A 55,027-nucleotide genomic window follows, 5' to 3' on the forward strand; every position below is an offset into this window, starting at 1 on the left:
ACCTCGGCGCATTCGCGTAGGCCCTCTCGACCTTCAGCCTCATAAATGACTCGCGGCGCTCGCCGAGAGCGTCGGCGGTCAGCAAGCGTCCGCGCTCGACCGAGTCGTGCAATCTGCCACGAATCCGCGGACAGGTGATACGCACGATTCGCCATGGCTGCATGAACCCGACGCTCGGCGCATGCAAGGCGGCGTCGATGAGCCTGCGCATCACCTCGGGCGCTATTGCTGCCCCGAGGAAATGACGCATGTCGCGGCGCTCATGGATGGCGCGGTAGACCGCTTCGCGGTCGGCTGGACTGAATGCTTTTTCCATGGTACCGAGCAGTTGGGAGGGTCGACTGCCCGCGATGATACTGCGGCGCTATCACTCAACGACATTCAGGCGCCTCTAGATGGGAGCATGAACATGCCGGAAAGCGCTTGCCTGCCGTTGCGTTTTCGCGCAAAGGCCGCAGCTTTACGAATTCGATTTGGGGAACCAGGGGTGTCGCGGCCCGTCGTCAACCACTCCTTTTCGAAGTTCGAACCAAACTCGCGGTGAGCAACGGGACCTGCTCGCACCGCGGCGAACATGTCGGCCGGTTCATTCAGGCAGCCTTTAGCGCTTCAGCGGCACTGAAAACGCCGCCGATCCTAATGTTTAGAGTGATCACTCTAATTCCTAAATGCGCGCCTATTCACTGTCCGTTTTGTTCTCCCCTCATCGGCGGCGTGAGCGTTTGAATTTTAAGCTCTTTCCCGCGATTCATTCGCACTTTAGAATACGCTTATCTGTTGATCCGGCCCATGTAAACGCAGCGCAGCTTCCGCAATTAGTGGAAGCTACTCGTCCGTCCGCGATCAATAACCATTTTTAACTTCATCTAGCCAAAAAGAGAGGTAGTTGGTAGTTGTTGTGCTCTGAATATATTGATCTCGCTGCGCCGGACGGGATTTCCGCGATTCCTGGCGCGATTTCGACGCTAGCGTCGATAACTCAAACTATTCGGAGTGCAACAATGTACATGGAAGGATATTTTCTCATTTCGCCGGCAATAAAGAAAATTGAGGGTCCATATTCAAAGGACATGGTGAACCCCGAAACGGGGAAGCCACTGTGGGTTAACGAGGATGTGTTGGTCGTGGCACCGCCCGATTATCCACAGTTGGCTGAAGGGCTCGAAATCGGCGCCCTTTATCGTGAGGTACTGAGGCCCGATGGAAGCAGCGGATTTCTGCACGGCATCGATTCTCTCGAGGAATATTACGACTGGTGCGAGAAGTTGGTTAGTCTTGTGACGAACGTTGCAAGAACGACCAAATGACGAGGTCGAATGGTCGAATCGGCTTTCAGAGCTCGTCGAAGACAAGGAGAAATATCCGGAAACCGAGGGGCGGGGACCGTTCTGGGAGCTGCTCCGCTACGGGCTTCGCGGGATGACGTTTGGTCCGGTCGTCTGCCAGAAGCTCAAGGCGGATTTTGGAAAGTGGCAGTCGGCAGCCCATGCATTGGATGATTCGAATTTTTCCGGCTGGTATTCCCATATCCGGTCGACGTTCGCGATGGCTGACGAAGCCGGAATGGTCATGTATGGATGGTATTGGAGCGACGACACGGAACCGAAACTCGGGACAGCAACGCTTAAATTGTTCAGAGATTCTGATTTTAGCGACATCTGAGCAGTTTCATTACTCAAGTTCGTCGTGATTTGCGCCGATAACAGAGCTTTGGCGCGAAGTTTCGAGCGACTTCGGAAGGGCAGGGACCGCGAGCCGAAAGGGTGGCTTTCATGTGTGTAGCGGGTTGTCGGGAAGCCGCGACCTCTATCGCCGATCGACGATGTTGTCGGTTCGCTGAATAGTCAGCGCCAGGCAGCCGAATGTCACGAATGCGCGAAATGTTATGCGCTCGCACCGTCTCCCGTATCCGTCATGCGGGCATGGACGCTCTATACGACAGTGTGGCCCCTTCGTGCTTCACCAGTTCGTGAGGACACGAGAGATGGGACCCGCATCGGTGGTGCGATCGACGCGCCAGAGAGAAACATCGTTGATGGTTTTGCAGGAGAAGGAAAAATGACTCAAAGGATTAAGCTGAGCGAATCCCAGACGGACCTCGTCGCGACGGGCCAACTTTTGCCGCTGCGGTCGTTGGGCGACAGGCAGAAGCATACTCGCGGAATGCCTGAAGACACGCCCGTTCTGGTGTTTCCAGTGGCGCCTTATGAAGCTCATCTGTTTTCCGAGGCGGTCGAAAGTGCTTGCTTTGGTTGTGGACATGTCCCGCTTGTCCACGGAAACTTCATGACCATGCGCTATCAGATGGATGGTTTGCAGGTCAATTGGGTTGCCCAGACGACGGACCCGGAGGTTTGGTCGGCGATTGAGTCTTGGAAGCGCATCGGAAAGGTTGTTATTCTCTTTGCCATCCACGAAGCCGATGGTAGCCGGCGTGGTCTCATCTGTAGCGTCGACATTGAGAATCATAGGCTAGCCAACGAGAAGTTCCGGTATCCCGAAGAGGCCCCGACGGTGCGCGCGTGGCAGCAGATGGCATCGCTTGTACGCCTTGGAATTCTCCAACTGGCAGCCACAAGCGATATTGAAGGCGTGTCGCTTCGACATGTGCTGGCGGGCGTTCTCGTTACCGACCGTCTCGAGGCAGTCATAGGCGAGACGGCGCCGCTTGTAACCACCTAAGGTCAGAAAACAATGCTCTTCAAAAGCGCGGCACAGCCGCGCTTTTCTTGTGCTCTCGACAGGGGCTTGCCCATGCGAGATGTGATTGCATTCGCCCGGTTTGCCGAAGGAAACTGGACGGAGCAGTCCGTACTCGTGTTCACGCATTGGCGCGGCCTGAGCAAGGATCCAGGCATTGCGCCGGACACCGAGCACATAGACGCGGAGAGCGCAGCCGCGCAAGGCGTGCGCGCGGCGTGGAACGCGTTCTTTCCTCGGTTGGAAGAGACACCCAAGAAATGAACCGGCTGCGCATGCCTGCTCGAGCAAACGCCGCCAGACTAAAAAGATATGCGTCGACGCATTGCAATGCAGCGACAAAACCGGCTCGACCCCATGCTCAGTTGGCGAAGGGGACATCGCGTCAAAGTGCAAAGTGGCAGCGTCGGGCAGAAGTTGACCCATTATGCAGCCGGTCGTTGCTGCGCGCGAGCAGAGTCCGTTAGCGCAGAAGTCCAATCATTCTATGGCAGCTTTGGCTGCTCGCTGAACGGCAGGTTGCGACGGCTACCGACGCTCCGATCCGTCACGTCGGTCACATCGAGAGTACGCGTTGCGTTGACGTGCACGGGATTAGCCACGTGGGTGATGTTCATTGCGGTGGCTCCGGCAATGAAAACGCGCCTAGAGGCGTGAGCAGTCTGGGTGTGGATCAGATTGAGGATGAATCTATCGCGGAACAGTGCGGGTCATTCCTACAGCGGCGGTGGCGAAATACAACTGCACTTCCGCTTGTTGAAAGCGTTTCTTCAGGCGCGCCTTCTTTTGCTTCCGCACGCAGTCGACCCAATCAGGGCCAATCGCGACTGGGCGGCAATCGTCCAGAGAAGTTGTGAGGTCTTGTGACGCACCGTCCCGCCTATCGCGAACATATCGCCTCCTTCGTGACTATCTATTCGCGCGCGGCGCGAGGGTTAAGCCAGCAATTTTGAGGTTCATTACGGTAATTCAATAATTCAATAGTGATAGATGCAAAAAGCCCGCGCGCGTCGGGCTTCCGAAGGGTATCAGGCAACGGCACTCAGTTTGATAAGTGCCATCCACGGCGAAGTCTTTAGCTTGCGTACTTTCGGCATATCAGCTCCCAGATCAATGTTCAGCGTGATGTCGGCATTAAACGCCTTCGTGTCGGTGCTCTGAACGTGCTGGACCGAATACTTCGGAACGTGTTGCTGTTGGACGGGTTGGTTGCCGTGATGGGCAGATGCCCACATGAAGTGCCTGATACCCCTCCAACTGAAGTCTCGGAGGCCTTCAGGCGTACCTGTGGCGGTGAATAGATCGCTATTCTCACCGCTCCGTGGTGAAAATCAAGTCCAGCTATACTTCGTGCTCCAACTACGGGAGTCTGACGAATGGCGAAAGCAGAAGAATTCAACACAGGCGACGTCGTGCAGCTTGTTTCCCGCGGTCCCGAAATGTCTGTGAAGACGCAGCACAGCGGCGGCGAGTACAACTGTCAGTGGTTTGCAGGCAAGAAGCTCGAGGATGGCTGGTTCCCTGGTGCCTCCCTGAAGCTCATCAAGAAGCGAGGCGAATGATGGATGCCTCCGCAGCGGCGCAATGGATGCTCGAGCAGATCGAGTGCGACGGCTGTATCTATCAGGATGACGTCGTCGATCATCTAGCCAAAGCGAAGGCCGAGAATTTGCTCCGCGAGAACGCCGACGGCAACCTAGTCGTCGGCAAGCCGGTTCTCGACGCTTTACAGCGCACAGGAAGTTATCGGCTCCCACTTCTCCCGGTTCTACACGCCGGAAGACGCCGCTGCCGGCTTACCGAAGCGCACGCTTGAGACTGCGGCCCGTGAAGGACGCTTCGAGTCGGAAGGATGGCGTGTGCGCCGTGACGGAACTCGATTCGTCGCGCACGTTATCGTTGATGCCATCCGCGACGACTCTGGCGCCCTCCTCGGGTTTGCGAAAATCACTCGAGACGTGACGGAAAAGCGGGAAGCCGACAAGCTCCTCGAGGAGACAAAAGCCGCGCTTTTCCGCGCGCAAAAGATGGAGGCGATTGGCAGGCTCACGGGCGGGGTGGCCCATGACTTCAACAACGTACTGCAAGTCCTGCGCGGTAACCTCGAACTGCTACAAAATCGCTGCGCCCGGGACCAGTGGTCAATGGAGCGCTTCGGAAACGCAATTCAGGCAGTCGAACGCGGCGCAACGCTGGCGTCACAGCTGTTGGCGTTTGGGCGACGCCAGGCGCTTCGGCCGGAGCCCGTCAATCTAGCGGCCATGGTCCGCGGCACGGATGATCTGCTGCGCCGTGCACTTGGGGAAACCATCGAGGTCGAGACCGTGGTGTCCGGCGGCCTTTGGAATGCGTTCGTCGACGTTCACCAGCTCGAGAACGTTCTATTAAATCTGGCAATCAACGCGCGTGACGCAATGCCCGATGGCGGCAATCCTCGCATGGAGATGGCTCATCGCAGGCAATGCTGCTCCATGCATCGACGCACGGATTTTTACTAAGTTTGCTAATACGAGTAGATATAGTCCGAGCTTAAACGTGCCACGATTGGTTCGTTCTAGAAGTCTATTTGTCACCATATCGGACAGTAATCTGTAGGCCGTGGACGAGTGAATCCCCGTTTCATCGGCGAGTTCGCTCAGCGTGGACGGCTCGATGCGAGACGCAACGGCGGATAAAAGTTTTTCGACGCGGCGCAAAACATGAGTCGTCGGCTGTTCCGATCGTTTTCGGTTTGAAGTCGTGATGGCCTCCAATAGTTCAGTTCGGAACGTCGCGAGAAACGGCCGCGTGGGTTGCCATTTTCCCAGTCCAATGGTCTTCGACGCCCTCGTTGCAGAAATGGCTTCTTTCAAGCGCAAAATCTCGGAGGTCGGCTATTGCGGAACTATGAGCAATAGCCACGGCATCGGTGAACCGGCGGTCGTCGCGGCTCGGCCATTTCCCAGCAGTGCGTCGCTCAGTCAGCGGATATCAACTAAGTCGTAGTTTACGCGTCAGCATGGATCTCGCCTCAACCGCTTTATTAACTTACTGTTCTTTGGATTGAACAATCAAGGATGGACACCGCTCGTCGGTAGAGGGATGATGTTGATAGGGGGTACGCAATTAGAGATTCAGCGAGCTCCGCACAATCGGCATACTCAGCTCAGGGTCCCGACTAGCGCGTTGCGCGTCATCGCGATGACAAAGTATATAGGCGTTTGTTCTTCTAAATTTGTGGTAAATGTGGCGATGGATACTTTAAGGAATATGCGGGTCTTCGTCCGTGTGGCCGAGACGGGAAGTTTCACCGCCGCTGCGGACTCAATGGATTCGACGGTAAGCGCGATGTCGCGCTCGGTTTCCGAGCTCGAAGGATATCTTCGAACTCGCCTGATGAACCGTTCGACTCGGCGTTTGGCGTTAACAGATGCTGGTGAACGTTACTTAGGGCGTTGCCTCGCAGTTTTGGCGGTGGCAGCGATGTCGCGGTGATCGGTGCGGCCGGCTTACCGAACTCCGACCTCATTTCGTTGCAACTTGGAACGACCTTTAGCATCTTATGCGCGTCGCCCTCGTACGTGCGAGCCCGAGGAATGCCCAGTCGGCCCAGCGATGTCGCAGCGCATGAGTGCGTGATATTGCAAACTCCAGCCTTTCCCGCGAACCGCTGGTCGCTAGGAGGGCCAAATGGTCGCGAAACGATCGAGGTCGGTGGATCCGTGCACGTAAACAATGCAGAGTCGCTGATGGTTGCGGTACGGGAAGGACTGGGAATCGGCATGTTGCCGCTGTACGTGGCGATCGATGCATTGCTTCATGGCACGTTAGTGAGGGTATTGCCTAACTACATCATGGAAGATATGAACATCTATGCACTCTATCCGTCGCGCAGATTCGTTGATGCCAAAATCAGAACATGGATCGAACTATTGCATTCGGACGTGCCCAAGCTGATTGCGGCTGACCAAGCTGTCTTAGCGAATGTAGATGAGTTAGTCTGACTCGGATCTTACGGGCGCGATCGGAGCGGCAATCGAGCGGTCCGACTGCAAACACCGACGTTAAAGCTCACGCCAGCGCTGTTCGGATTGGGTTACACCGTCAACGCGTGTTATCCGTGTGTTGGCAACAATCTGATAGTAACCGTCCTCCACTTGATTGAACATGAGAACGGCTGTCCGACCGAAGAAATCAGTCGAGGGTGTCGAATGGGTCCGAAAAACATTTCTAACGGTGTTCAGTTCAGCGCAGAACAAACGGCCACCTCATTACGAGCCATGGTTCACAAATGGATGTCACTGTCTCCGGAGAGAGGTTTTCGAGTGAGCCACACCCGCCGATGTAATAATGAGCGGTATGTATGTGTAGTGGCAGATGATGGCACCGGTTCAAGGGCAATGTTTTTCTTTCGACATGCGGATGGCACGTGGCATCTCGTTCCAAGGCTGACAACTCATCGTCACGACGTAACGCACCCGCATGAATCCAAGCGCGCCGTATGACCTTACGTCGGGACGGGCTGCCGCGATTATTATTCGATACACGGGTATCTTATACGCTCTCCGCAAAGCACGTTCGACGAGACGATCTGGCGCACCTTCAAAGATGAGGTATTTGAGGCGGACGCGCGACATTGGCGCTGCGTAATTTGTCGCGTTGTCGCGGGCGTGTGCACCGGTCTTGCGTTTTTTGTGCACAACCTTGGACGCTATTCTGCCTGTCTGGCCGAAATCATTAGATCGATCCCGTCTGCCGGCGGATCACGCGTTTCGACGTTTCATGGTTGCTGGACTTACTTTCGGCCAACTTGGCCTTGTCGAGCTTATATCGCACATCAACTGAATCATTGGAGCCGTTAGTCAAGGCCCTGGAAGTCGGAGGTGCTGAAGTCGGCTCGTCGGAGGAGATGGTCGGTGAGAAGGGCGCGGCATGCCGGTAACGCAAAGCATAATCTTGCCGCGCCATGAGCGTCCTTCCGGCTACCGAGATTACAGAGCCACTTCGGTACAGGCTTCGTCGATCAAACGAACGATCTCCACGGCGTGAGTCGCCACTGAAGCATGGCTCGTTGGCAGTGTGATTTTCCTTCTTGCGTTCATTCGCTCAGCCATCCATATCTGTGTTTTTGGGCGGATCAGACGATCGTTGGCAGAGATCTGGTACCAACTCGGCTTCACTTTCCACGCCGGTACGCCCATCATCTCTTCAAAACACAGCGGAGAGGTCGGCTTTTGTGTGCGAGCCCAAACCAAGGACTCGGACTCATCCGCGAGATCGTGACAGAAGGTTTCATGGAATTTCTCTGGTTTTATCCATAGCAGACCATCCTGATCTTCATATACGTTGTCGAATCCTTCGGGACGTTCGTGGCGAGCCAAAAGGCTTCTGAGACTCTCTCCTTCGTCGAGCGCTGGCCCCGCTAGATATACGAGTCCTACAACGTTTGGCGTGAGGCCGGCACCTGTAATGACGGCACAGCCATACGCGTGGCCGACTAAGAGTGTTGGAGCATTTTGTGCTGCGGCCAGTTTACTGGTACGTTCGATGTCATCGGTCAAGGAGAGGAGAGGGTTTTGAACGGCGGAAACCGGATATCCCTTCTCATGCAGTAAAGGGATTACATGTCGCCAATGGGACGCATCTCCCCAGGCTCCGTGTACCAGAAGTATATTGGGTTTTCTTTTCATGCTTAATGTACTCTGCACGTTGAGTTGCCGGACCCGAGGGTCGCGCCCAAGTTTAGGCGACTAGCTATCAGTCGTTGTGTTAGTGGCGGCCACTGAGGGATATTCTTTCGCTGGTCCGCCTGTTGGCCCGGTGTCTTAGTCAAGTTGTTTCGTCCTCGATTCTAACTTCGATACTGACCTAAACGTGCGGCTATATGCAGCAATTAGCCTGTCGATCAGCGTCCGGCAGTTGCACCACCGTCGACGGTCAGGATCGTTCCCGTGACAAAATCTGAGTCCGTAAGATAAAGAACAGCTTGGACGATTTCTTTGACGTTACCAATCCGGCCCAGCGGGTTTAGCGTGGCAAGGAAAGGGTGGCGGTCGGGCTTCTGCAGCGGCGTGTCGATGACGCCTGGGGCCACAGCATTGACTTTGACGTTGTGCTTCGCCAGTTCGACGGCCAGTGACTTCGTGGCCTGATTTAAGCCGCCTTTAACCATGACAGGAAGAACCGCCGGAACATTGACGTTCGGCTGAATGCCGATGGCTGCCGTGATGTTCACTATATGGCCGTTTCCATTGGCAACCATGTGAGAGACAGCCCTCTGCGTTGGGTAGAAGAATCCTTTTAGATTCGTGTTGACGAGACGGTCAAAGTCGTCTGTGTCATAGCCCCCGATCGGTTTGGCAATGAAGATTCCAGCGTTGCTTATGAGGATATCCACCTGACCGAATGTTTCAATGGCCCTGTCGAAAATATCCGAGGCTGTATCCGGTAAGCCGATGTCGCCTGCTACAGTGAGAAAGTTCTTGGGTTGTCCAAGTTTCTTTGAGGCGGCATCTAACCGTTCATCAGACCGCGCGTTGCCAACGACGTTGTAACCGCGCTCTAGATACGCTGCGGCCAAAGCGAGACCGATGCCGCTTGATGCGCCGGTAATGACAGCAGTGCGTTGCCTGTTCGACATGCTGAGCTCCTATGAAGATTCATGTTGACCTAAGAAACCGCTCGGCCGGATCAATCTGATGCTATTCGTACTCGCCGAATCGGCTCTAACTAGACACGAGTCACGTCCTCTGAGATGAAACGCGTTCGAACGAATTGATTTGCCATTGCGGCGAGCAAAAGCAGGCCGCCGGTGACGAAGAAGACCTCATGAAGTCCTACATGAGCGCCGATTTGAGCACCCAGTAATGGCCCCACTACTTGTCCGCTGAATTGCGCAGACTGCAGGTATCCGAGGGTCTTGCCAGAGTTGCTCTCGTTCACCGTATGACGAACAAGCTTTGCTATCGAGGGCAGAAGACCAGCGATGGTCATTCCCATCAGTCCACGGAGAATTGCAAGCTGCCACCAACTAGTCACAAAGGCCTGCGGGAGCATGGTGAGGCCGGTGGCTAAAAGACATCCGACAATTACCTTCCATGCCCCGATGCGGTCGGCCAGTGCGCCGAGTCGCGGAGCTGTGAGCATGCTGCCGAATGCGGAACATGCCATAACGATGCCAGCCACGCGCGTAAGGTTCTGGTTGGACACGCCTAAGTTAGTTATGTACACAGTGATGATCGGTTCGATCGACATGTTGGCGAGCAACACCATCATTGCCGTGGCGAGAAGAGATGCAATAACGAAGGGGGATGAAGCGGATTGTTTCGTTATTTTGGACATTGTCTTGAGTTTGACATCAACGCTCCGGTCGAAGTCTTCCCGCACCAGAGTGATCGTCGCGACTGCGGCAATCGCTATAATGGCTCCGCCGATGAAAAACGTGCCGCGGATCCCAACAAGGCTTGGTAGAAACCCACCGACGAGCGGGCCGATGAGGTTGCCGGCCAGCGCACCCGTAGACAGGACTCCCAGCGCCCACCCTGCGCGTTCGCGCGGGGCCTGCGTACCGACCATAACGATCGATGCGGACGCGTATCCGCCGACAAGTCCGGCCACCAACCTGAGCAGCACGAGATCGGTAACATCGCGAGCGACGCCAATCAGGGACATGACGACAGCCATACCGATCGCTGCCCTAATAAGCATTGGCTTGCGCCCGTACCGATCTGCCAGTTTGCCCCATACTGGCGCCGTGACCGCGGTGCCGAAAAACGTTGCACCGAAAGCGATTCCTGACCACTGAACAATGTCTGTTTGCGCTTTGACACCGAGTTGCGCAACGTATATCCGTCACGCCAAGCATTACATATTGACCAGCCGGCACGTCCGAGAGCGAGCGCACATAGTCGTCGTCAAGCATCGCGTTCGACAATTCGAGCGTCAGCTTGCCGCGTACGAGTCAGGGACGCTGAAAGGGGATCAGTTGATCAAGGTTCGCAAACTTATCAGCAAGCGCGAGGCGATTGGGAAGGCCTACCATTCAAAGAAACCAATGCCGAAGGATGCACCGACTCCCCAAAAGCTCCTTCGTACCTACCAAACAGAGGTCCGGCGTCAAAAACGGGTCGTTCAAAATGCAACGCTTCAAGAGCAGCGTCTTCTCTTACTTATCTCCACATTCAAGAGGTTGCTTTCGGATGATCATTTCAGGACCTTACTGAGAGCAGAAGGTATCAAAGATATTCCGGAAGTGATTGCGAGCCGGATTCCCCAGGAGTTGCTGCCATGACTGGTATCAAACATGGCTTCGAAGATCAAATAGTCGAGGTGCCACTTGACTCAATCCGTCCGAGTACCGCGATGCTCCAGCGAGTGTTGTCGACGCCCAAATTCAGAACGATTTTGAGCTCAATCCGGGAGCTCGGCGTCATAGAGCCACTAGCGGTATTTCGTTCGGAGCGGGAGGGTGAATATCATCTCTTGGACGGGAGGCTGAGGCTTGAAGCGCTCAAGGCTCTCAAACGAGAGACGGCACCATGCATGATCTCACTCGATGACGAAGCCTATACGTTCAATCGGCACATTAACCGTAGTACCGCCGTGCATGACCATCGAATGATCCGGGCCGCTCTAGCGAAAGGAGCCTCCGAAGAGCGCATCGCGGCCGTGCTTCAAATCGATATCAAACGCGTACGCGAGAAGATTCATCTGCTCGACGGAATTGCTCCTGAGGCGGCGTCTTTGTTGAAGGACCGAATGGTGATTCCACGAGTTTTCACAATCCTAAAAAGAATGAAGCCGATGCGTCAGATCGAAGCGGCTGAGATGATGATCGCCGCCAATCGATTTACGGCGAGCTACGCGGGGATGTTGCTAGCGACGACCCGCCCTGAGGCGCTCGCAGAGTCGGCTCGTCCCAAAGCTATGGATTCCATCTCGCAAGAGGACCTCGCGAGGATGGAGAAAGAGATGGAACGGCTCAATCAAGACAGCCAGGCGGCTGAGGAGAGCGTCGGCGACACGATGCTGTCTTTGGTCGTTGCCAAGGGTTTCACGACTCGTCTGCTACGAAATGAGGCAATTCACGAGCACCTAAAGCGACACCACGCAGATTTGCTCACAACGCTCAACGCCACTATCGATGCGATAGCTGCCGATAGTCGGACGTCAGAGAGAGAATGATTTGTATGCCATCGGCCCGCGCTTGGTGACGAATCCTGCCGACCGTACTGCGGTGGAGTTGGCGTCACTGTGCAATCGTCGTGCGGGTGAAAATCTGCCTGCGGCACAGACAGATTTTCGTTTAGACAGCTTATGCTTTATTTTTGTTCGATCGGCCACTTTATGCTTTTTCGCATGGTCCGCGGGTGGGCCCGCAGCCCAATGAACGGCCAGCTTATGCTTTATTCTGCGGACGCCTTTCGGCTAACGGCACATCCTGACGAGGGCTTTCAGGGACACTCCGGGGACAGTTCAGGGCCGCGGGTGGGTCACGTCACCACTCGGGCCTTCGGACTCTTGCCTTGCCCCGCCCGCGTATGCGCGCTTCTACTCCGCATCCCTTGCGGTTCGCCCACGCCTTGTGGGCAGCACGCCGATAATCCAAAAATAATTGCGGCCGACGGGAGTACGCGCGAGCACCGCGCTTATCACAAGGGAACAGCGGTTTGCCGCGTCTGCCGCCTTCATGACGATGGTCATCTTCACAAGCCAGGCGGGGCCGGACCTGCTTGTGGAAATTCAGGCGATGTGCCGCGCTCCACCTTTGCGGCCACCGCGAACAGCTAATCGATCACGGATTCTTGCAATCCGGATCGGAACGACAATGGGCAGTTGAGTGCGACGAATATGTCATGGCGTGCCGTTTTTTTGGCCCGCCGGAAGGTGGCTTTCATCGCGCGGGACTTGCCGCCATTCGATTGCTTGAAAGCAGTAGATTTCAATTTTATTCATAAACGCGAAGCGTTTGGAAATATTCTGTAATGAACGAGACAGTTTGATCGCGCGCTAAAAATATACTTCTTATGCCATGCGTGAGGACGCGTGGATTGTCATAACGGATAAAAAGATGAAGGGGCTAAGGGATTTGGCGCTGGCGATATTATCAGGAATGCTAATCAGTGGGTGCGGCGGAAGCGATGGAGGCAGCGAAGCTCTGACTTCCGCGAGCAGGAGTTCTGCCGCGCAGTGGACGGCGCAGGAGAAGGCGACGGTGAAGGGATACGCGTTGTCGACTGTTATTTGGGATCATGTTCCTATCGGCGTGTGCTGGGACATGAACAATGCCGATTTCGCGCTATATTCCGCAGAGCGTAGCTGGACTCGCTCCGCGATCGAAGAAACGTGGGAGAAATATTCCGGCGTACAGTTTATGGGCTGGCAGCAGTGCGTCAGTAATCCGAACTACTACGGTATTCGGATTACGGTCGAGGACAGCGGCCCGCACACGCGGGGGTTGGGTGCGATGCTGAACAATGCTCAAGGCGGAATGGCGCTGAATTTCACTTTCAAGAACTGGACCCCGAGTTGTCAGGGGCGCGAGGAATATTGCATTCGTCGGGTCGCCGCGCACGAATTCGGCCATGCGCTGGGCTTCGCGCATGAGCAAAATCGGCCGGATACGCCATCGTCGTGTAACGAGCCTGCACAGGGCACCAATGGCGACACGATGGTCGGCCCGTGGGATCTCGCGTCGGTCATGAATTACTGCAACCCGAAATAGGGCAAGCTCTCCGAACTCACACAGGCGCGCGACGACGCGGCCCTCACCGCCGCGAGCCTCGGCTCGCAATGGTCGGGCTTCGGCAATGCGCTGTTCGCCCACCCGCTCGATGTGGCGTGGCAGACCATCCTGCAACCCGCGGCAGCGAGCTTGAACGAGGCGTGGCGCTTATCGGTCGCCGCCCCCTTCACCAGTACTTTCGATGGCCATTATCCCTTCTCGGACACAACCGCTGACGCGTCTTTCGTCGAGTTGGGCCGCTACATCAAACCCGATTCCGGGCTGATCGCGCGTTTCGTGACGACGCAACTCGCGGGCATGCTCCAGCCTCAAGGCAACGCCTGGGCGCCGAACGAACTCGCGCCACAAGCGTTGCAATTCGATCCTGCGTTTCTCGCGGCGCTGCGCCAGTTGTCGACGCTCGGCGCGCAGATGTATGCGCAGGGCGATGCCAGCTACCGATTCCAGATCATGCCGCATCCGACGCCCGAGGTGACGCGCAGCATTCTGAGCATCGACGGCACGAAGATCGAGTACTTCAATCAACTGGAGGCGTACACATCGATCGTATGGCCTGGCAACGGCCAGAACGGCCGTGTCCAACTGACGTGGGAATCGCTCGATGCGGGCATGCGCATGGCGTTCGCCGCGAATGGCGATTGGGCGCTATTGCGTTTGCTCGGCACGGCTCAGGTCAAACCGCTCGACAGCACGACCTATGCGCTGACCTTCAATCAGGGCAACGGCGTTCCTCTGCACTACGACCTCAAGACGCAGGTCGGCGCGGGACCGCTCGATTTGCTGAAGCTGCGCGGCTTCAAGTTGCCGCAGCGCATCTTCATGGTTGGCAAGGGCGGCGCGCTTGCTGGAGTCGCGTCCCTGCCGCCGTTGCCACCGGAGATGCAACCATGACCGCCCCATGGAAGCACGTCGCGCTGGAACACGAGAACCCGTTCCTCAAATATTTCGACTCCGAAATGCGCTATCTGCGTGCGGCGTCGGCCGAGTTTGCCAAAGCCCAGCCGGACGCTGCGCGCCGCATGGGAATGCGGTACGGCGAGCAGGGCGACAGCGTGCGCGCGACCTTTGAAGGCTTTGCGCTGCTCATGGCGCGCCTGCGCATGAAGCTCGATGATGGCAACCCGGAGTTCACCGAGGCGCTCATCGACAACTTGTACGAGCATGCTGCGCGGGCGATCCCGTCGCTGTCGATCATCGAATGCACGCCGCTCGGACGCGGGGCCGCGAGCGCAGCGCAAATTCCGGCAGGTGCCGTGGTGCGCTCGGCGCCTGTCGGTCCCGATCGGGTGCAGTGTCTTTATCGGACGACGCAGGCAGTGCAACTGCTGCCGCTCTCGGTCGAGGATGCCGACGTTGCGGTGCGCGATGGCGGACGTACCGCCATTCGCCTCACGTTCCGGCTGTGGCTGGGCGAGCAGCGCGAGGCGACGGATCTGTCGCGCATTCGTCTGTATCTGCACGGCGCGCGGCCCGCTGCAGCCGCGCTTTATGCGGCGCTGACGCGCCAGGTCGCCTCGATCGGTCTGCGCCTGCCTTCGGTGCGCAACGGCGAGTTGCAGCCGCTCGATGGCGTGCGCTTCGAAGCGGCGGGCTTCGGTCCGTCCACGCGGCTTTGGCCGGTCACGGAGCCGGAACGCGACCGCATGCTCGACCGCGAACAGACGCTGCTGGAATATTTCGTGTTCCCTCAAAAATTCCACTTCGTCGATCTGTGCGGCTTCGACGCCTCGGTGCTGCCGGCGGGCGAGTCGCACATGACCTTCGAGATCGAACTGGACGGGCGTGTGCCGGGTGATTATTCGGTAAGCCGCGAGAGCTTCCGTCTTTTCTGCACGCCTGTGATCAACCTGTTCGAAGTGGATGCGCTGCCGCTGCGTCCCACAGACTGGCATGATCGCGAACATCGCGTTCTCGTGCAGCCGGGCGTGGACGATCACATCGAGCCGTATGACGTGCTTGCGGTGACTGCAGCCGACCCGGAAGACAGCGCGCGCCATGCCTATCAGGCGTTCACGAGTTTCCGGCATCGCGGCTGGACGCTGCGCTATGAGAAGCCGGAACGGTATTTCCATAGCTCGAAGCGCTTCGGCGTGACGGGGCGCGAGCTCTGGCTGACGCTCGCGGGCCAGCTATGGGAAGGCTTTCGACGCGAGGCGCGGCACGATAAGAATCGTCCGCCACCGGACCGGCACCTGACCGTGCGCGCGCTCGCGAACAACGGCCGCCTGCCGCGCATGGCGCTCGCCGAGGCGACGATCACCCAGACAGTGTCGGGCTTCACCGGGATCGCGTCGGTGCGCAATCTGACCGCGCCGACCCTGCCGCTGTATCCGCCACGCCATCACCCTGAATACGACTGGCGCGTGCTGGGGCATTTTGCGGCGGGCGCCGCGAACGAATTGAACATGATCGGGATGGCTGGCGCGTCGGCGTTTCGCGCTGCCCTGGAACTCTACGATTGGTTACCCGGCGATGGCATCGAGCGACGCATTGATGCCATCGACGATGTCCGCTTGACCGAGCATCAGACGGTAGGGAAAGGGCATATGCGGTTCGAGATTCGTGTTCATGTGGGGCTCGACACGACCGCCTTCGACGGGCATGGCGACGCGATGCTCTTCGGCGATGTGCTTGGCCGGTTCGTGGGGCGCTATGCGAGCTTCCACCACGCGGTGCGGCTGGTGCTGAGCATCGACGGGAGCCAGACCGTTTATCCGCTCATGGAATTCGAGGACGCGCCTTTTTGACGGCGGAATGGAGCTTGCGAAAAAGTGCCTGGCGCGAATAAACAAAGGTGGCTTGTCCCGCTAAGCACAAACGCACTCAACGCACGACATCACCGATCCTCAACTCGATAACACCTGCCCCGTTCGAAGACACAACTCCGCTCGACCCCGTCATGTCGCCCGGCGCCGGCCGCGCCTGTCCCGATGCCGACACGCGCGCATCGACGCTGACGCGCGAGAAATCCGAGAGACGGCGGCCCGGCGTCATCGACATCGAATCGTCGAGACGCACGGTAGCGGGCAACTGACCCGCCTTCAGGCGCTGTACCGCGAGCGGCATGCGCGAGCCATCGTCGGCGAGCGCGTAGACGAACACCGTGTCGGTCGGACGAACGCGCTTCTCGAACCCCGGGCTCAAACTCACGCGCACTTGCACGGCCGCCCCTTTCACCGTGGCGAGCGCGCGCGTTTCGTCGATATTCCTTTGCGCCTGCTGCGCAATCTCCGGCGCCACGTCCGGCACGTTCTTCAATCGCTGCCAGAACTGAATCGCGTTCGCGTAATCGCGCCGGTCGAACGCGGCCGACGCGGCCAGCGCCAGCGCTTTCGGCTGATTCGCGTCCATGGCGAGGGCGGACTCGACGACCTTCAACGCCGCGTCGTTCAGATTGCCGTCGTTTGCGCTCGCCAAGGCGTCGGCGTAATCCGCGCGCAGTTCCGCGTCGCGCGGGTTCAGCGCGACCGCGCGAAGGTACGCCGCGGTCGCGTCGTCCGGGCGGTCGAGCACCATGTAGGAACGCGCGAGCATCGACCAGCCCTGCGCGTCGTTCGGATCGCGCTGCAGACGCGCGGCCAACAGACTGACCGCCGCTTCCATCGACGCAGGCGTGTCCGCATGTCCCTGCGTCGTTGCGCGGGGCGCAGTCTCTATCGCGAGCGCCGTCGGATCGCCGATGCGCATGTACAGCGTGAGCGCCGACGCCGGCACGAGCGCGATCAGCAAGCCTGCGAGCGCCGCGTGCGCCGTGCCGCGTCCGGCTGTGTGCGCGTAAAGCAGTGGCAGCACGACGCACGCGAGCGCGCCCGTCATCATCGCGGCAACGATCAGCCAGAACGCCATCATGGAGACGGGCTCCTCTGGCGCCGGGCGTTTCGCGCGCGCCGGATATGCCGTGCCATCGCGACCGCGCCGGCCGCGAGCACCGCGAACGGTCCGAACCACAGCGCCCATGTGACGGGCTTCACAGGCGGCCGGTACAGGATGAAGTCGCCATAGCGGCGCACCATGTAGGACCGGATCTCGTCATCGCTCGCGCCGTGTTCCACCTGTTCGCGAATACGCGCGCGAAGATCGGCGGCGAGACTCGCGTTCGAATCGGCAAGGCTCTGGTTCTGGCACACGACGCAGCGAAAATGCTCGGCGAGTCGGCGCGCGCGCTCGTCGTCGGGCGATTCCTGCGCGTGAGCGCACGACACGAGCATGAGGAGAATCGACGCGATGCGTCTAATCACGGCCGTTCTCCTGCCGCAGGACGCCGACGAGCGGCAGAATCACGCGCTCCAGCGACGCGCGGGTAATCGGTCCGGCCTGCCGGTATCGCACGACGCCCGCCCGATCGATCACGAACGTTTCGGGCACGCCATACACGCCATAGTCGATGCCCGTGCGCCCGTCGCGATCCACCAGCGAAGCCACATACGGATTGCCGGCCGTGTCGAGCCACTGCAGCGCGGGCTCGCGCTCGTCCTTGTAGTTCAGGCCGTACACCGGCACGGCCCCGCTGGCCGCGACGTTCATCAGGACCGGATGCTCGTCGCGGCACGCCTCGCACCACGACGCCCACACGTTCAGTATCCACACCTGACCGCGCAGCGCGTCCGACGACACCCGCTCGCCGGACGCATCGAGGCGCGGCAGATCGAACGCGGGCGCGGGCTTGCCGATCAGGGCCGAAGGCAGGCGGCGCGGATCGTGTCTCAGGCCGGCCGCCAGCACCGCGGTCAACAGCGCCAGCACCGCGAGCGGGATCAGGAAGCGCTTCATCGTCCGGTTTCGCCGAGGGGCGGCGGTGTTTCAGCAGCCGGCGCCGGCGCGCGCCGGGACTGCGGCGCACGCTGTCTCATGTAACGCCGGTCCGCCGCGGCGAGCAGGCCGCCGAGCGCCATCAGAATGCAGCCGCCCCAGATCCAGCGCACGAACGGCTTGATCTGGATGCGCACGGTCCACGCGTTGCCGCCGGCCGGCTGATCGAGCGCGACGTAGAGGTCGCGCAGCACCCCATGATCGATGGCCGCTTCGGTCGTCTGCGTGTTCGAGACGAGGAACTCGCGCTTCTCCGGATCGAGCGTGGCGATAGCGCGGCCGTCGCGCGTCACGCTGATCGTCGCGCGCATCGCACGATAGTTCGGGCCGTTGTTTTCGCGTACATCGTCGAGACGGAAGCGATAGCCGCCGACATCGATATGTTCGCCGGGCGCGAGCCGCGCATCGTGTTCGACGGGAAAGCCCTTCACCATTGTCACGCCGACGACGAACACGCCGACGCCCGCATGCGCGAGCCACATGCCGACTGTCGCGAGCCGCACCCGCTGTCTCGCGCTGACGATGCGCTGGTACACGCTCGTCGCGATCGTGGCGAACGTCCACGCCGCGAGGAGAAAGCCCAGGCTCACGAGCGGGCGCGACACGCCGGGCACGAACGCCGACGCGACGCTCACGAGCGCCGCCCAGCGCAGGCGTACGGCGATCTCTGGCAGGCGGGCGGCCTTCCAGCGTGCGAGCGGCGCGACGCCCATCAGAAAGACGGCCGGCGCCATCAGCGGGACGAATACGCTGTCGAAATACGGCGCGCCGACGGAAATCTTGTCGAGGCCGAGTGCGTCGAGGATCATCGGATAGAGCGTGCCGAGCATCACCGAAGCGGCGGCGACCAGCATCAGCAGATTGTTCGACAGCAACAGCGCTTCGCGGGACACCGGCTCGAAGCCCACCGCCGACGATGCCGCGCGCGGCGCCCGCCAGGCGAAGAGCGCGAGGCCGCAGCCCGAAAAGAGGGCGAGCAGCGCGAGGATGAAGACGCCGCGCGCCGGATCGGACGCGAATCCGTGCACCGACGTCACGACGCCGGAGCGCACGAGGAAAGTGCCGAGCAGCGAAAGCGAGAACGCGCAGATCGCGAGCAGCGCGCTCCACGCGCGAAATGCGCCGCGCTTCGCGGTGGCGGCGAGTGAATGAACCAGCGCGGTGCCGACGAGCCACGGCATGAACGACGCGTTCTCGACCGGGTCCCAGAACCACCATCCGCCCCAGCCGAGCTCGTAATACGCCCAGCCGCTGCCAAGCATGATGCCGAGCGTCAGGAACATCCATGCGGCGAGGGTCCAGGCACGCGATGCGCGCGCCCACGCGGCATCGAGCTTGCCGTCGAGCAGGGCCGCGATTGCAAACGCAAACGCGACCGAGAATCCGACGTAGCCCATGTACAGCAAGGGCGGATGGATCACCATGCCCGGGTCTTGCAGGAGCGGATTCAGATCGCGGCCGTTCATCGCGGGCGGCATGATGCGCGTGAACGGATTCGACGTCAGCAGCATGAACAGCAGAAAGCCCGCATCGAGCCAGCTCATCACGCCGAGCACGCGCGCGGCGAACGGCTGGGCAAGCCGGCGGCCGAACGCGGCGACGGCCGTCATCCAGAGCGTCAACAGAAGCGTCCAGAGCAGCAGCGAGCCTTCGTGGCCGCCCCAGACGGCGGTGAATCGATAGATCGCCGGAAGCGCCGAATTGGAATTCTCGACGACGTAGATCACCGAGAAATCATCGCCGAGAAAGGACGCCGCGAGACAGCCGAACGCGATCGCGATGAAGCCGAATTGCCCGCACGCGGCGGGCGCGGCGACGCGCATCCATTGCGGGATCCCGAAGCGCGCGCCGAGCATCGGCACGATGCCCGCGATGAGCGCGAGCAGCATCGCCAGAATCAGCGCGAAGTGGCCGAGCTCGGGAATCATCGGCGCGTGGCCGGGTTCGCGTCCGCCGCAGCGCGCACTTCGCGCAGCGCGCGTTCGACTTGCGGCGGCATGTACTTCTCGTCGTGCTTCGCGAGGACTTCGTCGGCGTGAAAGCGGCCATCGGCGCCGAGCGTGCCTTGTGCAACGACGCCGCTGCCTTCGCGCAAGAGATCGGGCAGCGCGCCCGCGTACGTGACCGTCACCGATGCGCGTTCGTCCGTGACGACGAAGCGGACGGCGCGGCCACCGTCATCGCGCACGAGCGAGCCGCGCTCGACGAGCCCGCCGAGCCGGAAGCGCTGCGTGCGCGACGCGTCGTGCGAGGCGATCTGGCTCGGGCTCACGAAGAACATGACGTTGGCGCGAAACGCATTGAGCACGAGCGCGCACGCGAGCCCGGCGCTCGCAACGCCGAACGCGATGAACGCGAACCGGCGATGCCGCGCCCTCATCGGCGCGACTCCGGTTCGCGCAGCGCGCGGAGCACGAGCCACGCTTGCGCGCCCATCAGCGAAAAGGTGATCGCGAACGCGGCCGAGAGGATCGGGTTCGCGGCGAGCATCGCGATGACGGACTCGACCATGTTCATGCTGCATGCTCCCGGATTCGCGCGGGAGCTTCGTCGCCCGCCGGCATGCGATCTGCCGCGCGCATGATGACGCGCACGCGCGCGAGCGATACCGCGATCGCATACGACCAGAATCCGGCGCTCATCACGACGATGCCCCATGCCATCGATGCGGTCATCGACACGCCGCTGCCGAAGCCGAGCGATGGCCCCTGGTGCAGCGTGTACCACCACTGCACGGAAAAATAGATGATCGGAATGTTGACGACGCCGATCAGCGCGAGCACCGAGCACGCGCGGTCCGCGCGGCGCGTGCCGTCGATCGCGGCATGCAGCGCAAGAAAGCCGACGTACAGGAAGAAGAGGATCAGTTCTGACGTGAGCCGCGCGTCCCAGACCCACCACGTGCCCCAGGTCGGCTTGCCCCACAGCGCGCCGGTAATCAGCGCGATCGCGGTGAAGAGGGCGCCGGTCGGGGCGAGCGCGCGCGCCATCATCGCTGAGAGGCGCGCGTTCATCGCGAGATGCAGCGCGCTGTATGCGGCCATCACGAGATAGATGAACATCGACATCCACGCGGCGGGAACATGCACGAACATGATGCGGTAGATGTCGCGCTGCAGCGCATCGGCGGGCGCGATAACGAGGCCGATCACTAGCCCCGCCGCGATCAACGCGATGCACGCGATGCCGAACCACGGCGTCGCGCGTGCGGCGAAGCGTTCGAAGTTGCGCGGGGACGCATAGCGAAAGCAGTTCATGGGCGCTATTCCATCGAGATGCGCAGGGCCGCGGCGCTCGCCCACGGACATAGCCAGAGCGCAAGACAGAGGGCCGCCGCGAGCAGCGAGACGTTCGCGTTCGACCACGCGCTGCTCGCGGCCGGATCGGCCACGCCGACGCCGAACACGAGCACCGGCACGTAAAGCGGCAGGATCAGAAGTGCGAGCACGACGCTGCCGCCGCGCACGCCGAGCGTGAGCGCCGCGCCCATCGAGCCGATCAGCGAGAGCAGCGGCGTGCCGATCAGAAGCGAAACCATCAGCATGAGAATCGTGCGTGCGTCCAGCCCGTATTCGAGCGCGACGACCGGCGCGAGCACGACGAGCGCGAGACCCGTCGTGAGCCAGTGCGCGGCGATTTTGCCGAGCACGATGCCCGCGAGCGGCTGCGGCGAAAGCAGCATCTGCTCGAGTGCACCGCTCGCGAAATCGTTGCTGAAGAGCTGGCCCGCCGACAGCAAGGCCGCGAACAATGCCGTGACCCACAGCACGCCCGGCGCAATCGCCTGCAATAGCTTCGGATCGGAACCGATGCCGAGCGGAAACAGGCTCGACGCCAGGATGAAGAACAGCAGCACGGAAAGCGTCACGGTGCGGGAGCGCCAGTTCAGGCGCAGTTCGCGGCGAATGACCTGAAGCGTCAGCCCGATCATGCCGCGCCTCGCTCCAGATGCAGGTGCCGCGTGCGCGCGGCATCGACGGGCAACGGGCGATGCGTCGTCGCGACGAGCGTGCCGCCTTCATGCAGATGCGCGTCGACGCATTCGGCAAACCAGCGCGCGCCGCTTTCGTCGATGGCGTCGGTGGGTTCGTCGAGCAGCCAGAGCCGCCTGGCCGAAAGCACGAGGCGCGCGAGCGCGACGCGCCGTCTTTGCCCCTGCGACAGACGGTTGAGGCGCGTGTGCAGGAGCGGCCGCACGCCCGCGCGCTCGAGCACATCGCACTCGCTCCGGTATGCCATGCTCGCGCCGAGCAGCGCGGCGAAACGAAGATTCTCGTCGACGGTCAGTTCTCCGTTGAAACCGTCGGCATGGCCGAGCCAGGCAAGGTCATGGCGAAAGCGCGCAGGATGCTCGCGCACGTCCACGCCGCGCCACGACACGCTTCCCGCCGCGGGCGGCAGCAAGCCCGCGAGGGTGGCGATCAGCGAGCTCTTGCCGCTGCCGTTCGCGCCGTGGATGAGCAGCGCCGCGCCGGCATCGACGTGAAAATCCGCGCCGGCCACGATGGTGCGGCCGCCGCGCATCACGTCGAGTTGCCGGGCGCTGAGCATCGATGTTTCCTCTCTCGTTGTGACCAGACCCTTGAGCCGCGCTCACTGCTTCTTTCGGTTCTCGATCTCCTGCGCCTTCGTCATGTTCGGCAATTCATGCGCGATGCCCTTGTGGCAATCGATGCACGTCTTCTCGCCCGTCTCGAGGAAACGCTGATGCGCCTCCTGCGCGCGCGGGCTCTGGCGCGTGAAGTCCATGTACTGGAACGAGTGGCAGTTGCGGCATTCGAGCGAATCGTTGGCCTTGAAGCGCGCCCATTCGTGCTCGGCGAGTTCGAGCCGCTTGTCGAGGAATTTCTCGCGCGTGTTCACGGTGCCGAATACCTTGGCCCACACTTCCTTCGACGCCTGCATTTTGCGCGCGATCTTGTCCGTCCAGTTGTGCGGCACGTGGCAGTCGGAGCACTTGGCATGCACGCCCGAGCGGTTGCTGAAGTGGATCGTGTTCTTGAGTTCGGCAAAGGTGTTGTCGCGCATTTCGTGACAGCCGGTGCAGAACACTTCGGTGTTGGTCAGTTCCATCGCCGTATTGAAGGCGCCCCAGAAGATCACGCCCGCGACGAAGCCGCCCAATGTCAGAAAGCCGAGGCTGTAGTACAGGCTCGGCCGTCGAATGGTGACCCAGTAGCGCTTGATCAGTGCCCACATGTCGATCGCTCATCGTTTCTGGTTCTTGGATGCCGGCTGCCGCCTGATGTCTTCGATCGCGACGAACGTATTCCCGACGAGCGGCTTCGCGTCCGCCTGCGGAACGTGGCACTGCGTGCAGAAATAGCGGCGCGGCGACAGATGCCCGGACACCACGCCCTCGCGGTCCATGTAATGCGAAACCGCGACGGGCACGGCGCCGCTCTCTTCGACACGGCTGCGCGCATGACACGCGAGACAGCGGTTCGCGTTCTTGTCGAGCTGATAGTTGTCGATCTTGTGCGGGATCGTCGGCGGCTGCTGCGCGTAGTTGAGGCCGCGTATCACGTCCTTGTTTTCGGTGGGCGCCATGAGCGGGGCCCGGGTCTCTTCGCCGATCGGCGTCAGGCCGCGCAGCGAGTCGTGGAACGGCAGATTCGGGACCGTGGGCTGCGCGATCGCGATGACGGCAAGAGCGAGCAGCGATGCGATGACGAGAGCGATCAGCGTGCGCATGTCGTGCTCCTAGACCCGCACGATCCTGACCGCGCACTTCTTGTAGTCGGTCTGGAAGGAGATCGGATCGGTCGCGTCGAGCGTCACCTTGTTGATGAGCTGGCTCGCATCGAACCACGGCACGAACACGAGCCCGCGCGGCGGCTTGTCGCGGCCGCGCGTCTCCACGCGCGTGCGCATCTCGCCGCGCCGGGATATCACGCGCACTTCCACGCCGCGCCGGATGCCGAGTGCCTTCGCGTCATCGGGATGCATGAAGCACACGGCGTTCGGAAACGCGCGATAGAGCTCGGGCACGCGGCGCGTCATCGAACCGGAATGCCAGTGTTCGAGCACACGGCCGGTCGCGAGCCAGAACGGATATTCCTTGTCCGGCGATTCGGCGGGCGGCTCGTAGGGCAGCGCGTAGATCACCGCGCGGCCGTCCGGATTGCCGTAGAACTGCCAGTCGGCGCCGGCCTTCACATAGGGATCGGATCCTTCCTTGTAGCGCCAGCGCGTTTCCTTGCCGTCGACGACCGGCCAGCGGATGCCGCGCGCCTGGTGATACATGTCGAACGGCGCGAGATCATGACCATGTCCGCGCCCGAAACTCGCGTACTCCTCGAAGAGCCCCTTCTGGATGTAGAAGCCGAACGCCGCGGCTTCGTTGTTGCGATACTTCGCGTCCACTTGCGATGCGGGAAACTTGTCGACCTGGCCGTTTCGATAAAGGATGTCGTAGAGCGTCTTGCCCTTGTACTCCGGCTTCTTCGCGATCAGTTCGGCGGGCCAGACTTCCTCGACCTTGAAGCGCTTGGAGAATTCGACGAGTTGCCAGAGATCCGAATGCGCGCCCCCGGGCGCCTGCACCAGCTGATGCCAGAACTGCGTGCGCCGCTCCGCGTTGCCATATGCGCCTTCTTTCTCGACCCACATCGCCGACGGCAGGATCAGATCGGCGGCGACGGCCGTGACCGTCGGATAAACCTCCGACACGACGACAAAATTCGAATCCTTGCGATACCCCGGCAGCGCCTCGTTGTTGATGTTCGCGGCGGCCTGCATGTTGTTGTTGACCATCACCCAATAGGCGTTGATCTTGCCGTCGTGCAGCATGCGGTTCTGCTGGACGGCGTGAAAGCCCGGCTTGTCGGGAATGGTTCCGCTCGGCAGCTTCCAGATGTGCTCGGCTTCCTCGCGATGCTTCGGGTTGGTCACGACCATGTCGGCGGGCAGCCGATGCGAGAACGTGCCGACTTCACGCGCCGTGCCGCACGCCGAAGGCTGTCCCGTGAGCGAGAACGGGCTGTTGCCCGGCGTCGAAATCTTGCCCGTCAGCAGGTGCAGGTTGTAGACCATGTTGTTGGCCCATGTGCCGCGCGTGTGCTGGTTGAAGCCCATCGTCCAGAAAGACACGACTTTGGTCTTCGGATCGGCGTATAGCTGCGCCAACTGGTCGAGCTTGTTCTTCGGCACGCCCGAGAGCTTCGTCACATAGGCTGCGTCATAGCGCGAGACGAACCGCGCGAATTCTTCGAAGCCGATGGGCTGCGAGCCGTTCGGGTCGCCGGCGTTCTTCGCCGCCTTTTGCAGCGGATCGTCCGGCCGCAAGCCATAGCCGATATCCGTATTGCCCTTCCTGAAATTCGTGTGCTTGTCGACGAACGCCCGGTTCACCTTGCCATTCCTGATGATGTAGTTCGCGATGTAATTCATGATCGCGAGATCGGATTGCGGCGTGAAGACGATGGTCTCGTCGGCGAGATCGAACGAACGATGCTCGAATGTCGAGAGGGCGACGACGCGCACGTTCTGGTTCGACAGCCGCCGCGCCGTCACGCGCGTCCATAGCACCGGATGCATCTCGGCCATGTTGGAGCCCCAGAGCACGAAGGCATCGGTTGCCTCGATATCGTCGTAGCAGCCCATCGGCTCGTCCATGCCGAAGGTGCGCATGAAGCCCGTCACGGCCGAGGCCATGCAGTGCCGCGCGTTGGGGTCGATGTTGTTGCTTCGAAAGCCCGCTTTCATGAGCTTGACGGCCGCATAGCCTTCCCACACGGTCCATTGCCCCGAGCCGAACATGCCGATGGCAGTCGGCCCTTTTTCCTTCAGCACGCGCTTGAACTGCTCGGCCATCACATTGAACGCGACGTCCCAGGAGACGGGCAGGAACTCGCCGTTCTTGTCGAACTTGCCGTCCTTCATGCGCATGAGCGGTGTCGTCAGGCGATCCTGGCCGTACATGATCTTCGAGAGGAAGTAGCCCTTCACGCAGTTGAGCCCGCGATTGACCTCGGCTTGCGGGTCCGCCTGTGTCGCGACCACCTGATTGCCCTTCACGCCGACGAGCACGCCGCATCCCGTGCCGCAGAACCGGCACGGCGCCTTGGACCACGCGATGTCGTCGCTCTCGGCGACGGCCTCCATGCCGGGCAGCGTGATGCCCGCGGACGCGGCGGCCGTGGCGGCGGCCGTCTGCTTAATGAACGCGCGACGAGTCAGTTTCATCGGCGATATCCTCGTTCAGCGAATCGGCGTGTTCGTGATGCTGGTAGACGAGCGCGATGCTTACCACATCGGGTATCGATTGCGCCGCGTGCAACTGGTCGGCGACACAGGACGAACGGTCCGCTTCGAGCGTGAGCACGATCCTGCCGTCGGTGCTCGATCCGTGAACCTGTGCACCGGGTAATGCGGTGAGCGCCTGCGTGACGCTCGGCAATGCTTCTATTCGTGCGTATACAACGACGCCGGCGATGTGATATTCGCAAGACTCATCCGTCTTATCGGCGAAACGATCATTGCTATCGACGGGCTCGAGATCCATTTGATTGAAATAGTCGCGACGCTCGTTAATGATGCGGAGGGCCGCCGATCAGCATCTGGTAGAACCAGATCATGAAGCCATAGGCGGCAATGATCATGACCGTGAGCACGGGAACCATGACGACGGTCAGAAACAGAAAGCTGCGCAACTCTTCGGACTTGCGTATTTCGTTGTTCTCATCCATGGGCACGACGGATCTCGGTTGGCATCGTGGAAAGGCCAGCGCGAAAGACGCATCCATTATTGATACAGGAAATACATCTTTTCAAGCCGGAAATGGTGGTGGTCGAGATGCGGCTCGTGTAACGGTTAGATTAAATCCGATCGGGCGGTGCATATCGAAATATGGCTCAATGGAAAGTCATCGTTTCGGGATGTTGAATATTCGGCGTTTGGTCCGCAACGATGCATTGCGCGCTTTCGCAGTGACTTTCGGCGTCGTCCGAAAAGCGCATGCCGGTCGGCTTTATAGAATTCGGGTACATCAAAACCTGCCGCCGCATCATGCCGACCAAGCTCGAATTCGCAACACCCGAAGGGCGCCTCTCGCTTTCCATCCTCGACGCTCAATTCATGGCCTATGACGCGGGCGAGCTCGCTTATCGATCGACGCGGGATTTCGTCGCGCGAATGCAATCGATGGGTCTCGGCGAACTGGCGCAAACCTATGCGCGTCTTCTCGCGCAGAACAAGGTTTCGGTGATGGAACTGCACGAAGCACGCGAGGATGCACAAGCGTGTCTCGAACAAAAGGACGAGGGCGGCGTGATCGCGGAGCGCATCTTGCCCCGGCTTGAAGAGATTCGCGAGACTATCGCGCGCACGCAGCTCGACATGCGCGCGAACGTCGAGCGGCTTGCCGCGCTTTCGGCGGCGTGCGACCGCGCGTTGCGTCAGATTCCGGGATATCGGCCGCCCGCGCGCGTCTCGCGTTGAATCTCGATCTATACGGAATGCAAACGAACAGTGAAGGAAGCGTGCGTCAAGCCTTTTTGACGAATTCCGTCTTGAGGCTCATGGCGCCGAAGCCGTCGATCTTGCAGTCGATGTCGTGATCGGCATCGACGAGGCGAATGTTTTTGACTTTCGTGCCCATCTTGACGACGCCGCCACCGCCTTTGAGCTTCAGATCCTTGATGACAGTGACGGTGTCGCCATCGTGAAGGACGTTTCCAGCGCAATCCCGATAAATCTTCGCGGCGGGCTCCAATGCGGTGTCCGTCTGCGCAGACCACTCGTGCGCGCATTCGGGGCAGATATACATGCCCGCATCTTCATAAGTGAATGCGGAATGGCACTTGGGGCAGGGAGGTAGTGCGTTCATATGTATTGCTTGAAGACTCGAGAAAAACGAAAGGCTGGCAAGTATAGCGCCGCCCGATGTCCGAAGCCATGCGACGAGTCGCTCGTATCGCTTCGCCTGTCGAAGGAGGCGAGGAGATGACTCGTTGCGCCGGGATCGAACCGGCCGCCGCTATATCCGTCCATACATTCCGGCCTATATAAACAATAAAAATGTTTTGCTTTCATGGGTGGTTTTTCTGCTTCAACATAAAGTGATTCGGAAAAACACACGGAGCGAGACATGGACAGCACCACGGAACTGAAGCGCTACGAATTGCTGATCAACGGCGAATTCGTTCCACCGAGCGGAGGCGAGTACTCGACGAACCTCGATCCGGCCACCGAGAACCCGATTTCCCGCGTGGCACAGGGTACGTCCGCCGATGTCGACCGCGCCGTGCAGGCCGCGCGCGCCGCCCTCAAACCGTGGAACGCGATCCGTGCCGCCGAGCGCGGCCGGATCCTGATGAAGCTCGCCGAATTGCTGCGCGAGAATCAGGAAGAACTCGCGGCGCTCGAAAGTCTCGACGCAGGCAAGCCGATCGCGGGCGTGCAGCGCCAGGACGTGCCCGCCGCCATCGATACGCTCGCGTATTACGCCGGCTGGTGCGACAAGATCAACGGCCAGGTCGTGCCTGCGCGCCCCGACGCGCTGACTTACACCGTGCGCGAACCCGTCGGCGTCGTCGCGGCGATCGTGCCGTGGAATTTCCCGCTCATGATCGGCATGTGGAAAATCGCGCCCGCGCTCGCGTGCGGCTGCACGCTGATCGTTAAGCCCGCCGAAATCACGCCGCTTTCCGCGCTGATGGTAGGGCGGCTCGCGCTGGAAGCCGGCTTGCCGCCGGGCGTGCTCAATATCGTGACCGGTAAAGGCTCGGTCGTCGGCGACGCGCTCGTCGCGCATCCGGGCGTCGACAAAGTGACGTTCACCGGATCGCCATCGGTCGGGCGCGGCATTTTGCAGGGCGCGGCAGGCAACTTCAAGCGTGTCACGCTCGAACTCGGCGGCAAGTCCGCCAACGTGATTTTCGCGGACGCGAATCTCGATGGCGCCGTGCGCGCGGCGGCCTCCGGCATCTTCTTCAACGCCGGACAAGTCTGCTCCGCCGGCTCGCGGATTCTCGCCCAGCGCGCGGTCTACGACGAAGTCGTCGAGCGGCTCGCGGAGCGCGCGCGGACGATCAAACTCGGCGATCCGTCGAAGCGGGAAACCAATATGGGCCCGCTCATCTCCGCCAAGCAGATGAAGAGCGTGCTGGACTATGTGGACATCGGCAAAGGGGAGGGCGCATCGCTCGTGACGGGCGGCAGGCGCTCAGGCGAGCGCGGCTATTTCGTCGAGCCGACGGTGTTCGCGAAGGTCGAGCACGAAATGCGTATCTCGCAGGAAGAAATCTTCGGTCCGGTCGCGAGCGTCATCCCCTTCGACGACGAAGCCGACGCGCTGCGCATCGCCAACGGCACCGCATACAGCCTCGCCGCGGGCGTGTGGAGCGCGGATATCGGCCGCGTGCATCGCCTGGCTGCCGAACTCAAGGCGGGCACGGTCTGGGTGAATACCTACGGCTTCACGGACGTGCGCCTGCCTTGGGGCGGCGGCGGCGATTCCGGCTTCGGCCGCGAGCATGGCGACGTCGCCATCGAGAACTTCACCGAGCCGAAGGCGGTCTGGGTTGCGCTGACGCCGTAAGATCGAGGCCGCCGCGGGCAACCGCGGCGAGGCGTAAAAATGCACAAAGCGCAAAAAGGCGGTCCGGGATTTCCCGGGCCGCCTTTATTGATATTGAAGCGCCTTCAGACGCGCGCCGTTGCCTCGTCGCGCGCTCTCCAAAGCCGCGCCCGTTGCGTGCTGTCTTCATACTGAACCGTGTTTTGCCGGCACGCCTCAATGGTCGAATTTTTCCGCTCGACGATCGCCTGGCAGAGAAACTCCGCGCTATACGCCTTCAAGAGATGCGGAGAGTGGGTCTCGATGTATTGCGCAATTTTCCCGTAGTCGCTGTCGGCCGATGCGAGCGAGAGATAAGTCTGCGCATCCCAACGGAACATCAGGTCGAGTTCTTCGAAAGCGGTATTGAATGCGCAGACCTGCGCCTGAATTTCGCGGTCATCGCTGTACGTTGCATGGCTCATGATCGTCTCCTGTATGGCCGTGGGGCATGAATGCAGGATAGAAAACATGATCCATATACGACAGTTAAACTTTTTTCGCTTATCTATTCATTGAACGTTATGAGTTGGGCTTGCCGGTTTTCGCGACGATCTGGGTGATGGCTTCGATCTGCGCAGCGCCTTCCTCGATAAGAAACTGTTTGAACGCGAGCGCCACCGGCGGCAGACGCTTATTGTTCCGATGCACGACGAACCAGTTGAGCATCACGGGAAAACCCTCGATATCGAGCACCGCCAGCTTCCCGACCTGCAGTTCCATGCTGATCGTATGCGCGGATAGAAAGCTCAGACCCATGCCGGCGATCACAGCCTGCTTGATCGTCTCCGTGCTCGTGATTTCCATCGCGACGTTCAGGTTCGAAAGCCTGCCGGCGAAACCTTCCTCCATCGAATTCCATGTATCCGAACCGCGCTCACGGACGATGAACGGCTCGTCGGCCAGCGCTTCGAGCGGCATGTTCCTCCGTCCGACGAGCGGATGATCGGGCGGCGCAACGATCACATACGGATGCGGCGCGAATGACACATTGGCCGTATCCATATCGCGCGGTGGACGCACCATCACGGCGAGGTCGGTGAGGTTGTCAGAAAGCTGATGCAGCAGTTCTTCGCGATTGTGCACCGCAAGATTGAGCCTGACATCGGTATTACGCTGCGTGAACGCTGCAAGCAGCCGCGGGAAGAAGTAATCGCCCGCGCTGATCACCGCGACGTTGAGCGTTCCACCCGAAATGCCCTTGAGCCGCGCCATGGCGTCGTCGGCTTCGCGGAATTGTTCGAGGATCGCCCGGCTGTAATGGAGCATTTCATTCCCGGCCGGCGTGAGGTAGATTCTCTTGCCGAGTTGCTCGAAGAGCGGCAGACCGGCGTGCTCCTCCAGTTGTTTCACCTGCGTCGAGACCGCGGGCTGGGTGAGATACAGTTCCTCGGCGGCGCGGGAAAAGCTCAGTCGACGTGCAACGGTCTCGAAGATCTTCAATTGACGCAGGGTGGCGTTGCGAAGCACGACAATCCTTCATCCATTAACGATATCTAATTTATACAATAATTTTTTCTAACTTTCCTTAATCGTTTTTCTCCCCCACGATGCTTTCACGTCCCCATAGTTGTAAGGCGGACAGTCGCGGTGAGCACGGACGGCCATGCTAAACCCCGAGCATCGGCAAGCGCCGCGCGGCAACACGAGAAGAACTGATCAGCACGCAAAGCCTGCAAAGGCTGTATCAACCATCCGGACCTTATTGGGAATCGCTCGAAATGTATCTTCGATCGCCTGACGCGGATGTTTGCCAGATGTGCGAATCGATCGCCCATTTCAATACGCGCGACTTGCGCGACAAGCGGCTTCACGCCCACGCCGCCCGGACCGAGCACGTTCCCTGACCGACCGCCCGCCGCCGACGCACTGCGCCGGTTTCTCGCAGCACATCAAGCGCCGCACGAGCGCTATGACACATAACGGAGACAGACATGGCAAGCGCAGACACGGTTGTGTCCGGGCAATCGCACGGGCGTCACCACAACAGATGGTTCCAGCTAGTGATCGGCATCATATGCATGGGGCTGGTCGCCAACCTGCAATACGCATGGACCCTATTCGTCGTTCCGATGGATGCGAAACACCATTGGGGACAAGCGGCGATTCAGACAGCCTTCACTATCTTCATCGTCACCGAAACATGGCTCGTGCCCGTCGAGGGCTGGCTCGTCGACAAGTTCGGGCCGCGGCCGGTCGTCATCGGCGGCTCGATCTGCGCGGCGCTCGGCTGGATCATCGACGCGCACGCGACGAGTCTCATCCATCTCTACATCGGGGCGGTGGTCGCGGGCATCGGCGCGGGCTGCGTGTACGGCACGTGCGTCGGCACGGCGCTCAAGTGGTTCCCGGACAAGCGCGGTCTCGCGGCGGGCATGACGGCGGCCGGTTTCGGCGCGGGCGCGGCCGTCACCGTGATTCCGATCTCCAACATGATCCAGAGCTCGGGCTACGAGCACGCGTTCATGTTCTTCGGCATTCTGCAGGGCGTGTGTATCTTCGTGCTCGCGCTGATGCTCGTGCGGCCGAATCCGCCGAAGGGCATCGTGCCGGCCAAGCGCATCGTGTCGACGAAGATCGACTACACGACAGGACAGATGGTGCGCTCGCCGCTCTTCTGGGTGCTGTATCTGATGTTCGTGTTCGTCGCGGCGGGCGGCGTGATCGCGACCGCGCAGTTCGGGCCGATCGCGAAGGAGTACGGCTTCGCCAAGATGCCGGTGAATCTTCTCGGCGTGACGCTGCCGCTGCTCGCGATGACCCTGTCCATCGATAACCTGTGCAACGGCTTCACGCGCCCGCTGTGCGGTTTCATCTCGGACAAGATCGGCCGCGAGAACACGATGTTCATCATCTTCCTGGGCGAAGGCGTCGCGCTGCTCGGGCTGATGGAGTTCGGACACAATCCGTATCTCTTCATGCTGTTCGCGGCGATGACGTTCCTCTGCTGGGGCGAGATCTTCTCGATCTTTCCTGCGACCTGCGCCGATACCTTCGGCAGCAAATACGCCGCCGCCAACGCGGGCACGCTGTACACCGCGAAGGGCACGGCGTCGATGCTGGTGCCGCTTGCGTCGGTGCTCGCGTCGATCGGCTCCTGGAACGCGGTGTTCATCACGGCGGCCGTGACGTCGATCGCGGCGGGACTGTGCGCGAAGTTCGTCCTTGCGCCGATGCGCAAGCGCTGGATCGAAAACACGCTCGCGGAAACGTCGGCGGAATCGTCGATCAACGCGTCGTTCCAGACGGGCTGGGACGCCTCGCGCAATACGGTTCAGTAAGGCGTCGAGGCATGACGCGCGAACAATCTCCGCCGCTCAGCGTATCGCTGCATCAGCTGAGATTGTTCGTCACGCTCGCGCGGCATCGCAGTTTCACGCGCGCGGGCGACGAATTCGGCATCACGCAATCGGCAGTCAGCCGCAGCATCAGAGAACTCGAAGACGAAATCGCACTGCGGCTCTTCGATCGCACCACGCGCCAGGTCGCGCTCACCGACACCGGACGCAGGCTGCTCGCGCGCATCGCGCCGCTCGTCGAAGAACTGGAAGCGACGCTACGGCCGCGCGCGCAGGAGGGCGGCGAGCCGCGTGTCGTGAATCTCGCGAGCAGTTGCGGTCTCACGGCGAGCGTCGTGCCCGCCATGCTCGCGTCCTGTCACGAGCGCTTGCCGGATATCACGATCGTGATGATGGATCGGCCGCAGAACGCCGTGCTGCAACTCGTGCGCTCGGGCGAGGCGGAACTGGGCCTCGTCGCCGCGCCGGAGAATCTCGACGAGCTCGCCGCCGAACCGCTTTTCGCCGACGGCCTCGCGGCGGTCGTCGGTGTATCGCATCGGTTGAGCGGCGCGGCGCGCATCGACTGGCAGCAACTGCGCGGCACCCCGCTGCTTCTTCTCGATGACGATACCGGCAGCCTTCGCGCCATCGAAGCCGCGCTCGCGCTGCACGGCGTGACCGGCGCGGTGCGTCAGAAACTCACGCAGCCGGCGGCGGTCGCGCGCATGGCCGAAGCGGGGCTTGGCGTCGGCATTCTGCCGATGCACGCGCGCGCCGCATGCGACAGCGCGCAGACGCGCTTCATCCCGCTCGTGCCAAACGCGTCGCGCACGATCATGCTCGTGCGGCGCAAGAGCCGCGCATTGCGCGCGAGCGCGGCCAGTGTGTGGTCACACATCGTCGCGTCCTCGTCGCATACTCTCATCTCGGGTCAGGCTGTCGGCGCCTGACCGGCGCTTTCCCTTCTTCATCCGCACCCGCGGCGCCTCTTGCGCATGCGGGTTTCCGCTCGTTTGCGAGCGCACGATTCGCCTTGTTCTTGCTCAATACGGAATGTAGTATCTTGTATATCAGAAGGCTATAAGGCTACAACCCTCAGGAGACGAACCATGAAAATCTGCGTGTACGGCGCCGGCGCGATCGGCGGCTATATGGGTGCGCAACTGGCGCGCGCCGGTGCGGACGTCAGTTTCGTCGCCCGCGGACCGCATCTCGCGGCGATGCAGGCGAACGGCGTCAAGCTGCGGATCGATGGCGAGGAGCATGTCGTCAAGGTGCGCTGCACGAACAATCCCGCCGAACTCGGTCCGCAGGATTACGTGATCATCGCGCTCAAGGCGCATTCGATTCCTGGGGTCGTCGACCTGATTCCGCCGCTGCTCGGCCCGGAGACCGCGATCGTCACGGCCGTCAACGGACTGCCTTACTGGTACTTCTACAAGCACGGCGGCGAGCTGGAAGGCACGAAGTTGCAGAGCGTCGACCCCGGCGGGCGGCAATGGGACGTGTTCGGACCGGAACGCGCGATCGGCTGCGTGCTGCTGCCGGCGGCGGAGATCGCGGAGCCGGGCGTCATCGAGCATCACTACGGGAAGAAGTTTCCGATCGGCGAGCCGAGCGGTGAAATCACGCCGCGTCTTCAGGCGCTGCACGACATGATGGCCAAGGCGGACATGGAGGCGCCGATGCGCGACAACATCCGCGACGAAATCTGGCTGAAACTTTGGGGCAACCTGTGTTTCAACCCGATCAGCGCGCTGACCGGCGCGACGCTCGACGTATTGACGAGCGATCCCGGCACCCGCGCGCTCTCGAAGGCGATGATGCTGGAGGCGAAGGCCATCGGCGACAAGATCGGCGTGAACTTCCGCGTCGATGTGGAGCGGCGCATCAACGGCGCGGGCGCGGTCGGCGCGCACAAGACGTCGATGCTGATGGATTGCGAGGCCGGACGCCCGATGGAGATCGACCCGCTGATGACGGTCGTGCAGGAAATCGGCCGGCTGGTTCACGTAGGCACGCCGATGCTTGATGCGGTCCTCGCATTGATCAAACTGCGTGAGGGCGTGAACCAGGGCACGGCGAAGCCGCTGCCGCTCCCGCAATCGCAAAAAGCCGCCTAAACTGCAGACAAAGGCACCAACGTTGTTTCTGATATACAAGATGCAAAATATGTTGCATCGCTGTTGCGATGCAGCATATACTGAGGGCTCTTGAGTGATTTAACCGGAGCCTGAGATGAGCATCGCCCTGTTGGTTGTTGTCGGATTCGCGCTGGTTGCCGTGGGTATGGGTGTTACGTTTATGATTGCGTCGGCGGTGCCGCAGAACATGCTGCAGCGCGCACAGGATCACGGTCGATTCGCCGGTCTTGCGGCGGAGGACCAGAACGGCGGTTCGGGCAAGCGTGTCGACGCTGGCCGTCCGCACTTGGGAAATCAAGCCATCAATGCCATCTGATACTCAATCCGTAGACAGGCCGGAAGTTCGCCCCGACGTTCGTCCGTCAGGGCTCACACTTTCGCTGGAGCCGATCAATGCCACGGTTTCGCTGCGCGACCAGGCGTACGCGAAGCTGCGGCAGGCGATCGCCGAGGCGGACATCTACCGCTCGCGGGAAGAAATCCGTCTCGACGAGAAAGAGCTGACCGAGGCGCTCGGCGTCTCGCGCACCCCGATCCGCGAGGCCATGACGCTGCTCGAGCAGGAAGGGTTCCTGCGAACGGTGCCGCGCCGCGGCGTCTACATCTTGCGCAAGACCAAGCGCGAGATCGTCGAGATGATCCATATGTGGGCGGCGCTGGAAAGCATGGCGGCGCGGCTCGCGACGCAGCGCGCAACGGACGAGGAAATCGCCCACTTGCGCCACATGTTCGACAATTTCCGTGACTCGACGCCCGCCGAGCACATCGACGAGTATTCGGAAGCGAATATCGCTTTCCATTCTGCGATCGTGCGGCTGTCGAAGTCGGAAATCATCTTCGATACGATCAAGAACATCTTCGTGCATGTGCGCGCCATCCGTAAGATGACGATCTCGCAGAGCGACCGGGCGTCGCGCTCGATCGTCGATCACATGCGCATCATCGAGGCGCTGGAAAAGCGCGATACCGAGCTGGTCGAGCGGCTCGTGAAGCAGCACTCGCTGGATCTGGCGGCGTTCGTCGAGGCGAATTGCGACTTTCTGGATTGATGGCGGTTTGAGGTTCAATAATGAAAAAGGCTGCGCGGCGTTTGCCGCGCAGCCTTTTTTGCTTTCCGAATGACAGAACCGATAGTGCCAACGCTTGCCCGGGCGTCGTCGCAAGCAACGACGCGTCGACTGAACGATGAAACGGACGAACCACTAACGTATCGCGTGGACCATCGTTTCGCCGAGGGCGGCCGGCGAATCCGCGACGTGGATGCCCGCCGATTTCATCGCGTCGATCTTCGCGCTCGCCGTGCCCGATCCGCCCGAGATGATCGCGCCCGCGTGGCCCATGCGGCGTCCCGGCGGCGCCGTCGTCCCGGCGATGAAGCCGACCACCGGTTTTTTCGTCTTCGCCTCCTTCAGGAATTGCGCGGCTTCCTCTTCCGCCGATCCGCCGATCTCCCCGATCATGATGATGCCCTCGGTGGCGTCGTCTTCGAGAAAGAGCGCGAGGCAGTCGATGAAGTTCGTCCCGTTCACCGGATCGCCGCCGATGCCGATGCAGGTCGTCTGCCCGAGCCCCGCGGCGGTCGTCTGCGCGACGGCCTCATAAGTAAGCGTGCCCGAACGCGACACGACGCCGATCTTTCCCGGCCGATGAATATGCCCCGGCATGATGCCGATCTTGCATTGCCCCGGCGTGATGACGCCCGGGCAGTTCGGCCCGACGAGCCGGCTGTTCGAGCCGGCGAGCGCGCGCTTGACGCGCAGCATGTCGAGCACCGGAATGCCTTCTGTGATGCAGACGATGAACGGCACCTGCGCGTCGATGGCTTCGAGGATCGCGTCGGCGGCGAAGGGCGGCGGCACGTAGATGACGGATGCGTCGGCGCCGGTTTTCGCGACCGCATCGGCGACGGTGTCGAACACGGGCAGGTCCAGATGCGTCGTGCCGCCTTTGCCGGGCGTCACGCCGCCGACCATGCGCGTGCCGTACGCGATCGCCTGTTCCGAGTGAAACGTGCCTTGCGCGCCGGTGAAGCCCTGGCAGATGACTCTGGTGTTGCTGTCGATCAGAACGCTCATGTCGGCTTCCTCGTTAGTGTTGGGCAGCGGCGACGGCGCTGACGATCTTGTCGGCGGCATCGGCGAGGTTTTCGGCGGGGATGATCGTGAGACCGGACGTGCGCAGGATTTCGCGGCCGGCATCGACATTCGTTCCGGCGAGGCGCACGACGAGCGGCACGCGCAGGTCGACTTCGCGCGCCGCCGCGACCACGCCTTGCGCGATCACGTCGCAACGCATGATGCCGCCGAAGATGTTGACGAGGATTCCCTGCACCTTCGGGTCGCGCAGGATCAGCTTGAACGCGCTGGACACGCGTTCTTGCGTCGCGCCGCCGCCGACGTCGAGAAAGTTTGCCGGCTCGCCGCCATAGAGCTTGATGATGTCCATCGTGGCCATCGCGAGGCCGGCACCGTTCACCATGCAGCCGATGTTGCCGTCGAGCTTCACGTAGTTCAGCCCGTGTTTCGCCGCTTCGATTTCGGCGGGATCTTCCTCGTCTTCGTCGCGCAGCTTTTCGATGTCGGGATGGCGATAGAGCGCGTTGTCGTCGAAATTGATTTTGGCGTCGAGCGCCATCACGTCGCCGGAACCGGTCACGACGAGCGGATTCACTTCGACGATGGACGCGTCGAGATCGACGAACGCCTGATACAGCGCCGTGATGAACTTCGATGCCGCGCTGACCTGCTTGCCGCTCAGGCCGAGTCCGAATGCGATCTGGCGCGTGTGAAAGGGTTGAAGCCCGGTCGCCGGATCGATCGCGACCTTGAGGATCTTCTCGGGCGTGCGGTGCGCCACTTCCTCGATCTCCATGCCGCCTTCGGTCGACGCCATGATCGTGATGCGCGACGTGGCGCGATCGACCAGCATGCCGAGATACAGCTCGCGCGCGATATCGCAGCCTTCCTCGATATAGAGACGCTTCACTTCCTTGCCCGCCGGCCCGGTCTGCTTCGTCACGAGCACCGATGCGAGCATCTTCTGCGCGTTCTCGCGTACCTCGTCCACCGATTTCACGACGCGCACGCCGCCTTTGCCGTCCGGATCATTCGAAAAGCGTCCCGCGCCGCGGCCGCCCGCGTGAATCTGCGATTTCACGACCCAGACCGGCCCGCCGAGCGCGCTCGCCGCGTCGGCGGCTTCCTGCGCGGAAAAGGCGACGCGGCCCGCTGGAACCGCGACGCCGTACTTCCGCAGCAGCGTCTTCGCCTGATATTCGTGGATGTTCATTGCGTCTCCTGATGTCCTCTGATGGGAATGCGCGCGGCCACAAACGCGTATCCAAGGGCGCGCTGAAATACTGTATATCAGATTTCACGGCGGTCAAAACACTTTTATCGAGGCATGCGGTCCGGTGTTCAGCAACTTCTTAACGCGCATGGAAGGCATACAGCGATTGATGCACTGCAGCGTTGAGCACGTCGAAAAGCACGCCAAACCGGCCGCCACGACGATCTTGCAGTGCATCACAGGGTTTTCGCCGATCGGACTATAGTTGACTAATACTGTGTGTGGAATATTGTATATCACAGGAACCGGACGGCAGGACGACGTCACGGGAGCCCCGCACACCACCCCATCGAGGAGGAGACAACAATGTCCGAAGTCGTCAGCAGCCGCCCTGAAGTCGCTCCAGCCACCACCACCGCCGATGACACGCTGAAGCAGAAGACCCGCGGCGCAGGCGTCATTTCGGGCGGCCATCTGGTCGCCCGTGCTTTGAAGAACGAAGGCGTCGACACGATCTTCACGCTGTGCGGCGGCCACATCATCGATATCTATGACGGTTGCGTCGATGAAGGCATCCGCATCATCGACGTGCGCCACGAGCAGGTCGCCGCCCACGCCGCCGACGGCTACGCCCGTCAGACCGGCAAGCTCGGCTGCGTCGTGACGACCGCCGGACCGGGCTGCACCAACGCGGTGACGGGCGTCGCCACGGCGTTCCGCTCGGAAAGCCCGATCCTTCATATCGGCGGGCAGGGCGCCCTGACCCAGCACAAGATGGGTTCGCTGCAGGATCTGCCGCACGTCGACATGATGGCGCCGATCACCAAGTTCGCCGCCACCGTGCCGAGCACCGAGCGCGTCGCCGACATGGTGTCGATGGCCGCGCGCGAAGCCTTCAACGGCGCGCCCGGCCCGGCGTATCTCGAGATTCCGCGCGATGTGCTCGACCGTGAAATCGACGTGTCGAAGGCCGTGATTCCGCAGCCCGGCCGCTATCGCGCGTCGACGAAATCGGTCGGCGATCCGCAGTCGATCGAGCAGCTCGCGGATCTGCTCGTCAACTCCGAACGTCCCGCGATTCTCTTCGGCCAGCAAGTGTGGACGGCGCGCGGCCACGAAGAAGCGATCGCCTTGCTGCGCGGCCTCGACGTTCCAGGCTACTTCAACGGCGCGAGCCGGGGCCTGCTGCCGCCGGGCGACCCGCATCACTTCGACCGCACGCGCTCGCAGGCTTTCGCGAAGGCGGATCTGATCGTGATCGTCGGCACGCCGTTCGACTTCCGCATGGGCTACGGCAAGCGCATCAGCCGCGACCTGAAGCTCGTGCAGATCGACATGGATTACCGCACGGTCGGCAAGAACCGCGATATCGATCTCGGTCTCGTCGGCGATCCGGGCGCGATTCTCGGCGCAGTCCTGCAAGCGTCGACGGGACGCCTGAAGAACGACAAGCGTCAGGCGCGCCAGGCGTGGATGCGCGAGCTCGCCGCGCTTGAGGAAACCGCGACCGCCAAGCTGATGCCGCTCTTCACCTCCGATGCGAGCCCGATCCATCCGTACCGCGTCGCGCACGAAATCAACCAGTTCCTCTCCGACGACACGATCTATATCGGCGACGGCGGCGATGTCGTGACGATCTCCGCGCAGGCCGTTCGCCCGCGCCGCCCCGGCCAGTGGATGGACCCGGGCGCGCTCGGCTCGCTCGGCGTCGGCACGGGTTTCGCGATTGCGGCGGGCCTCGCCAACCCCGAGAAAGAAGTACTCTGTTACTACGGCGATGGCGCGTTCTCCATGACGTCCTTCGACATGGAAACCGCGAACCGCTTCGGTGTGCCGTATATCGCGGTGATCGGCAACAACTCCGCGATGAACCAGATCCGCTACGGCCAGCTCGCGAAATACGGCGAAGAGCGCGGCAATGTCGGCAATCTGCTTTCGGATGTGCCGTACGGCCGCTTCGCCGAAATGCTCGGCGGCTACGGCGAGGAAGTGCGCGAAGCCTCGAAGATCGCAGGCGCGCTGCAGCGGGCGCGCGAATCGGTGGCGAAGACGGGCAAAAGCGCGGTCATCAACATCTGGGTCGATCCGACTGTCTACGCGCCGGGCACGATGGCGCAGACGATGTACAAATAAATGTGAACCTATAAACGTCGAACGAAAGAGTTGGGAGACAAGCCATGACGGTGAACACATCTGGCAAGGCGCTGGACGGCGTGCGAATCCTGGATTTCACGCACGTTCAATCGGGGCCGACCTGCACGCAGCTGCTCGCGTGGTTCGGCGCGGACGTCATCAAGGTGGAACGCGCGGGCGCGGGCGACATCACGCGGGAGCAACTGCGCGACATCCCCGACGCCGACAGCCTCTACTTCACGATGCTCAATCACAACAAGCGCTCGATCACCATCGACACCAAGAATCCCGAAGGGAAGAAGGTGCTCGAGACGCTCGTGAAGAAATGCGACGTGCTCGTCGAGAACTTCGCGCCGGGCGCGCTCGATCGCATGGGCTTCACGTGGGAGCGCATCCAGGAACTGAATCCGCGGATGATCGTCGCGTCGGTGAAAGGCTTCGGACCCGGACCGTACGAGGACTGCAAGGTCTACGAAAACGTCGCGCAATGCGCAGGCGGCGCGGCCTCGACGACCGGTTTCGACGACGGCCCGCCGACGGTGACCGGCGCGCAGATCGGCGATTCCGGCACCGGTCTGCATCTCGCGCTCGGCATCGTCACGGCGCTCTATCAGCGCAACTCGACCGGACGCGGCCAGAAAGTGCTCGCCGCCATGCAGGACGGCGTGCTCAACCTCTGCCGCGTGAAGCTGCGCGACCAGCAACGGCTGGAACGCACCGGCGTAATGAAGGAGTATCCGCAATACCCGAACGGCACGTTCGGCGAAGCGGTGCCGCGCGCGGGCAACGCATCGGGCGGCGGCCAGCCCGGCTGGATCCTGAAGTGCAAGGGCTGGGAAACCGATCCGAACGCGTACATCTACTTCATCACGCAGGCGCCGGTATGGGGTGAAATCTGCAAGGTGATCGGCAAGGAGGAATGGATCGACCATCCGGACTACAAGACGCCGAACGCGCGGCTGCCGCATCTGAAGGACATCTTCGCGGAGATCGAGCGCTGGACGATGTCGAAGACCAAGTTCCAGGCGATGGAAATCCTCAACAAGCACGACATCCCGTGCGGCCCCATTCTCTCGATGAAGGAGATCGCCGAAGAACCGTCGCTGCGCAAGACCGGGACCGTGGTCGAAGTGGATCATCCGGTGCGCGGCAAATACCTCACGGTCGGCAATCCGATCAAATTGTCCGACAGCCCGACGGACGTCGTGCGCTCGCCGCTGCTCGGCGAGCACACGGACGAAGTCATGGCCGAGCTCGGCTACACGCCTGACCAGGTCGCCACGCTGAGAAGCCTCGGCGCGATCTGAGCGCATCCACGCAGTTGCTTTGCCTCCCGCCGCCTTCGAGAGAAGGCGGCGCGGACCCGGCACGCCCATATAAATCGGAGATACGCGACATGAACAGCACGGTTGTCCAGGAACGCAGCGAAGCAGCCAACTCATCCACGCACGCGGCGCCGGTCGTGCCGCTGCACGCACCCGACGCGAAGCGCCGCGTCGCCGAAGTATTCGATCGCGTGAAGGCCGAAGGCCGCACCTCGCTCACGGCGCCCGAAGGCAAGCTCGTCTGCGATGCATACGGCATCGCGGTGCCGCAGGAAGGCGTCGCGAAGTCTGCGGACGATGCCGCGAAGCTCGCGTCGTTCATCGGCTTTCCGGTGGTGCTGAAGATCGTATCGCCCGAAATCCTGCACAAGACCGAAGCGGGCGGCGTGCTGGTCGGCGTGAAGAACGAAGCCGACGTGCGGGCCGGCTTCGACACGATCATTTCGAATGCGAAGAAATACGACCCGAACGCGACGCTCGTCGGCGTCCAGGTCCAGCAGATGGTCGGCGCCGGGCAGGAAGTGATCATCGGCGCGGTGACCGATCCGTCGTTCGGCAAGCTGATCGCGTTCGGTCTCGGCGGCGTGCTCGTCGAAGTGCTGAAAGACGTGACCTTCCGCCTCGCGCCCGTGACGCGCGACGAAGCCGCATCGATGCTCGACGGCATCCAGGCCGCCGAAGTGCTGCGCGGCGTGCGCGGCTCGGAGCCGGTGAATCGCGAGGCGCTCATCACGCTGATCGAGCGCGTGTCGCGTCTCGTCGATGACTTCCCGCAAATTTCGGAGATGGACCTGAACCCGGTCTTCGCGAGCCCGAACGGAGCGGTGGCGGCGGACGTGCGCATCGTGATGGACTTCGAGCCGGCGGCGCCGCGCTACCGGCCGACGCAGGAGCAGATCGTCAAGCAGATGAACCGCATCATGAAGCCCGATGCGGTCGCGGTGATCGGCGCGTCGAACGAGGACGGGAAGATCGGCAATTCGGTGATGAAGAACCTCATCAACGGCGGCTATCAGGGCACGATCTATCCGATCCATCCGAAAGCCGACGAGATCATGGGCCGCAAGGCCTACAAGAGCGTGAAGGACGTGCCCGGCGTGATCGATGTGGCCGTTTTTGCGATTCCGGCGAAGTTCGTCGCGCAGGCGCTCGTCGAAGTGGGCGAGAAGCAGATTCCGGGCGCCGTGCTGATTCCTTCCGGCTTTGCCGAGACCGGCAATCACGAAGGCCAGGAGGAGATCGTCAGGATCGCGCGCCAGTACGACATCCGCATGATGGGCCCGAACATTTACGGCTTCTACTACACGCCGAAGAACCTGTGCGCGACGTTCTGCACGCCATATGACGTGAAAGGCAAGGCCGCGCTGTCGTCGCAATCGGGCGGCATCGGCATGGCGATCATCGGCTTTTCGCGCTCGGCGAAAATGGGCGTGTCGGCGATCGTGGGCCTCGGCAACAAGAGCGATGTCGATGAAGACGATCTGCTCACGTTCTTCGAACAGGACGACAACACCGAGATCATCGCGCAGCATTGCGAGGACCTGAAGGATGGACGTGCGTTCGCCGAGGCCGCGAAGCGCGTGTCGAAGAAGAAGCCGGTCGTGGTTCTGAAGGCGGGCCGCACGAGCCTCGGCGCGCGCGCGGCGAGCTCGCACACCGGCGCGCTCGCGGGCAACGACAAGATCTACGAAGACGTGTTCCAGCAATGCGGCGTGATCCGCGCGCGCTCCCTGCGCGATCTGCTTGAATTCGCGCGCGGCATTCCGAAGCTGCCGACGCCCAAGGGCGAGAACGTCGTCATCATCACGGGGGCGGGCGGCTCGGGCGTGCTCCTCTCGGATGCGTGCGTCGACAACAACCTGTCGCTGATGACGATGCCCGACGATCTCGACGCCGCGTTCCGCAAGTTCATCCCGCCGTTCGGCGCGGCCGGCAATCCCGTCGACATCACCGGAGGCGAGCCGCCGACGACGTACAAGAACACGATCCGCCTCGGGCTGGAAGACGATCGCATCCATTCGATCATCCTCGGCTACTGGCACACGATCATCACGCCGCCGATGGTCTTCGCGAAGCTCGTGATTGAAGTGAAGGAGGAGATGAAAGCGCTCGGCATCGAGAAGCCGATCGTCGCGTCGCTGGCGGGCGACGTGCAGGTCGAGGAAGCGGCGGAGTATCTTTACGAGCATGGCGTGCCTGCTTACGCCTACTCGACGGAACTGCCCGTCGCGGTGCTCGGCGCGAAATACAAGTGGGCGCGCGGCGCGGGTTTGATCTGATGTAAGGAGGAGGGGACGAGAGCGCGGGCCATGTACGCCCGCGCTCCTCACAAGGGAGGCAAACTTGACACACTGGATTCGTTTTCGCGATGCGGGCGGCAGCATCGGTTTCGGCACGCTCGATCAGCACTCGGGCCGCGTCGTGCAGCACGAAGGCGCGATGTTCGACCGCCCGCGCCCGACCGACATCTCCTTTGCCGCCGCCGACCTCGCGCTGCTCGCGCCGTGCCAGCCAAGCAAGGTCATCGCGCTGTGGAACAACTACTACGCGCTGTCGCAGAAGCTCGACAAGGCGCCGCCGCAGCATCCGCTCTTTCTCATCAAGCCGCCGATGTCGGTGATCGGGCCAAACGAGTCGATCCGCCGGCCGAAGAGCTATCACGGCAAGATCGCGTATGAGGGCGAACTGGGCATCGTGATCGGCAAGACGGTGAGCGGGGCGTCGGTCGAGGAGGCGCAGGCGGCGATCTTCGGCTTCACGTGCGTGAACGACGTCACCGCGATCGAGCTGTTGCAGGAAGATCCCAACTTCGCGCAGTGGTGCCGCTCGAAAGGCTTCGACACGTTCACCTGTCTCGGGCCCGCGATCGTCACGCCGGGCAACGGCTTCGACTGGCGCGCATCGAGCGTCGTCACGACGGTCGAAGGCGTCGAGCGCCAGAATTATCCTCTCGACGACATGATCTTCTCGCCCGCCGAGCAAGTGAGCATGTTGTCGCAAGACATGACGCTCGTGCCCGGCGATGTGATCGCGTGCGGCACGTCGATCGGCGTCGGCTCGATCAAGGACGGCGCGCGCGTGGATGTGTCGATCGCGGGCATCGGCACGCTGTCGAACGTGCTGGCCGCCTGAAGGAGCGACGCATGTCCGATGCTCTCGCCGGGGCGCTTTGCGTGCTCGCGGCGCTGTCGGCGGGTTCGTCGATGCGCATGGGCGCGGCGCGTTTGCGCGCGTGGGCGGTGGCCGGCGCGGTGATCGTCGCCGCTGCTTGCGCGAGCGGCGGGCCGGCTGCCATCGCGCCGCTGGCCGCGGCGCTCCTGCTTGCGGCTTTCGCGGGCTTGGCCGGATATCGATTCGACGGGGGCGCGTCCAGTGCATCGACGCACGCGTTGCTCGCCACGATCGCTTTCGTCGCATGGGTGCTGCCGGGCCTGAATGGCACGTGTGGGGTGTTGGCGGGCGGCGCGATTGCGGCGCTGGGTCATCTGATCTTTGCGCGGACGAAGCGCGAGAACCTGATCCTCCAGCCGCTGCATCTCGCCTGTGCCGGCGCGTGCGCGGCGCTCGCCTATGGGCTCGGCGCGCAACCGGGCGCGCTCGCCGTGGTGTCGGTCATTGCGATGGTCGCGCTCATCGGCGCGCATTTGTCGCTCGCGATGGGCGGCGCGGCGGGCGCACCTGCGGCGAGCCTGATGAGCGCAGCGGCCGCGGGCGGCCTCGCCCTTGCGGCGGCGATCGACGGCACGCATGGCGCGCTCGCCGTGGCGGCTGTCGGGATCGCGATCGGCTGCGCGCGGTCGGCGGCGCTCGTCGGCATCGTGCGCGAGGCACCATGAACGACAAGGCCGGCGCAGTGTCCCGCGCCGGCCCTGGTCTCGATGTGTCACGCGCACGGCAATCCGCGCATCAACGATCGCGGTTCCACAACGCGCCCAGCATGAAGCCCACCGCCGCGGCGATCAGCACGCCCTGAATCGGCTGATTCGCCACCGCGAGGCGCACGTTGTCGACAGTCTGCCCGTAGCTCTGCTGCAAGTTGCCGTACGCCTGCCGCACTTTGCCCTCGGCTTGCGTCGCTTCGTCGCCCGTCAGTGCGCCGACCGTGTCCTGCACCTTGCCGACGACTTTTTGCGCCACGCCTTCCACTTGATCCTGCACCATGGTGCCTCCCTTTGGTTGAGCGGTTTCTTCCTGAGTCCGGATTTGCCGGAACGCACCAGTGCAGCACGCCGCGTGCCTACGTCCGCTCACGCCGGCCCGATCAGGCTTTGGACGGTGTCGATCAGATCGTCGATCGAAAACGGCTTGCGGCGAAACTGCGCGTGCGGATGCTCGAGCGCCGGCGCATTGGCGGCCGCGCTCATCAGAATCACGGGCACGCGCGCGAGCCCGTCGCTTGCCGCCAGTTGCCTGACCAGCTCGACGCCGTCCATGTGCGGCATCATCCAGTCGGTAATGACGAGCGCGGGCGGATTCGAGCGCGCCGCGTCGAGCGCGATGCGCCCGTTGGACGCGGTCGAGACCTCGTAGCCCTCCATTTCGAGCACGAGCCGCCACGTGGTCAGAATGTCGAATTCATCGTCGACGACGAGGATCTTTTTCATGCGCGCGCGCCGGGGTCCGACACGGAGAGCGCGGGCGCGATCGACGGGTGTCCGGACAGCAGACCCGTCGGGCCGATGAAGCCTTCGCTCATATGCAGGCCGCGCGAGTCGATCGTGAGACGGCGAATCGCCGAATCGTGCGAGCCTTCGCGCTGCTTGACGATCGACACCATGCGATACAGCGCGGAATTCGCCTCCACATAGCGCATGAGCACGATGTTCTCCGTCATCGCGGACGCGCGCAGCGTCGTGGGCAGCCTCACCTCGCCGTAGAGCGGCATCTCCTCGGTGAGGATGGTGGTCACGCCCGCGTTGCGCAGGCGGTGCATGAGCGCGTTGAGAAAGAGCCCGAAGCGCTCGGTGCGGTTCGCGGACTGGAAAAATCCGTCGATACCGTCGACGACGAGCCGCGACGCATTCGCGTTTCTGACCGCGTTCATCAACTCGACGGCGAGCTCGTCGATCGCCAGTTCGACGGCCGGATGCCAGTGAATCACGAGGCGTCCGTCCTGGACGGCCGGCACGAGATCGATGCCGACCTCCTGCGCTTTCGCCAGCAGCCGTTCGGGCGACTCGTAGAGGCCGAAATAGACGCAGCGCTCGCCGCGCTCCACGCCGGCCTGCAGGAACTTGAGCGACACGAGCGTCTTGCCGACGCCCGACGGCCCGACGAGCGTGGTCGTCGAGCCGCGCACGACGCCGCCGCCGAGCATCTGGTCGAAATCGGGAAACGCGAAGCCGAGCCTGCTCTTGAAATCGGGCGGCCCTTGATCGTTCGCGGGCGACGCCTCGATGCGCGGAAACGTCTCGAGGCCGTGCTCGGTGATCTTGAAGAAGTGCTTGCCGAGCAGGTGATCGCGGGCGCGCAGCTTGTGGACCTCGATCTCGCGGGCGCGCCGCATGCCGGTGTTGTAGCGGTTCAGCTCGATGAGCCCGTCGACGAGCGTGTGCTCCGGATGCGGCTCGTTGCCCGACAGCGGCGCGAGGATCAGCGTCGTGCAGCGCGCGGCGCTCACGAATGCCGACAGTTCGTGGATGAACTGCGAAAGTTCGAGTTCCGTCGAGCTGAATTCGCGTGCACTGCGGAATCCGTCGATGACCATGAAGCGCGGCCGGCTCGTCTTGATGGTCGAGGCGATCAGCGCGAGAAAACCGGACAGGCCGTCGCGCATCAGTTCGTGATAGCCGGAGACGAAGAGCATCCGGTCGGAGATGGCGTCGGCGTTGTAGAACGAGAGTCCCTTCAGATGGGACAGAAGCTTGGTATGCGATTCGGCGATCAGGGTGATGTACAGCACCATGTCACCCTGCGCGACGCGATGAAAGCCGATTTGCGACGAGAGGATCGTCTTGCCCGCGCCCGCCATCCCTTCGATCAGATACAGGCCGCCTTCGACGAGGCCGCCGCCCAGAATCTCGTCCAGGCCCACGACGCCGGTCGTGACGTTGCCGTCGATGGGGCCGGACTGTCTGGTTCGATCGGTCGAGTGCTTGTCGTCTTGATTCATGGCATTTTCGTTTTTACTTGGCGATCCGGCATTTTTGCGATGGCGCATTATGGCCGAGTCTTGGCAAGCTGTGGCCGCCTGCCGTGCTGATGATCGCCGCCGCCCTGCCTTCCGTGGGCGGTGCCTTGTGTTTCCAGGGCGCTTTTTGCGCTTCCGCTATGGTCCTCGAACCATGCGCCGGCCGCGCGTGCGCGCACACATGAACGCCTGCGGCACGCATTTTTCACACCCGATCCCCGTGGCGGATGAGAAAGGCTGCCGCCGGGCAAGAAGTCTTTGAGAACTCTCTCATGGGCAGAAGGCGCGGCGACTGTTGAAATAACGAACCATGCAGTACACGGACGCCGTGTTTCCTCCGGCTGCTCCATTCCGGCGCTCGCGCGCCCTCATTGCCTTTTCCTTGCCATGCACCGTTCGCACCCGATCCCGGGCGCTCTCGCGCTCATTGCCAGCTTTTTCGCGCTTTTTGCCGCGGCCGCCGGGCCGGTTCACGCGGTCCAGCCTTTGCCCGACGCGGGCATTCTGTCGGCCGCGCCGTTCGACTTCCGCGCAGACCATGACATTTTCTCGCGCATGCCAGGCCTACCGGGCGATTCTCGCATTCTCAAACCGGTCGAAACCTTGCGCAGCGCGAGCGAGCCGCGATTGCAGCAAGACGGTTCCCGGCGCCAGCCGTCGATTTAAATCCGCGCGTTTCAAAGCGATTCAGGCGTCTGGAATCGGCGGCTTCACAGCGCCAATTCTTTTCGAGTGATGTGCTTTGCCGTTACGGAAGAATCGCAATGCAGCGCTGGGCTTATTACGTTGCGCTTCAGAAAAGAAAAATATGGCGCGTGACCAAAACACAAAATGACGGGCGCGCCGAACCCGTTTATTCCGATTTCGCTAAAACATCGATCACTCGCCGATGCGGGAATCAAGCGTATCAAGCTGCCGACAGGCAAATCTGCGCGCAGTGTGAGCGCGCCGAGCGGCTAGAAGCCGATCTCGATATTGCTCGCGCGCCGCAAAGCCAGGCGACGGCTTGTCAGCCGGAGCAGCAGAACGCGATCCGCGAATTGCGCACCGGACGGGCCGCCGCGCAGGCGCAGCTTCAACCGCGGCAGACCCGCGTGCAGGAACTGCAAACGCAGTCCGATGGCGATCTCCCCGCGCCGGTCAAATAGGCGCTTTGAAATACGCATGAGAGGCGTCTTCAATTTGGGAGTTGTCCGCTTAAGCCGCGCAAATCGTCGGGCTACAATCCCGCAGCTTTTGGAGTGCTCATCGAAAGTCGAGCGCATCCGAATGACCCATGAATCCGCCTGCCGCCTCTGGCATGAGCCCAGGCCTGGAAATGAGGCGCGCTTTCGGCGGCTTCGCGCTTTCAAATTGACTCGCATGTACACCAAATTGCTCACGAAAACCCTTGCCGTTAGTCTTATCGCCGCTGCTGCACTTGCGGGTTGCTCGTCCACCACGGGACCGGCGTTCAATATCAGCCAAATTCAGACGTCGGATGGTCAAAAGGCTTACCGCGCCGAATGCTACGGTGTTTTCGAGAACGGCAGCGCCTGTATGGCCGCCGCTCAGAAGATGTGCGGCAATCAACCGTTGAATGTGCTCCAGACGCTCGCCGGTACTCAGACGCCGAACGATCCCCGCAACGTGATCTTCAATTGCGCGACGCCGGTGCAGGCGGCGCCGGTTGCGCCCGTGACCAGCACGCCGGCGCCCGAGCCGCAGCCGGCTCCCGTCAAGGCAGCGGCCCCCGCGCCGCGCAAGATCTTGCTGGACGAGAAGACGAACTTCGCCTTCGATAGCGCCGTGCTAACGCCGAAGGCCAAGGGCATTCTGAATCAGCTCGTCGCCGAGTCACAGGGTGCGAACTTCGCCTCCGTGACGGTCGAGGGCTATACGGATTCGACCGGGCCGAATGCCTATAACGTCAGTCTGTCCCAGCGTCGCGCGCAGGCCGTGCTCACGTATCTGAAAGAACGCGGCCTGCATGCCGACAATTACTCGGTGAAGGGATTCGGTAAGGCGAACCCGATCGCGTCGAACGCTACGAGCGTCGGTCGTGCGGAGAATCGTCGCGTGGAAGTCACGCTCACGCCGTAAAACGGCGAAGTACGTCGCTCACGAAAAAGCCCGCGAACCATTTCGGTTCGCGGGCTTTCTTATCTTTGCGCCGAGGACGGCCGGTTCAGAAGAGCGCGAGTTGCTCGCGACCCGGGCCGCCCTCCAGCGTGAGCAAGTGACGCTTGCGTTCCACGCCGCCGGCGTAGCCGGTCAATTCTCCGTCGCCGCCGATCACGCGGTGACACGGCACGATGATCGCAATCGGATTGCGGCCGTTCGCGCCGCCGACCGCCCGCGATGCGCCCGCGGGCAAGCCCAGTCGGCGCGCGAGATCGCCGTAGGTCCATGCTTCGCCGAAAGGGATCTGCCGCAGTGCATCCCAGACCTGCCGCTGAAACGCTGTGCCGTTGAGCGTCAACGGGATCGAAAACGCCTTGCGCACGCCAGAGAAGTATTCGCCGATCTGCTCGCGCGCCTCGCCGATTACGCGCGATGCGGGCGGCGTCTCGGACAGCGTCGGCTCCGGCAACCCGGCGGGAAAGTGCTTCTGCCCGAGAAAGAAGAGCCCGGTCAAGCAGTCGTCTTCGGCGCGATACAGGATGTGCCCAAGCGGACTCGGGCCGACATGGCATTCGATCACTTCGATTTCTCCGCGCGGCTGTCTCCGATCGCCGCTTCAGATAAACGGGTTGTCAGCGGTGCCTGACGGCGCGGCCGGTTCGTCGGGCAACTTCGCGGGCAGCGAGGCCTCGCTCTGCAATGCTTCGATGATCGCACCGAGCGCCTTCTGAAGCGCGAGCGCGTTGGCAAGTCCCGCCTTGTCGCGGGCAATCGTCAGATCGCCGCTGATCGTCAGTCGCTTCACGCCGTTTTCGATGTTGATCGCGTCGCCCGCGATGTTCATCACGTCCGTATCGTTCGCAAATGGTTTAAACACCTCGCAACCCTCCAATTCGTTTGTCCTTCAGTCCGTCCGGTATGCCGGGAAACGCGAGACCGCTCATCGCTTCCAGCTCGCGCACGGTTTTCATCGTGTACGTGTCCGTCGGCGTATTTTCAACCACCACCGCGAACGCAATCTGCCGCTGTGGCAAATAGACCACCTTGTACAGTTGCGTCGGCACGAACACGCGCGATTCGCCGATCGTCTGCAACTGACGGCCGGAAAAGAGCGGGCCGGTGACGACGAACGCTTCGCCCGATTCCTCCGTCAGCCTGCGCACCGCTTCCTCGATGCGCGACCAGATGCGCCGGTTGTTCGAGGGATCCTGCGGCACGATGTTCGCAAGCGAAAACGATTCGGCCATGCCTTGCTTGCTCGCGCGATCGCCCGCGGGGCTCATATGGCCGCGGTCGTAACCGCTCTTCTTGTAATCGGAAAGCTGCGCGCTCTCACCGGGCGGCAAGCGCTTTTCGACGAAGAAGCGATTGGTGCGCGTGTTGTTCTTTGCCTGATCGACACTGTTGGCGGTCAGATGTTCCGCCGACCAGAGCGGTCCTTTGGTGATGCCGGAGTGAAGCAGCGCGAAGTCGGTGTAGCAGACTTCCTGCGTCTCCGCGCGCATCTTAGAATTGACGACGACCGGCGCGCGGCCGTTGGGACTGAACTGCGGGCAGTCGCTCGCGGATGCGCCGATACTGACGAATGCGAAGAGCGCGGCGGCGAATGCCTTGATACGGAATGACATGCTTGTAAAGATCCAGACGACGATCGGGGCCGCAAGTATAAGCGCTGCAGACAGGGCGCGGGGCGGGCAGCGCGTGGGCGCGTGAACTTTCAAGCGCGCTAGAATGCGTCGGCCGACGTCATCTCGAAATGGAAAAAATGAATCCAGTGCGTAGCAAGCCGTCCGTCCTTCGTTCTGTCGTGTTGTCGCTCGCGATGTCCTGCGCTTTTCACGCCCATGCCGAGGACACCGCGCCAGCAGCCGGCAATGACGGCCCCGCCTACGGCCCCGAGCTGCAAGGCTTCGACTATCCGTATCCGGTTGCGCAATTCGCGCTCACGTCGCAGCGCCAGGTCGTGCGCATGGCCTATATGGACGTGCATCCGCTGCATCCGAACGGTCGCACCGCGGTGCTTCTGCACGGGAAGAATTTCTGTTCGGCGACCTGGAAGCAGACTATCGAAACCTTGACCGATGCGGGTTATCGCGTCATCGCGCCGGATCAGATCGGCTTTTGCAAGTCGACCAAGCCCGCGCGTTATCAGTACAGCTTTCAGCAACTCGCGCGCAACACGCATGCGCTGCTGACGGCGCTCGGCGTATCGAAGGCGACGCTCATCGCGCATTCGACGGGCGGCATGCTCGCAGTGCGCTATGCGCTCATGTATCCGCGCGAGACGCAGCAGCTCGTGCTCGTCAATCCGATCGGACTCGAAGACTGGAAGGCGAAAGGCGTGCCGTCGATATCGATCGACGACTGGTACGCGCGCGAGCTCAAAACGAGCGCCGATGGCATCCGCCGTTACGAGACGAACACGTACTATTCAGGGCAATGGCGCGCCGATTACGAACCGTGGGTGCAGATGCTCGCGGGCATGTATCGCGGGCCGGGCAAGGACATCGTCGCGTGGAACTCGGCGCTGCTCTACGACATGATCTACACGCAGCCGGTCGTCTACGAATTCGATCAGTTGAAGACGCCGACGCTGTTGCTCATCGGCGACAAGGACAACACGGCGATCGGCAAGGATCTCGCGCCGCCGGAAATCCGCCCGACGCTCGGCCGCTATCCGGATCTTGCGAAGCTGGCGAAGGAGCGCATCGAGGGCGCGAAACTCGTCGAGTTTCCCGAGCTGGGCCACGCGCCGCAGATGCAGGATCCGGCGACGTTCCACAAGGCGCTGCTGGATGGCCTCGCCGCACTTAAGCCGAATTCGCAGTAGTTCAGCTTCGATCGGGCGCGCACGACACGCGCTCGATCGCAGGCACCTGCACCGCCAGCGTGATGCCGCGCGCCACCATGAAAAGGGTGAGCGCAAGCCACAACCCGTGATTGCCGAGCGATCCCGCGAGCGCCCAGGCGGCGAGCAGAAACACCGTGAGCGAGACTGCCATCGCTTTCATGAGTTCGTGCGTGCGCGTTGCGCCGATGAACACGCCGTCGAGCTGAAAGCCCGCTACGGATGCGAGCGGCAGAACCGACGCCCACGGCAGATAGCGCGCCGCCGCCGCGTGCACGACGGCCTGATCGGTCAGCTTGCCGATGATCCATTCGCCGCTTATCCAGTAGACGATGGAAAAGCCCGCCGCGCCGATCGCGGACCAGAGCATCGTGATCTTCACCGCCTGCCGGAACGCGTGACGGTCGCGCGCGCCGGCCGCCGCGCCGACGAGCGCCTCGGCCGCGTGCGCGAAACCGTCGAGTCCGAAGGACATGAAGGTCTGGAAGTTCAGCAGGACGGCGTTGGCGGCGAGGATCGCATCGCCCTCGCGCGCGCCGAGATGCGCGAACCAGGCATACGAGCCGAGCAGACAGATCGTGCGGATGAAGATGTCGCGGTTGAGCGCAACCAGCCGCCTGAGCGCGTGCCCGTCGAAGAGTGAACGGGGCGCGAGCGGCGCGAGATCGCGCGGACGCAAATGCCAGAGAATCGCGACGCCGAGCGAGAAGCCGCAGAAATCCGCGAAGGCGGTCGCCGCGCCGATGCCCGCGATGCCCCAGTCGAAGCGATACACGAACAGCAGCACCGCGACGATGTTCACCAGATTGATGAAGATCTGCGTGACGAGCGCGAGCCGCACGCGCTGGCAGCCGAGCAAATACCCGAGCACGACATAGTTGCCGAGCGCGAACGGCGCGGCCCAGATGCGCGCATGACAATACGCGCGCGCGGTGTCCTGGACGGCCGCGCTGCCGCCCAGCGCGACGAGTCCGTAGCGGATGATCGGCATCTGTAGCGCGAGCACCGCCACGCCGATCGCGAGCGCGAGCAGCAGGGCGCGCAGCACGCTCGCGCGCAAGGCGTCGTCGTCGTGTGCACCGAACGCCTGCGCGACGAGCCCCGTCGTGCCCATGCGCAGAAAGCCGAAGCCCCAGAACACGAAGCTGAACACGAGCCCGCCGAGCGCGACGCCGCCGAGATACTGCGGTCCGTCGAAATGCCCGGCGACGGCCGTATCGACCGCGCCGAGAATCGGTTGCGTCAAATTGGCGAGGACGATCGGAAACGCGAGCATCAACACGCGCTTGTGCCAGTGCACGGGCAGCGCGGTGGTTCCGGGCGAATCGTTTTGCGGAGTCGTCTGCAAGGTGTTCGGGCTGGCGGTTCGTAACAAGGGCGTCATTGTCCGGAGCGGACGCGGACCACGCAACTTCACGCCAGCGCCGATAATGCGCGTCATGAGAACATTCGCGCTCTATGTCGTCACGGCCATTGCCGAGATCGCCGGTTGTTATTTTCCGTATCGATGGCTCAGGGAGGGCGGCTCGCCGTGGCTCGCCGTGCCCGGCGCGCTGTCGCTCGCGCTGTTCGCGTGGCTGCTCACGCTGCACGACACCGCGGCGGGGCGCATCTATGCGGCCTACGGCGGCGTGTATATCGGCGTGGCGATCGCGTGGCTATGGGCCGTCGAGCGCATCCGGCCGACGGCGTGGGATGTCGCGGGCGGGGCGATCGCACTCATCGGCATGGGCGTGATCGCGTTCCAGCCGCGCGTCTGACGCGGATCAGGCCTCCAGCGCCAGCAGCGCGAATGTCGCGAGCCAGTGCTCGCCCATGTAATCGCCCGCCACATGCGCAATGCCCGCCGCCAGATGTTCGCTCGCGGCCGCATCGAGCACCGCGATGCGCGCGTCGCCCGCAGGCAATGCCCGCGCGATCGTGCGCTGGCACCACGCGCGGGAAAGGTTCAGCCCGTCGAGGTGCGCGAGCTTGCCGTCGCT

At 62.0% G+C, this 55,027-nt stretch carries 59 protein-coding genes and 4 pseudogenes (2 of these 63 cut by a window edge); 29 read left to right on the top strand and 34 right to left on the bottom strand.

The window, feature by feature from the left end; all coding sequences use genetic code 11:
* Positions 1–316, bottom strand: a pseudogene (gene bluB / locus NCS58_RS14880) (5,6-dimethylbenzimidazole synthase) (it extends 372 nt beyond the left edge of the window).
* Positions 317–1,001: 685 nt separating this feature from the next.
* On the opposite strand from bluB, the gene NCS58_RS14885 reads away from it, so the two are divergent.
* From NCS58_RS14885 to NCS58_RS14900, 4 genes are all read left to right on the top strand, one after another.
* Complete coding sequence (locus NCS58_RS14885) at positions 1,002–1,307, top strand: hypothetical protein (RefSeq protein ID WP_250477287.1); 306 nt, start codon at positions 1,002–1,004, stop codon at positions 1,305–1,307.
* Positions 1,288–1,662, top strand: a complete 375-nt coding sequence (locus NCS58_RS14890; RefSeq protein ID WP_250477288.1) for a hypothetical protein — start codon at positions 1,288–1,290, stop codon at positions 1,660–1,662. The genes NCS58_RS14885 and NCS58_RS14890 overlap by 20 nt, the downstream gene beginning before the upstream one ends.
* Positions 1,663–2,058: 396 nt before the next feature.
* A complete protein-coding gene (locus tag NCS58_RS14895; RefSeq protein ID WP_250477289.1) occupies positions 2,059–2,682 on the top strand; it encodes a hypothetical protein in 624 nt (207 codons plus the stop codon).
* Between the two features lie 72 nt (positions 2,683–2,754).
* Positions 2,755–2,964 carry a hypothetical protein gene (locus NCS58_RS14900; protein WP_250477323.1) on the top strand — a complete coding sequence of 70 codons (210 nt, stop codon included), beginning with the start codon at positions 2,755–2,757 and terminating at the stop codon, positions 2,962–2,964.
* 221 nt (positions 2,965–3,185) lie between these two features.
* Here NCS58_RS14900 and NCS58_RS34180 read toward each other — a convergent pair whose 3' ends face one another.
* Positions 3,186–3,317, bottom strand: coding sequence for a hypothetical protein (locus NCS58_RS34180; protein WP_284502275.1), 132 nt, complete (start codon positions 3,315–3,317; stop codon positions 3,186–3,188).
* 411 nt (positions 3,318–3,728) lie between these two features.
* Positions 3,729–3,935 carry a hypothetical protein gene (locus NCS58_RS14905; RefSeq protein ID WP_250477290.1) on the bottom strand — a complete coding sequence of 69 codons (207 nt, stop codon included), beginning with the start codon at positions 3,933–3,935 and terminating at the stop codon, positions 3,729–3,731.
* A 141-nt stretch (positions 3,936–4,076) separates the two neighbouring features.
* On the opposite strand from NCS58_RS14905, the gene NCS58_RS14910 reads away from it, so the two are divergent.
* The 3 genes and pseudogenes from NCS58_RS14910 to NCS58_RS14920 form a co-directional block, all read left to right on the top strand.
* Entirely contained in the window at positions 4,077–4,262 is a 186-nt protein-coding gene (locus NCS58_RS14910; RefSeq protein ID WP_250477291.1) for a YodC family protein, read from the top strand.
* A gap of 26 nt (positions 4,263–4,288) precedes the next feature.
* Positions 4,289–4,516 carry a DUF6953 family protein gene (locus tag NCS58_RS14915; protein WP_409241823.1) on the top strand — a complete coding sequence of 76 codons (228 nt, stop codon included), beginning with the start codon at positions 4,289–4,291 and terminating at the stop codon, positions 4,514–4,516.
* A pseudogene (locus tag NCS58_RS14920) lies at positions 4,428–5,153 on the top strand (PAS domain S-box protein); the annotation flags it as partial. The gene NCS58_RS14915 and the pseudogene NCS58_RS14920, both read left to right, overlap by 89 nt.
* On the opposite strand, the gene NCS58_RS34475 reads toward NCS58_RS14920, so the two are convergent.
* On the bottom strand, positions 5,085–5,558 hold the full coding sequence (locus tag NCS58_RS34475) for a helix-turn-helix domain-containing protein (protein ID WP_409241822.1): 474 nt from the start codon (positions 5,556–5,558) through the stop codon (positions 5,085–5,087). The pseudogene NCS58_RS14920 and the gene NCS58_RS34475 overlap by 69 nt on opposite strands.
* 373 nt (positions 5,559–5,931) lie before the next feature.
* On the opposite strand from NCS58_RS34475, the pseudogene NCS58_RS14925 reads away from it, so the two are divergent.
* Positions 5,932–6,683, top strand: a pseudogene (locus tag NCS58_RS14925) (LysR family transcriptional regulator).
* 987 nt (positions 6,684–7,670) lie between these two features.
* Here NCS58_RS14925 and NCS58_RS14930 read toward each other — a convergent pair.
* From NCS58_RS14930 to NCS58_RS14940, 3 genes and pseudogenes are all read right to left on the bottom strand, one after another.
* Complete coding sequence (locus tag NCS58_RS14930; protein ID WP_250538615.1) at positions 7,671–8,369, bottom strand: alpha/beta hydrolase; 699 nt, start codon at positions 8,367–8,369, stop codon at positions 7,671–7,673.
* A 215-nt stretch (positions 8,370–8,584) separates the two neighbouring features.
* A complete protein-coding gene (locus NCS58_RS14935; RefSeq protein ID WP_250538616.1) occupies positions 8,585–9,319 on the bottom strand; it encodes an SDR family NAD(P)-dependent oxidoreductase in 735 nt (244 codons plus the stop codon).
* 89 nt (positions 9,320–9,408) lie between these two features.
* Positions 9,409–10,527, bottom strand: a pseudogene (locus tag NCS58_RS14940) (MFS transporter); the annotation flags it as partial.
* A gap of 136 nt (positions 10,528–10,663) precedes the next feature.
* Between NCS58_RS14940 and NCS58_RS14945 the strand changes: the two are divergent.
* The 5 genes from NCS58_RS14945 to tssF all read left to right on the top strand — a co-directional run bounded on the left by NCS58_RS14945 (position 10,664) and on the right by tssF (position 16,170).
* On the top strand, positions 10,664–10,969 hold the full coding sequence (locus NCS58_RS14945; protein WP_250538617.1) for a hypothetical protein: 306 nt from the start codon (positions 10,664–10,666) through the stop codon (positions 10,967–10,969).
* Positions 10,966–11,862 (top strand): plasmid partitioning protein RepB C-terminal domain-containing protein, encoded by an 897-nt coding sequence (locus tag NCS58_RS14950; RefSeq protein ID WP_250477305.1) that lies wholly within the window; start codon positions 10,966–10,968, stop codon positions 11,860–11,862. Before NCS58_RS14945 ends, NCS58_RS14950 begins: the two co-directional genes overlap by 4 nt.
* A gap of 886 nt (positions 11,863–12,748) precedes the next feature.
* Entirely contained in the window at positions 12,749–13,402 is a 654-nt protein-coding gene (locus NCS58_RS14955) for a M12 family metallopeptidase (RefSeq protein ID WP_250477306.1), read from the top strand.
* A gap of 111 nt (positions 13,403–13,513) precedes the next feature.
* Positions 13,514–14,314: a type VI secretion IcmF C-terminal domain-containing protein gene (locus NCS58_RS14960; protein WP_061118286.1), complete on the top strand. Its 801-nt coding sequence runs from the start codon at positions 13,514–13,516 to the stop codon at positions 14,312–14,314.
* On the top strand, positions 14,311–16,170 hold the full coding sequence (gene tssF, locus NCS58_RS14965) for a type VI secretion system baseplate subunit TssF (protein WP_086961047.1): 1,860 nt from the start codon (positions 14,311–14,313) through the stop codon (positions 16,168–16,170). The genes NCS58_RS14960 and tssF overlap by 4 nt, the downstream gene beginning before the upstream one ends.
* Positions 16,171–16,246: 76 nt before the next feature.
* Here tssF and NCS58_RS14970 read toward each other — a convergent pair whose 3' ends face one another.
* From NCS58_RS14970 to napE, 14 genes are read right to left on the bottom strand one after another with little or no spacing between them, the layout of a single operon-like run.
* On the bottom strand, positions 16,247–17,272 hold the full coding sequence (locus NCS58_RS14970; RefSeq protein ID WP_061118285.1) for a tetratricopeptide repeat protein: 1,026 nt from the start codon (positions 17,270–17,272) through the stop codon (positions 16,247–16,249).
* Positions 17,269–17,661 carry a cytochrome c-type biogenesis protein gene (locus NCS58_RS14975; protein WP_061118284.1) on the bottom strand — a complete coding sequence of 131 codons (393 nt, stop codon included), beginning with the start codon at positions 17,659–17,661 and terminating at the stop codon, positions 17,269–17,271. Before NCS58_RS14975 ends, NCS58_RS14970 begins: the two co-directional genes overlap by 4 nt.
* A complete protein-coding gene (locus tag NCS58_RS14980; protein ID WP_061118283.1) occupies positions 17,654–18,193 on the bottom strand; it encodes a DsbE family thiol:disulfide interchange protein in 540 nt (179 codons plus the stop codon). Before NCS58_RS14980 ends, NCS58_RS14975 begins: the two co-directional genes overlap by 8 nt.
* On the bottom strand, positions 18,190–20,160 hold the full coding sequence (locus NCS58_RS14985) for a heme lyase CcmF/NrfE family subunit (protein WP_061118282.1): 1,971 nt from the start codon (positions 20,158–20,160) through the stop codon (positions 18,190–18,192). Before NCS58_RS14985 ends, NCS58_RS14980 begins: the two co-directional genes overlap by 4 nt.
* Positions 20,157–20,612, bottom strand: a complete 456-nt coding sequence (ccmE, locus tag NCS58_RS14990) for a cytochrome c maturation protein CcmE (RefSeq protein ID WP_061118281.1) — start codon at positions 20,610–20,612, stop codon at positions 20,157–20,159. Before ccmE ends, NCS58_RS14985 begins: the two co-directional genes overlap by 4 nt.
* Positions 20,609–20,749, bottom strand: a complete 141-nt coding sequence (locus NCS58_RS14995) for a hypothetical protein (protein WP_250477308.1) — start codon at positions 20,747–20,749, stop codon at positions 20,609–20,611. Before NCS58_RS14995 ends, ccmE begins: the two co-directional genes overlap by 4 nt.
* Positions 20,746–21,489 carry a heme ABC transporter permease CcmC gene (gene ccmC / locus NCS58_RS15000; protein ID WP_061118280.1) on the bottom strand — a complete coding sequence of 248 codons (744 nt, stop codon included), beginning with the start codon at positions 21,487–21,489 and terminating at the stop codon, positions 20,746–20,748. Before ccmC ends, NCS58_RS14995 begins: the two co-directional genes overlap by 4 nt.
* 5 nt (positions 21,490–21,494) lie before the next feature.
* Positions 21,495–22,163 (bottom strand): heme exporter protein CcmB, encoded by a 669-nt coding sequence (gene ccmB, locus NCS58_RS15005; protein ID WP_061118279.1) that lies wholly within the window; start codon positions 22,161–22,163, stop codon positions 21,495–21,497.
* On the bottom strand, positions 22,160–22,783 hold the full coding sequence (gene ccmA, locus NCS58_RS15010; RefSeq protein WP_061118278.1) for a cytochrome c biogenesis heme-transporting ATPase CcmA: 624 nt from the start codon (positions 22,781–22,783) through the stop codon (positions 22,160–22,162). The genes ccmB and ccmA overlap by 4 nt, the downstream gene beginning before the upstream one ends.
* A gap of 42 nt (positions 22,784–22,825) precedes the next feature.
* Positions 22,826–23,431, bottom strand: a complete 606-nt coding sequence (locus tag NCS58_RS15015; protein WP_061118277.1) for a NapC/NirT family cytochrome c — start codon at positions 23,429–23,431, stop codon at positions 22,826–22,828.
* Positions 23,432–23,440: 9 nt separating this feature from the next.
* The gene (locus tag NCS58_RS15020) at positions 23,441–23,926 is read right to left on the bottom strand and encodes a nitrate reductase cytochrome c-type subunit (protein WP_061118276.1); all 486 of its coding nucleotides are present in this window, start codon (positions 23,924–23,926) and stop codon (positions 23,441–23,443) included.
* A 9-nt stretch (positions 23,927–23,935) separates the two neighbouring features.
* Positions 23,936–26,419 carry a periplasmic nitrate reductase subunit alpha gene (napA, locus tag NCS58_RS15025; protein WP_061118275.1) on the bottom strand — a complete coding sequence of 828 codons (2,484 nt, stop codon included), beginning with the start codon at positions 26,417–26,419 and terminating at the stop codon, positions 23,936–23,938.
* On the bottom strand, positions 26,391–26,738 hold the full coding sequence (locus NCS58_RS15030; RefSeq protein ID WP_061118274.1) for a chaperone NapD: 348 nt from the start codon (positions 26,736–26,738) through the stop codon (positions 26,391–26,393). Before NCS58_RS15030 ends, napA begins: the two co-directional genes overlap by 29 nt.
* Positions 26,739–26,763: 25 nt before the next feature.
* Positions 26,764–26,922, bottom strand: coding sequence for a periplasmic nitrate reductase, NapE protein (gene napE, locus NCS58_RS15035; RefSeq protein ID WP_250538618.1), 159 nt, complete (start codon positions 26,920–26,922; stop codon positions 26,764–26,766).
* Positions 26,923–27,242: 320 nt separating this feature from the next.
* On the opposite strand from napE, the gene NCS58_RS15040 reads away from it, so the two are divergent.
* Complete coding sequence (locus NCS58_RS15040) at positions 27,243–27,674, top strand: hypothetical protein (RefSeq protein WP_061118375.1); 432 nt, start codon at positions 27,243–27,245, stop codon at positions 27,672–27,674.
* A gap of 46 nt (positions 27,675–27,720) precedes the next feature.
* On the opposite strand, the gene NCS58_RS15045 is transcribed toward NCS58_RS15040, so the two are convergent.
* Complete coding sequence (locus tag NCS58_RS15045) at positions 27,721–28,062, bottom strand: zinc ribbon domain-containing protein YjdM (protein WP_061118272.1); 342 nt, start codon at positions 28,060–28,062, stop codon at positions 27,721–27,723.
* A 261-nt stretch (positions 28,063–28,323) separates the two neighbouring features.
* Here NCS58_RS15045 and NCS58_RS15050 point away from each other — a divergent pair, with 261 nt between their 5' ends.
* Positions 28,324–29,775: an aldehyde dehydrogenase family protein gene (locus tag NCS58_RS15050; RefSeq protein WP_061118271.1), complete on the top strand. Its 1,452-nt coding sequence runs from the start codon at positions 28,324–28,326 to the stop codon at positions 29,773–29,775.
* A gap of 104 nt (positions 29,776–29,879) precedes the next feature.
* Here NCS58_RS15050 and NCS58_RS15055 read toward each other — a convergent pair whose 3' ends face one another.
* Both NCS58_RS15055 and NCS58_RS15060 read right to left on the bottom strand, forming a co-directional pair.
* Positions 29,880–30,218, bottom strand: coding sequence for a hypothetical protein (locus NCS58_RS15055; protein WP_061118270.1), 339 nt, complete (start codon positions 30,216–30,218; stop codon positions 29,880–29,882).
* 97 nt (positions 30,219–30,315) lie between these two features.
* Entirely contained in the window at positions 30,316–31,263 is a 948-nt protein-coding gene (locus NCS58_RS15060; RefSeq protein WP_061118269.1) for a LysR family transcriptional regulator, read from the bottom strand.
* A gap of 464 nt (positions 31,264–31,727) precedes the next feature.
* On the opposite strand from NCS58_RS15060, the gene oxlT reads away from it, so the two are divergent.
* The 5 genes from oxlT (at position 31,728) to NCS58_RS15085 (ending at position 36,267) form a co-directional block, all read left to right on the top strand.
* Positions 31,728–33,074 carry an oxalate/formate MFS antiporter gene (gene oxlT, locus NCS58_RS15065; RefSeq protein ID WP_061118268.1) on the top strand — a complete coding sequence of 449 codons (1,347 nt, stop codon included), beginning with the start codon at positions 31,728–31,730 and terminating at the stop codon, positions 33,072–33,074.
* Between the two features lie 11 nt (positions 33,075–33,085).
* Entirely contained in the window at positions 33,086–34,024 is a 939-nt protein-coding gene (locus NCS58_RS15070) for a LysR family transcriptional regulator (RefSeq protein WP_061118267.1), read from the top strand.
* A gap of 159 nt (positions 34,025–34,183) precedes the next feature.
* The gene (locus NCS58_RS15075; protein WP_061118266.1) at positions 34,184–35,197 is read left to right on the top strand and encodes a 2-dehydropantoate 2-reductase; all 1,014 of its coding nucleotides are present in this window, start codon (positions 34,184–34,186) and stop codon (positions 35,195–35,197) included.
* Positions 35,198–35,312: 115 nt separating this feature from the next.
* Positions 35,313–35,534, top strand: a complete 222-nt coding sequence (locus NCS58_RS15080; RefSeq protein ID WP_061118265.1) for a hypothetical protein — start codon at positions 35,313–35,315, stop codon at positions 35,532–35,534.
* Entirely contained in the window at positions 35,524–36,267 is a 744-nt protein-coding gene (locus tag NCS58_RS15085) for a GntR family transcriptional regulator (protein ID WP_061118264.1), read from the top strand. The genes NCS58_RS15080 and NCS58_RS15085 overlap by 11 nt, the downstream gene beginning before the upstream one ends.
* Positions 36,268–36,420: 153 nt before the next feature.
* Here NCS58_RS15085 and sucD read toward each other — a convergent pair whose 3' ends face one another.
* Both sucD and sucC read right to left on the bottom strand, forming a co-directional pair.
* On the bottom strand, positions 36,421–37,293 hold the full coding sequence (gene sucD, locus NCS58_RS15090; protein WP_061118374.1) for a succinate--CoA ligase subunit alpha: 873 nt from the start codon (positions 37,291–37,293) through the stop codon (positions 36,421–36,423).
* 13 nt (positions 37,294–37,306) lie between these two features.
* Positions 37,307–38,506: an ADP-forming succinate--CoA ligase subunit beta gene (sucC, locus tag NCS58_RS15095; RefSeq protein WP_061118263.1), complete on the bottom strand. Its 1,200-nt coding sequence runs from the start codon at positions 38,504–38,506 to the stop codon at positions 37,307–37,309.
* A gap of 366 nt (positions 38,507–38,872) precedes the next feature.
* Between sucC and NCS58_RS15100 the strand changes: the two genes are divergently transcribed.
* From NCS58_RS15100 to NCS58_RS15120, 5 genes are all read left to right on the top strand, one after another.
* A complete protein-coding gene (locus tag NCS58_RS15100) occupies positions 38,873–40,639 on the top strand; it encodes a thiamine pyrophosphate-binding protein (protein WP_250477310.1) in 1,767 nt (588 codons plus the stop codon).
* A gap of 44 nt (positions 40,640–40,683) precedes the next feature.
* Entirely contained in the window at positions 40,684–41,946 is a 1,263-nt protein-coding gene (frc, locus tag NCS58_RS15105; protein ID WP_061118261.1) for a formyl-CoA transferase, read from the top strand.
* A gap of 89 nt (positions 41,947–42,035) precedes the next feature.
* Positions 42,036–44,243 carry an acetate--CoA ligase family protein gene (locus tag NCS58_RS15110; protein ID WP_250477311.1) on the top strand — a complete coding sequence of 736 codons (2,208 nt, stop codon included), beginning with the start codon at positions 42,036–42,038 and terminating at the stop codon, positions 44,241–44,243.
* Positions 44,244–44,307: 64 nt separating this feature from the next.
* Positions 44,308–45,096 (top strand): fumarylacetoacetate hydrolase family protein, encoded by a 789-nt coding sequence (locus tag NCS58_RS15115; protein WP_061118260.1) that lies wholly within the window; start codon positions 44,308–44,310, stop codon positions 45,094–45,096.
* Positions 45,097–45,107: 11 nt separating this feature from the next.
* Positions 45,108–45,800, top strand: a complete 693-nt coding sequence (locus tag NCS58_RS15120; protein WP_061118259.1) for a hypothetical protein — start codon at positions 45,108–45,110, stop codon at positions 45,798–45,800.
* Between the two features lie 70 nt (positions 45,801–45,870).
* On the opposite strand, the gene NCS58_RS15125 is transcribed toward NCS58_RS15120, so the two are convergent.
* The 3 genes from NCS58_RS15125 to NCS58_RS15135 all read right to left on the bottom strand — a co-directional run bounded on the left by NCS58_RS15125 (position 45,871) and on the right by NCS58_RS15135 (position 48,076).
* On the bottom strand, positions 45,871–46,125 hold the full coding sequence (locus NCS58_RS15125; RefSeq protein ID WP_061118258.1) for a CsbD family protein: 255 nt from the start codon (positions 46,123–46,125) through the stop codon (positions 45,871–45,873).
* 86 nt (positions 46,126–46,211) lie between these two features.
* Complete coding sequence (locus NCS58_RS15130) at positions 46,212–46,568, bottom strand: response regulator (RefSeq protein ID WP_061118257.1); 357 nt, start codon at positions 46,566–46,568, stop codon at positions 46,212–46,214.
* Positions 46,565–48,076, bottom strand: coding sequence for an ATPase domain-containing protein (locus tag NCS58_RS15135; protein WP_250477312.1), 1,512 nt, complete (start codon positions 48,074–48,076; stop codon positions 46,565–46,567). Before NCS58_RS15135 ends, NCS58_RS15130 begins: the two co-directional genes overlap by 4 nt.
* Before the next feature lie 782 nt (positions 48,077–48,858).
* On the opposite strand from NCS58_RS15135, the gene NCS58_RS15140 reads away from it, so the two are divergent.
* Together NCS58_RS15140 and NCS58_RS15145 are read left to right on the top strand one after the other, a co-directional pair.
* Complete coding sequence (locus NCS58_RS15140; RefSeq protein ID WP_086961044.1) at positions 48,859–49,242, top strand: DUF2968 domain-containing protein; 384 nt, start codon at positions 48,859–48,861, stop codon at positions 49,240–49,242.
* Positions 49,243–49,363: 121 nt separating this feature from the next.
* A complete protein-coding gene (locus NCS58_RS15145; protein WP_250477325.1) occupies positions 49,364–50,176 on the top strand; it encodes an OmpA family protein in 813 nt (270 codons plus the stop codon).
* An 85-nt stretch (positions 50,177–50,261) separates the two neighbouring features.
* On the opposite strand, the gene NCS58_RS15150 is transcribed toward NCS58_RS15145, so the two are convergent.
* The 3 genes from NCS58_RS15150 to NCS58_RS15160 are packed head-to-tail and all read right to left on the bottom strand — an operon-like array spanning position 50,262 to position 51,825.
* Complete coding sequence (locus tag NCS58_RS15150) at positions 50,262–50,777, bottom strand: methylated-DNA--[protein]-cysteine S-methyltransferase (RefSeq protein WP_061118252.1); 516 nt, start codon at positions 50,775–50,777, stop codon at positions 50,262–50,264.
* Between the two features lie 36 nt (positions 50,778–50,813).
* On the bottom strand, positions 50,814–51,074 hold the full coding sequence (locus NCS58_RS15155) for a hypothetical protein (protein ID WP_250477313.1): 261 nt from the start codon (positions 51,072–51,074) through the stop codon (positions 50,814–50,816).
* Positions 51,067–51,825, bottom strand: a complete 759-nt coding sequence (locus tag NCS58_RS15160) for a DNA/RNA non-specific endonuclease (protein ID WP_061118250.1) — start codon at positions 51,823–51,825, stop codon at positions 51,067–51,069. The genes NCS58_RS15155 and NCS58_RS15160 overlap by 8 nt, the downstream gene beginning before the upstream one ends.
* A 194-nt stretch (positions 51,826–52,019) precedes the next feature.
* On the opposite strand from NCS58_RS15160, the gene NCS58_RS15165 reads away from it, so the two are divergent.
* Entirely contained in the window at positions 52,020–53,027 is a 1,008-nt protein-coding gene (locus NCS58_RS15165) for an alpha/beta fold hydrolase (protein WP_250477326.1), read from the top strand.
* 1 nt (position 53,028) lies between these two features.
* Here NCS58_RS15165 and NCS58_RS15170 read toward each other — a convergent pair whose 3' ends face one another.
* The gene (locus NCS58_RS15170) at positions 53,029–54,321 is read right to left on the bottom strand and encodes an MATE family efflux transporter (RefSeq protein WP_250477327.1); all 1,293 of its coding nucleotides are present in this window, start codon (positions 54,319–54,321) and stop codon (positions 53,029–53,031) included.
* 163 nt (positions 54,322–54,484) lie between these two features.
* Here NCS58_RS15170 and NCS58_RS15175 point away from each other — a divergent pair, with 163 nt between their 5' ends.
* Positions 54,485–54,805 (top strand): YnfA family protein, encoded by a 321-nt coding sequence (locus NCS58_RS15175; protein ID WP_061118370.1) that lies wholly within the window; start codon positions 54,485–54,487, stop codon positions 54,803–54,805.
* A gap of 6 nt (positions 54,806–54,811) precedes the next feature.
* Here the strand turns inward: NCS58_RS15175 and NCS58_RS15180 are convergent, their stop codons facing one another.
* On the bottom strand, positions 54,812–55,027 hold the 3' portion of the coding sequence (locus tag NCS58_RS15180; RefSeq protein WP_061118249.1) for a DUF2891 domain-containing protein. Its footprint extends 807 nt past the window's final position; only the last 216 of its 1,023 coding nucleotides appear in the window; its start codon lies off the right edge, out of view; the stop codon is at positions 54,812–54,814.

The organism is Caballeronia sp. INML3B (assembly GCF_023631305.1).
Taxonomy (GTDB): Bacteria; Pseudomonadota; Gammaproteobacteria; order Burkholderiales; family Burkholderiaceae; genus Caballeronia; species Caballeronia turbans.

Coding starts and splice junctions, on each gene's coding strand:
- ccmA (WP_061118278.1), bottom strand. CDS start 22,783: ATGCTCAGCGCCCGGCAACTCGACGTGATGCGCGGCGGCCGCACCATC.
- NCS58_RS15015 (WP_061118277.1), bottom strand. CDS start 23,431: ATGTGGGCACTGATCAAGCGCTACTGGGTCACCATTCGACGGCCGAGC.
- oxlT (WP_061118268.1), top strand. CDS start 31,728: ATGGCAAGCGCAGACACGGTTGTGTCCGGGCAATCGCACGGGCGTCAC.
- NCS58_RS15165 (WP_250477326.1), top strand. CDS start 52,020: ATGTCCTGCGCTTTTCACGCCCATGCCGAGGACACCGCGCCAGCAGCC.
- NCS58_RS15170 (WP_250477327.1), bottom strand. CDS start 54,321: ATGCTCGCGTTTCCGATCGTCCTCGCCAATTTGACGCAACCGATTCTC.
- NCS58_RS14905 (WP_250477290.1), bottom strand. CDS start 3,935: ATGTGGGCATCTGCCCATCACGGCAACCAACCCGTCCAACAGCAACAC.
- NCS58_RS14885 (WP_250477287.1), top strand. CDS start 1,002: ATGTACATGGAAGGATATTTTCTCATTTCGCCGGCAATAAAGAAAATT.
- NCS58_RS34180 (WP_284502275.1), bottom strand. CDS start 3,317: ATGAACATCACCCACGTGGCTAATCCCGTGCACGTCAACGCAACGCGT.
- NCS58_RS15160 (WP_061118250.1), bottom strand. CDS start 51,825: ATGTCATTCCGTATCAAGGCATTCGCCGCCGCGCTCTTCGCATTCGTC.
- frc (WP_061118261.1), top strand. CDS start 40,684: ATGACGGTGAACACATCTGGCAAGGCGCTGGACGGCGTGCGAATCCTG.
- NCS58_RS14895 (WP_250477289.1), top strand. CDS start 2,059: ATGACTCAAAGGATTAAGCTGAGCGAATCCCAGACGGACCTCGTCGCG.
- NCS58_RS14900 (WP_250477323.1), top strand. CDS start 2,755: ATGCGAGATGTGATTGCATTCGCCCGGTTTGCCGAAGGAAACTGGACG.
- NCS58_RS15085 (WP_061118264.1), top strand. CDS start 35,524: ATGCCATCTGATACTCAATCCGTAGACAGGCCGGAAGTTCGCCCCGAC.
- NCS58_RS15175 (WP_061118370.1), top strand. CDS start 54,485: ATGAGAACATTCGCGCTCTATGTCGTCACGGCCATTGCCGAGATCGCC.
- NCS58_RS15045 (WP_061118272.1), bottom strand. CDS start 28,062: ATGAACGCACTACCTCCCTGCCCCAAGTGCCATTCCGCATTCACTTAT.
- NCS58_RS14970 (WP_061118285.1), bottom strand. CDS start 17,272: ATGATGGCGTTCTGGCTGATCGTTGCCGCGATGATGACGGGCGCGCTC.
- NCS58_RS15050 (WP_061118271.1), top strand. CDS start 28,324: ATGGACAGCACCACGGAACTGAAGCGCTACGAATTGCTGATCAACGGC.
- NCS58_RS15075 (WP_061118266.1), top strand. CDS start 34,184: ATGAAAATCTGCGTGTACGGCGCCGGCGCGATCGGCGGCTATATGGGT.
- NCS58_RS14915 (WP_409241823.1), top strand. CDS start 4,289: ATGCTCGAGCAGATCGAGTGCGACGGCTGTATCTATCAGGATGACGTC.
- NCS58_RS14910 (WP_250477291.1), top strand. CDS start 4,077: ATGGCGAAAGCAGAAGAATTCAACACAGGCGACGTCGTGCAGCTTGTT.
- NCS58_RS15080 (WP_061118265.1), top strand. CDS start 35,313: ATGAGCATCGCCCTGTTGGTTGTTGTCGGATTCGCGCTGGTTGCCGTG.
- NCS58_RS15130 (WP_061118257.1), bottom strand. CDS start 46,568: ATGAAAAAGATCCTCGTCGTCGACGATGAATTCGACATTCTGACCACG.
- NCS58_RS14950 (WP_250477305.1), top strand. CDS start 10,966: ATGACTGGTATCAAACATGGCTTCGAAGATCAAATAGTCGAGGTGCCA.
- NCS58_RS14980 (WP_061118283.1), bottom strand. CDS start 18,193: ATGAAGCGCTTCCTGATCCCGCTCGCGGTGCTGGCGCTGTTGACCGCG.
- NCS58_RS14955 (WP_250477306.1), top strand. CDS start 12,749: ATGAAGGGGCTAAGGGATTTGGCGCTGGCGATATTATCAGGAATGCTA.
- NCS58_RS15120 (WP_061118259.1), top strand. CDS start 45,108: ATGTCCGATGCTCTCGCCGGGGCGCTTTGCGTGCTCGCGGCGCTGTCG.
- sucD (WP_061118374.1), bottom strand. CDS start 37,293: ATGAGCGTTCTGATCGACAGCAACACCAGAGTCATCTGCCAGGGCTTC.
- sucC (WP_061118263.1), bottom strand. CDS start 38,506: ATGAACATCCACGAATATCAGGCGAAGACGCTGCTGCGGAAGTACGGC.
- ccmB (WP_061118279.1), bottom strand. CDS start 22,163: ATGATCGGGCTGACGCTTCAGGTCATTCGCCGCGAACTGCGCCTGAAC.
- NCS58_RS15125 (WP_061118258.1), bottom strand. CDS start 46,125: ATGGTGCAGGATCAAGTGGAAGGCGTGGCGCAAAAAGTCGTCGGCAAG.
- ccmC (WP_061118280.1), bottom strand. CDS start 21,489: ATGAACTGCTTTCGCTATGCGTCCCCGCGCAACTTCGAACGCTTCGCC.
- napE (WP_250538618.1), bottom strand. CDS start 26,922: ATGGATGAGAACAACGAAATACGCAAGTCCGAAGAGTTGCGCAGCTTT.
- NCS58_RS15020 (WP_061118276.1), bottom strand. CDS start 23,926: ATGCGCACGCTGATCGCTCTCGTCATCGCATCGCTGCTCGCTCTTGCC.
- NCS58_RS15140 (WP_086961044.1), top strand. CDS start 48,859: ATGCAGCGCTGGGCTTATTACGTTGCGCTTCAGAAAAGAAAAATATGG.
- NCS58_RS15040 (WP_061118375.1), top strand. CDS start 27,243: ATGCCGACCAAGCTCGAATTCGCAACACCCGAAGGGCGCCTCTCGCTT.
- NCS58_RS14935 (WP_250538616.1), bottom strand. CDS start 9,319: ATGTCGAACAGGCAACGCACTGCTGTCATTACCGGCGCATCAAGCGGC.
- NCS58_RS15100 (WP_250477310.1), top strand. CDS start 38,873: ATGTCCGAAGTCGTCAGCAGCCGCCCTGAAGTCGCTCCAGCCACCACC.
- NCS58_RS15030 (WP_061118274.1), bottom strand. CDS start 26,738: ATGGATCTCGAGCCCGTCGATAGCAATGATCGTTTCGCCGATAAGACG.
- NCS58_RS14995 (WP_250477308.1), bottom strand. CDS start 20,749: ATGAACATGGTCGAGTCCGTCATCGCGATGCTCGCCGCGAACCCGATC.
- ccmE (WP_061118281.1), bottom strand. CDS start 20,612: ATGAGGGCGCGGCATCGCCGGTTCGCGTTCATCGCGTTCGGCGTTGCG.
- napA (WP_061118275.1), bottom strand. CDS start 26,419: ATGAAACTGACTCGTCGCGCGTTCATTAAGCAGACGGCCGCCGCCACG.
- NCS58_RS15145 (WP_250477325.1), top strand. CDS start 49,364: ATGACCCATGAATCCGCCTGCCGCCTCTGGCATGAGCCCAGGCCTGGA.
- NCS58_RS15070 (WP_061118267.1), top strand. CDS start 33,086: ATGACGCGCGAACAATCTCCGCCGCTCAGCGTATCGCTGCATCAGCTG.
- NCS58_RS15110 (WP_250477311.1), top strand. CDS start 42,036: ATGAACAGCACGGTTGTCCAGGAACGCAGCGAAGCAGCCAACTCATCC.
- NCS58_RS15055 (WP_061118270.1), bottom strand. CDS start 30,218: ATGAGCCATGCAACGTACAGCGATGACCGCGAAATTCAGGCGCAGGTC.
- NCS58_RS15135 (WP_250477312.1), bottom strand. CDS start 48,076: ATGAATCAAGACGACAAGCACTCGACCGATCGAACCAGACAGTCCGGC.
- NCS58_RS14985 (WP_061118282.1), bottom strand. CDS start 20,160: ATGATTCCCGAGCTCGGCCACTTCGCGCTGATTCTGGCGATGCTGCTC.
- NCS58_RS14930 (WP_250538615.1), bottom strand. CDS start 8,369: ATGAAAAGAAAACCCAATATACTTCTGGTACACGGAGCCTGGGGAGAT.
- tssF (WP_086961047.1), top strand. CDS start 14,311: ATGACCGCCCCATGGAAGCACGTCGCGCTGGAACACGAGAACCCGTTC.